The 57,671-nt window shown below is 54.9% G+C and carries 46 protein-coding genes, 3 tRNA genes and 1 other RNA gene (1 of these 50 running past the window's edge); 30 read left to right on the forward strand and 20 right to left on the reverse strand.

Features of this window, described 5'->3' with window-relative positions:
- Positions 1–54 precede the first annotated feature (54 nt).
- From PGY33_RS04630 to PGY33_RS04665, 8 genes are all read left to right on the forward strand, one after another.
- Positions 55–3,063, forward strand: a complete 3,009-nt coding sequence (locus PGY33_RS04630) for an S-layer homology domain-containing protein (protein ID WP_270477583.1) — start codon at positions 55–57, stop codon at positions 3,061–3,063.
- A 43-nt stretch (positions 3,064–3,106) separates the two neighbouring features.
- Positions 3,107–6,265: an S-layer homology domain-containing protein gene (locus PGY33_RS04635; RefSeq protein ID WP_158578126.1), complete on the forward strand. Its 3,159-nt coding sequence runs from the start codon at positions 3,107–3,109 to the stop codon at positions 6,263–6,265.
- 325 nt (positions 6,266–6,590) lie between these two features.
- On the forward strand, positions 6,591–8,423 hold the full coding sequence (locus PGY33_RS04640; RefSeq protein ID WP_118479539.1) for a sensor domain-containing diguanylate cyclase: 1,833 nt from the start codon (positions 6,591–6,593) through the stop codon (positions 8,421–8,423).
- Positions 8,424–8,425: 2 nt separating this feature from the next.
- Entirely contained in the window at positions 8,426–8,608 is a 183-nt protein-coding gene (locus PGY33_RS04645; RefSeq protein WP_117490412.1) for a BRCT domain-containing protein, read from the forward strand.
- Positions 8,609–8,837: 229 nt separating this feature from the next.
- Positions 8,838–9,269, forward strand: coding sequence for a sigma-70 family RNA polymerase sigma factor (locus PGY33_RS04650; RefSeq protein ID WP_270477586.1), 432 nt, complete (start codon positions 8,838–8,840; stop codon positions 9,267–9,269).
- The gene (locus tag PGY33_RS04655) at positions 9,247–9,501 is read left to right on the forward strand and encodes a helix-turn-helix domain-containing protein (RefSeq protein WP_270477588.1); all 255 of its coding nucleotides are present in this window, start codon (positions 9,247–9,249) and stop codon (positions 9,499–9,501) included. Before PGY33_RS04650 ends, PGY33_RS04655 begins: the two co-directional genes overlap by 23 nt.
- Positions 9,502–9,865: 364 nt before the next feature.
- Positions 9,866–10,018 carry a hypothetical protein gene (locus tag PGY33_RS04660; protein WP_158575108.1) on the forward strand — a complete coding sequence of 51 codons (153 nt, stop codon included), beginning with the start codon at positions 9,866–9,868 and terminating at the stop codon, positions 10,016–10,018.
- A gap of 49 nt (positions 10,019–10,067) precedes the next feature.
- The gene (locus tag PGY33_RS04665) at positions 10,068–11,741 is read left to right on the forward strand and encodes a recombinase family protein (RefSeq protein ID WP_270477590.1); all 1,674 of its coding nucleotides are present in this window, start codon (positions 10,068–10,070) and stop codon (positions 11,739–11,741) included.
- A gap of 44 nt (positions 11,742–11,785) precedes the next feature.
- On the opposite strand, the gene PGY33_RS04670 is transcribed toward PGY33_RS04665, so the two are convergent.
- On the reverse strand, positions 11,786–11,908 hold the full coding sequence (locus PGY33_RS04670) for a small, acid-soluble spore protein, alpha/beta type (protein ID WP_118479547.1): 123 nt from the start codon (positions 11,906–11,908) through the stop codon (positions 11,786–11,788).
- A gap of 688 nt (positions 11,909–12,596) precedes the next feature.
- On the opposite strand from PGY33_RS04670, the gene PGY33_RS04675 reads away from it, so the two are divergent.
- The 4 genes from PGY33_RS04675 to PGY33_RS04690 are packed head-to-tail and all read left to right on the forward strand — an operon-like array spanning position 12,597 to position 18,896.
- A complete protein-coding gene (locus PGY33_RS04675) occupies positions 12,597–14,528 on the forward strand; it encodes an HlyD family efflux transporter periplasmic adaptor subunit (RefSeq protein WP_270477592.1) in 1,932 nt (643 codons plus the stop codon).
- 13 nt (positions 14,529–14,541) lie between these two features.
- A complete protein-coding gene (locus PGY33_RS04680; RefSeq protein ID WP_117490400.1) occupies positions 14,542–15,279 on the forward strand; it encodes an ABC transporter ATP-binding protein in 738 nt (245 codons plus the stop codon).
- Positions 15,276–16,532, forward strand: coding sequence for an ABC transporter permease (locus PGY33_RS04685; protein WP_270477594.1), 1,257 nt, complete (start codon positions 15,276–15,278; stop codon positions 16,530–16,532). The genes PGY33_RS04680 and PGY33_RS04685 overlap by 4 nt, the downstream gene beginning before the upstream one ends.
- A 21-nt stretch (positions 16,533–16,553) precedes the next feature.
- A complete protein-coding gene (locus PGY33_RS04690; protein WP_270477596.1) occupies positions 16,554–18,896 on the forward strand; it encodes an S-layer homology domain-containing protein in 2,343 nt (780 codons plus the stop codon).
- Between the two features lie 182 nt (positions 18,897–19,078).
- Here the strand turns inward: PGY33_RS04690 and PGY33_RS04695 are convergent.
- A tRNA-Pro gene (locus PGY33_RS04695) sits at positions 19,079–19,154 on the reverse strand.
- Between the two features lie 241 nt (positions 19,155–19,395).
- Positions 19,396–20,598, reverse strand: a complete 1,203-nt coding sequence (locus PGY33_RS04700; protein ID WP_188886328.1) for a dicarboxylate/amino acid:cation symporter — start codon at positions 20,596–20,598, stop codon at positions 19,396–19,398.
- A gap of 278 nt (positions 20,599–20,876) precedes the next feature.
- Between PGY33_RS04700 and PGY33_RS04705 the strand changes: the two genes are divergently transcribed.
- From PGY33_RS04705 to PGY33_RS04715, 3 genes are read left to right on the forward strand one after another with little or no spacing between them, the layout of a single operon-like run.
- The gene (locus PGY33_RS04705; protein WP_270477598.1) at positions 20,877–22,088 is read left to right on the forward strand and encodes a M20 metallopeptidase family protein; all 1,212 of its coding nucleotides are present in this window, start codon (positions 20,877–20,879) and stop codon (positions 22,086–22,088) included.
- Complete coding sequence (locus PGY33_RS04710; protein WP_270477600.1) at positions 22,085–22,771, forward strand: alpha/beta hydrolase; 687 nt, start codon at positions 22,085–22,087, stop codon at positions 22,769–22,771. Before PGY33_RS04705 ends, PGY33_RS04710 begins: the two co-directional genes overlap by 4 nt.
- A gap of 10 nt (positions 22,772–22,781) precedes the next feature.
- Positions 22,782–23,192 carry a peptide deformylase gene (locus PGY33_RS04715; RefSeq protein ID WP_117751176.1) on the forward strand — a complete coding sequence of 137 codons (411 nt, stop codon included), beginning with the start codon at positions 22,782–22,784 and terminating at the stop codon, positions 23,190–23,192.
- A 271-nt stretch (positions 23,193–23,463) separates the two neighbouring features.
- On the opposite strand, the gene PGY33_RS04720 is transcribed toward PGY33_RS04715, so the two are convergent.
- The 3 genes from PGY33_RS04720 to PGY33_RS04730 form a co-directional block, all read right to left on the reverse strand.
- Positions 23,464–23,802: a histidine triad nucleotide-binding protein gene (locus tag PGY33_RS04720; protein WP_118358512.1), complete on the reverse strand. Its 339-nt coding sequence runs from the start codon at positions 23,800–23,802 to the stop codon at positions 23,464–23,466.
- Between the two features lie 68 nt (positions 23,803–23,870).
- Positions 23,871–26,498, reverse strand: a complete 2,628-nt coding sequence (gene alaS / locus PGY33_RS04725; protein WP_118479561.1) for an alanine--tRNA ligase — start codon at positions 26,496–26,498, stop codon at positions 23,871–23,873.
- A gap of 1,285 nt (positions 26,499–27,783) precedes the next feature.
- Positions 27,784–29,151, reverse strand: a complete 1,368-nt coding sequence (locus PGY33_RS04730) for an MATE family efflux transporter (protein ID WP_118479563.1) — start codon at positions 29,149–29,151, stop codon at positions 27,784–27,786.
- A gap of 178 nt (positions 29,152–29,329) precedes the next feature.
- Between PGY33_RS04730 and PGY33_RS04735 the strand changes: the two genes are divergently transcribed.
- From PGY33_RS04735 to ssrA, 7 genes are all read left to right on the forward strand, one after another.
- Positions 29,330–30,193, forward strand: coding sequence for an AraC family transcriptional regulator (locus PGY33_RS04735; RefSeq protein WP_118479565.1), 864 nt, complete (start codon positions 29,330–29,332; stop codon positions 30,191–30,193).
- A gap of 68 nt (positions 30,194–30,261) precedes the next feature.
- Positions 30,262–32,484, forward strand: a complete 2,223-nt coding sequence (locus PGY33_RS04740; RefSeq protein ID WP_118753353.1) for a ComEC/Rec2 family competence protein — start codon at positions 30,262–30,264, stop codon at positions 32,482–32,484.
- Between the two features lie 3 nt (positions 32,485–32,487).
- The gene (holA, locus tag PGY33_RS04745; protein ID WP_118479569.1) at positions 32,488–33,540 is read left to right on the forward strand and encodes a DNA polymerase III subunit delta; all 1,053 of its coding nucleotides are present in this window, start codon (positions 32,488–32,490) and stop codon (positions 33,538–33,540) included.
- Positions 33,537–34,148, forward strand: a complete 612-nt coding sequence (locus PGY33_RS04750) for a toprim domain-containing protein (protein WP_118479571.1) — start codon at positions 33,537–33,539, stop codon at positions 34,146–34,148. The genes holA and PGY33_RS04750 overlap by 4 nt, the downstream gene beginning before the upstream one ends.
- A 111-nt stretch (positions 34,149–34,259) precedes the next feature.
- Positions 34,260–34,841 carry a xanthine phosphoribosyltransferase gene (locus tag PGY33_RS04755; RefSeq protein WP_118479573.1) on the forward strand — a complete coding sequence of 194 codons (582 nt, stop codon included), beginning with the start codon at positions 34,260–34,262 and terminating at the stop codon, positions 34,839–34,841.
- 990 nt (positions 34,842–35,831) lie between these two features.
- Positions 35,832–36,302 (forward strand): SsrA-binding protein SmpB, encoded by a 471-nt coding sequence (gene smpB / locus PGY33_RS04760; protein WP_117490323.1) that lies wholly within the window; start codon positions 35,832–35,834, stop codon positions 36,300–36,302.
- Between the two features lie 67 nt (positions 36,303–36,369).
- Positions 36,370–36,723: a transfer-messenger RNA gene (gene ssrA, locus PGY33_RS04765) on the forward strand.
- Positions 36,724–36,882: 159 nt separating this feature from the next.
- Here the strand turns inward: ssrA and PGY33_RS04770 are convergent.
- From PGY33_RS04770 to PGY33_RS04810, 9 genes are all read right to left on the reverse strand, one after another.
- Positions 36,883–37,221, reverse strand: coding sequence for a threonine/serine exporter family protein (locus tag PGY33_RS04770; RefSeq protein WP_442861217.1), 339 nt, complete (start codon positions 37,219–37,221; stop codon positions 36,883–36,885).
- Positions 37,222–37,334: 113 nt separating this feature from the next.
- Positions 37,335–37,733, reverse strand: a complete 399-nt coding sequence (atpC, locus tag PGY33_RS04775) for an ATP synthase F1 subunit epsilon (RefSeq protein ID WP_118479579.1) — start codon at positions 37,731–37,733, stop codon at positions 37,335–37,337.
- Positions 37,733–39,130 (reverse strand): F0F1 ATP synthase subunit beta, encoded by a 1,398-nt coding sequence (atpD, locus tag PGY33_RS04780; protein ID WP_118479581.1) that lies wholly within the window; start codon positions 39,128–39,130, stop codon positions 37,733–37,735. The genes atpC and atpD overlap by 1 nt, the downstream gene beginning before the upstream one ends.
- 17 nt (positions 39,131–39,147) lie before the next feature.
- Positions 39,148–40,101, reverse strand: a complete 954-nt coding sequence (gene atpG, locus PGY33_RS04785) for an ATP synthase F1 subunit gamma (RefSeq protein ID WP_118479583.1) — start codon at positions 40,099–40,101, stop codon at positions 39,148–39,150.
- Positions 40,089–41,597: a F0F1 ATP synthase subunit alpha gene (gene atpA, locus PGY33_RS04790; RefSeq protein ID WP_118479585.1), complete on the reverse strand. Its 1,509-nt coding sequence runs from the start codon at positions 41,595–41,597 to the stop codon at positions 40,089–40,091. The genes atpG and atpA overlap by 13 nt, the downstream gene beginning before the upstream one ends.
- 14 nt (positions 41,598–41,611) lie before the next feature.
- On the reverse strand, positions 41,612–42,118 hold the full coding sequence (locus PGY33_RS04795; protein WP_118479587.1) for a F0F1 ATP synthase subunit delta: 507 nt from the start codon (positions 42,116–42,118) through the stop codon (positions 41,612–41,614).
- The gene (gene atpF / locus PGY33_RS04800) at positions 42,115–42,606 is read right to left on the reverse strand and encodes a F0F1 ATP synthase subunit B (RefSeq protein WP_118479589.1); all 492 of its coding nucleotides are present in this window, start codon (positions 42,604–42,606) and stop codon (positions 42,115–42,117) included. The genes PGY33_RS04795 and atpF overlap by 4 nt, the downstream gene beginning before the upstream one ends.
- A 15-nt stretch (positions 42,607–42,621) precedes the next feature.
- On the reverse strand, positions 42,622–42,837 hold the full coding sequence (gene atpE / locus PGY33_RS04805) for an ATP synthase F0 subunit C (RefSeq protein ID WP_110436420.1): 216 nt from the start codon (positions 42,835–42,837) through the stop codon (positions 42,622–42,624).
- Between the two features lie 31 nt (positions 42,838–42,868).
- A complete protein-coding gene (locus PGY33_RS04810) occupies positions 42,869–43,555 on the reverse strand; it encodes a F0F1 ATP synthase subunit A (RefSeq protein ID WP_118479591.1) in 687 nt (228 codons plus the stop codon).
- Between the two features lie 191 nt (positions 43,556–43,746).
- Between PGY33_RS04810 and PGY33_RS04815 the strand changes: the two genes are divergently transcribed.
- From PGY33_RS04815 to PGY33_RS04825, 3 genes are all read left to right on the forward strand, one after another.
- Positions 43,747–45,375: a sensor histidine kinase gene (locus PGY33_RS04815; RefSeq protein ID WP_118479593.1), complete on the forward strand. Its 1,629-nt coding sequence runs from the start codon at positions 43,747–43,749 to the stop codon at positions 45,373–45,375.
- A 12-nt stretch (positions 45,376–45,387) separates the two neighbouring features.
- Positions 45,388–46,062 (forward strand): response regulator, encoded by a 675-nt coding sequence (locus tag PGY33_RS04820; protein WP_118479595.1) that lies wholly within the window; start codon positions 45,388–45,390, stop codon positions 46,060–46,062.
- A 188-nt stretch (positions 46,063–46,250) separates the two neighbouring features.
- A complete protein-coding gene (locus PGY33_RS04825) occupies positions 46,251–46,517 on the forward strand; it encodes an ATP-binding cassette domain-containing protein (protein ID WP_118479697.1) in 267 nt (88 codons plus the stop codon).
- Between the two features lie 286 nt (positions 46,518–46,803).
- Here the strand turns inward: PGY33_RS04825 and glpK are convergent, their stop codons facing one another.
- Positions 46,804–48,291 (reverse strand): glycerol kinase GlpK, encoded by a 1,488-nt coding sequence (gene glpK / locus PGY33_RS04830; protein WP_118479597.1) that lies wholly within the window; start codon positions 48,289–48,291, stop codon positions 46,804–46,806.
- 132 nt (positions 48,292–48,423) lie between these two features.
- On the opposite strand from glpK, the gene PGY33_RS04835 reads away from it, so the two are divergent.
- Together PGY33_RS04835 and PGY33_RS04840 are read left to right on the forward strand one after the other, a co-directional pair.
- The gene (locus tag PGY33_RS04835; protein ID WP_118479599.1) at positions 48,424–49,056 is read left to right on the forward strand and encodes an alpha/beta hydrolase-fold protein; all 633 of its coding nucleotides are present in this window, start codon (positions 48,424–48,426) and stop codon (positions 49,054–49,056) included.
- 109 nt (positions 49,057–49,165) lie between these two features.
- Entirely contained in the window at positions 49,166–50,581 is a 1,416-nt protein-coding gene (locus PGY33_RS04840; protein ID WP_118479601.1) for an alanine/glycine:cation symporter family protein, read from the forward strand.
- A gap of 57 nt (positions 50,582–50,638) precedes the next feature.
- Here PGY33_RS04840 and PGY33_RS04845 read toward each other — a convergent pair whose 3' ends face one another.
- The 4 genes from PGY33_RS04845 to PGY33_RS04860 form a co-directional block, all read right to left on the reverse strand.
- Positions 50,639–51,649, reverse strand: a complete 1,011-nt coding sequence (locus PGY33_RS04845; RefSeq protein ID WP_270477611.1) for a hypothetical protein — start codon at positions 51,647–51,649, stop codon at positions 50,639–50,641.
- Between the two features lie 12 nt (positions 51,650–51,661).
- A complete protein-coding gene (locus PGY33_RS04850; RefSeq protein WP_270477613.1) occupies positions 51,662–53,092 on the reverse strand; it encodes an MBOAT family O-acyltransferase in 1,431 nt (476 codons plus the stop codon).
- A gap of 24 nt (positions 53,093–53,116) precedes the next feature.
- Entirely contained in the window at positions 53,117–55,126 is a 2,010-nt protein-coding gene (locus tag PGY33_RS04855; RefSeq protein ID WP_270477614.1) for an S-layer homology domain-containing protein, read from the reverse strand.
- A gap of 130 nt (positions 55,127–55,256) precedes the next feature.
- Positions 55,257–55,919: a DUF4367 domain-containing protein gene (locus PGY33_RS04860; RefSeq protein WP_118479609.1), complete on the reverse strand. Its 663-nt coding sequence runs from the start codon at positions 55,917–55,919 to the stop codon at positions 55,257–55,259.
- A 799-nt stretch (positions 55,920–56,718) separates the two neighbouring features.
- On the opposite strand from PGY33_RS04860, the gene PGY33_RS04865 reads away from it, so the two are divergent.
- The 3 genes from PGY33_RS04865 to lepA all read left to right on the forward strand — a co-directional run.
- Positions 56,719–56,794 (forward strand) — tRNA-Phe (locus tag PGY33_RS04865).
- 214 nt (positions 56,795–57,008) lie between these two features.
- Positions 57,009–57,084 (forward strand) — tRNA-Gly (locus PGY33_RS04870).
- 432 nt (positions 57,085–57,516) lie between these two features.
- Positions 57,517–57,671, forward strand: partial view of a translation elongation factor 4 gene (gene lepA / locus PGY33_RS04875; protein ID WP_110436966.1) — the 5' portion only. 1,657 nt of this gene lie beyond the right edge of the window; only the first 155 of its 1,812 coding nucleotides appear in the window; its start codon is at positions 57,517–57,519; its stop codon lies off the right edge, out of view.

Genomic DNA, 57,671 nt, shown 5'->3' on the forward strand with positions numbered 1-57,671 from the left:
CGGCGAAAGCTGGACGAAGCTGACGAGCGTCCCCGACTGGACGCGGTATCAGAAATGATACTTAATAAATTTGTAGAAAAGCGGGGATTAGATGTGAAAAGAAAAGTGTTATCGTGGTTGTTGACATTTAGTCTGATTCTTGGACTATGGCCAACGGCTGCACTGGCAGCAGATGATGTTGCTGCGCTCACTGAGAAAACGGTAAGTGTATCAAATTGGGCTGATTTGAAAGCATCTGTTGCTGCTCTTACTGACGATGAATATCTCCGTGCGGATATTACTGCACCCTTGACTGCTGATTCAGAGTTGGATATAGATGGTAAAGTAGTAGTGCTTTCTGCGACCGCAGGCGACATCTCTATTACCAGAACGCTTCAATCTGAGGCAAACTCTACTAATCCGATTTTTAAGTTAACCAACAATGCCTCCTTAAGCATTAGCGGAACAGATAATGGTATTACATTACTGGATTCCACAGAAAGAAAAAAGAGCAGAGGGTTGATTGAAGCTGATAGTGGAACCACGCTGAATCTCTCTAATGTGTCGTTTCGTGATTTTAAGTTTGGCTATACTCTTGCAGGTAGTGGATATGGTGCAATCTATGCAGTTAATGCAACTATAGCAATGCAAAATGTTACTATGTCAAATTGTATAGGCGATAATGGCGTACTAATTTATGCAAAAAACTCAAAAGTCAGCATGAACGAATGCGCCGTTGCCAATACAACATATTGGGGCAATAGTAATAGTATTGGCGGTGTGATTCAGATTGAAGGTACTAACTCGGATGTTACCATGACCAACTGCAAAATTGAAGGTTGCGGTTCTGCCGAAGAAAATGGTGCAGCTAATAGTGTAGGTCCGGTGTGGCTACGCGGGGGCACGATCAAGATTTCTGACTCAACCTTTAGCAAAAATATGGCCATGCGTGGTGTGGGCATCTTAGCTGAAGATACGAATTTAACCTTGAAAAGTGTGAATATCACCGATAATATTTGTCGTGGTGATGGATACAATCCTACTACAAAAGAACCAGACAGCAACCGTGGATATGTTGTATGGTGGCAAGGTGCCGGCCTTTATATTGAAGACTGCACGCTTTCTATGTCTGATGTGAATATTACCGGTAACACAGGTTCGTTTATTGGCGGCGGTATGTATATTACCGGTACAAATGCAACAATGGATGATACCATCAACATCTCCAATAACTCTGCCGTATGTGGAGGTGGTATCTATACGGATGATGATCAGCATACTATTACATTAAATGGCACTACAATTCAAAATAATGCCGCTGTAAAAAAAGATGCGTACAGTCGGTATTCTTCATATAATGGTTGCGGTGCCGGTATTGCTAATGATGAAGGCAATGTAGTGCTCAATGGTACCGATATTAGTGGTAATATTGCATCTGCACATGGCGGCGGTATTATAAATTATGGTACAGCGACGATTCATAGTGGCAATGTAACCGGCAATAAAGCAGATGCTGTTGATGGCTGCGGCGGTGGTATCTGCCTCGCAAAAGGAACAGTTCATGTAGACGGTGATACCCAAATTACTAATAATACTGCAAACTCTGGCAATGGTGTTTATGTATCTGGTGGTACGACTTTTGAGATTCAGGACAAGGTCGTTATTGACCAGAATAATGATGTTGCGTTGGAGGGTGCTGATGCAGCGAATAACATTCCGAGTGCCTATATTACGATTACAGCTCCGTTTACAGGTGCCACGAAGTCGAATCCAATCAATATCACCAGTCAGGATGTAAGTGTAGAAGATCAAAAATCTGAGCCGGCTACAGATGGTACGCCACTTGTTATCTATACCGACGATGCAGGTGGTGAGAATGCAGCGTTGAATGCTGATGGTAGTATGCTTTTTGTACCAAGTCAGTATATGCAGGACGGATTGCTGATTGGACATAGTCAGAAATCAGGCCATCAGCAATGGTTAACCTATGTAACCGAACGAATTTTACCTAATGTTGAAGTAACTTACAAGAATAGCAGTACAAGTCAAGAAGCTACTGATCAACTCGCTTATGGTACAGATATTGTTGTAGATCCTAATGAAGGTGCGCTGAATTGGCCTGATTCGGTTTGGGATAACAGCAAGAATAGCGAGCAACAAACGCTGACGGTTACAAAATCGATAACCATCCCTGATGCAACACGTGATGGTTATACATTTGTAGGTTGGCAAAAGACACAAGAAAATAATGTATTAACCTTTACCGCGCAGTGGAAAAGTAATCACAACAGTTCCTCTGGTGGTTCGTCCGGTAGCTCTACTAAGTACACCCTGCACTACGAATCCAACGGCGGTACGGCTTACAAGGATGAGCGCTATTCTTCCGGCACGAAGGTGACAACCGGCTGGTATGCGGATAAGGAACTGACTCAAAAGATCAGCAGCATCAAGATGACCAGCGACAAGACCGTCTATGCTGGCTGGAAGGCATCCACTGTGCCGGATATGCTCAACGGCGATGACCACTACGCCTATGTAGTCGGTTACTCCGATGGCACTGTCCGTCCGAACGCGAACATCAGCCGCGCCGAAGTTGCAACGATTTTCTTCCGCCTGCTCAAGAAGGAAGTGCGTGATGGCAACTTGACCACTGAAAATATATTTGCTGATGTAACGAATGGCCAGTGGCACAACAAGGCGATTTCCACGATGGCAAAGCTCGGTATCGTCAAGGGCCGCCGTGCGGACAGCTTTGAAATTTCCGGTCACTGGGCGGAAAACGAGATCGAGAGAGCGGCTGCGTTCGGCTGGATTTCGGGCTATCCGGACGGCACATTCCATCCCGATGCCCGCATCACACGCGCTGAGGCTATGACCATGATCAACCGCGTACTCTGCCGTATGCCGCAGAGCGAAAGCGATCTGCTAAACAGCATGGTAACGTGGCCGGACAACAAGCCGTCCGACTGGCACTACCTCGCTGTGCAGGAGGCCACGAACAGCCATGACTTCAACCGTCAGGGCGAGGTCGGCGAAAGCTGGACGAAGCTGACGAGCGTCCCCGACTGGAAGCAGTATCAGTAAAAAGTTAAAACGACATACAATAGCGATATTAGATAAGGACATTATGAATAAAAGAATTATTGCAAGTATTTTGACGGTTATAATGCTCATGACCATGCTTCCGACTGCTGCTTTTGCGGCAGACGGAGAGAGCACGGAGACAGGTGACTCGACCACCCCGGAAACCGCCATTTATCTCGACCAGCAGCATGGCGCAGATGATAATGACGGACTGAGCAAAACGACTGCTGTACAGACGATTGAAAAGGCAAAAGAGCTTGCAAATGAAAAGAATATCAATGATATTTGCCTTTCAAGTTTTTATAGGGTCACAGGGACGGAAACTTGGGACCTTGGCGGAAAGACACTGCACCGCTATGGGCTCGGCGGCTATATGATCGAACTCGCCGATGCGTCTGCCTCGCTGACACTGAGTAACATTGTGATTGATGGCGCAGAGTGTACTGTGGATGCAACACACGCTGCGGAAACCGACTCGATCATCAAGGCGGCGAACGGCGGCACTATCGTGCTGAACAGCGGTGCTATTTTACAAAACAATAAGGCGGCTCAGTTTGGTTCCGGTATTTTGGCGAATAACCGCGTCAACATAACGATGGAAGACGGCGCAATCATTCGTAACAATACAAACCGCAACTACGAATTGGGCGGCGGCATTCTGATTGGCAACGGCAGCACCTTTACCATGAACGGCGGCGAAATCAGCGGCAATACGGCAAACGGTGGCGGCGGTGTCGCGATCATCGGCTCAACGATGGTCATGAACGGCGGCACGATCTCCAACAACAGCACCTACAAGACATCCGGTCAGGGCAGTTACGGCGCCGGTGTTTATGTTGCGGACTACGCCAACGCAAGCGGCGGCGATACATTGTTTACAGCTACCCCAGCCTCTTTTGAAATGAACGGCGGCAGCATTTGTGACAACACCGCGCTTGATTACGGTGGAGGTGTTCTCACCTTCCCGCAGTACAGTAAGAAAATTACCATCAATATTAACAACGGCGAAATTTCCGGCAATAAGGTTACAAAGGGAAGCGGCGGCGCAGTCGCAGCATTCTTCGGCGTAACTGAGCTGAATATCAAGGACGGCACGCTAACGGGAAATAGCGCGTATCAATTCGGCGGCGGTGTCTTTCTGTATCAAGCAACGAATGTAACGATTTCCGGCGGTACGATTTCCGAAAACAAGGCCCTTCGGGGTGGCGGCGGTGTATGCTTGCGCGAAGGCTCTGCTGTTAAGCAGACCGGCGGCTCTATTGAAAATAATGTTGCAAAAGTAGGCGGCGGCATTTACAGCGGCACCTATACCATGACAGGCGGTGTCATCAAGGATAATAACAATTCTCTGACTGAGGAAGCACGGCTTTCGACCAGAGGTGACGGTGTTTATGTAGGAACCGCCTTCAATCTGGGAAATAATGCTGAAATCAGCACGAATAACGATGTCTATCTGACAGCGGGCGACTCTATTTCCAAGGAAGGCCGTTATATCAATGTGATTTCCCCGTATACGGGCGCAAGTACCGCAAAACCGATTCAGATCCACAGCGAGGATCGCACGGTAGAGAATACCGAAATCGGTACGCAGCTTGTTCGTTATACGACGGACGCAGGCGGTGAAACTGCGGCGGCGACGGCCGATGCGGACGGTATTTTCGTCCCGAGCTGGAAAATGCCGGAGGGTCTGGCCATTGGACAGAGCAAGGCGGCAGGAAAGACCGACTGGATGACCTTCGTACCGGCTGTTAAAATCCAGTATCAGTGGGTCAGCACGGATAACCCCAACGATGTAACACCCCCTGCGAATGATTATATCCGTACCGGCAGAGCATATACGGCGAAAGCACAGCAGAATTCCCACCAGGGATATACCTTTGATGGCTGGTACACGGATACCACATGTACAGTGCCGTATGTGAACGGTACGGTTCTGAATACGGATACGGTTCTTTACGGTCGCTGGAAGGCGGAGCACGGCAATCTCTCCGTTGCCAAGACCGTAGCCGGAAACAACGGAGATACCTCCAAGGCGTTCAACTTTACCGTGACGCTCGGCGATACCGGCATCAACGGCACATTTGGTGAAATGACTTTTGCCGATGGAGTCGCAACCTTCGTTCTGAAGCACGGTGAGAGCAAGACTGCTGTCGGCCTGCCTGCAGGAATCACCTATACCGTAACCGAGGCGGAGGCAGATAAGGACGGCTACACCACAACGTCTGTCAACGCCAGCGGCAGTATCATCAAGGATGACACCGCAGCGGCGACCTTTACCAACACCCGAAACAGCTCCTCCTCCCATCATTCGACCCGCTATACGCTGCACTATGAGTCGAACGGCGGCACAGCTTACAAGGATGAGCGCTATTCTTCCGGCACGAAGGTGACGCTTGACAAGACCCCGACCCGCGAGAGTTATACCTTTAACGGCTGGTATGCGGACAAGGCGCTGACGCAGAAGATCACAAGCGTGACGATGAACAGCGACAAGACGGTCTATGCAGGCTGGGAGGCGACCGGCGTACCGGACAAGCTCAACGGCGATGACCATTTTGCCTACGTCATTGGCTATCCGGACGGAAAGGTGCACCCGGAGGGCAATATCAGCCGCGCGGAAACAGCAACGATCTTCTTTAGACTGCTCAAAGCGGACATTCGCGACGGAAATCTGACCGCCGATAACGATTTTTTCGATGTTTCGGACGGCCAGTGGCACAACAAGGCGGTTTCCACGATGGCGAAGCTCGGTATCGTCAAGGGCCGCCGTGCGGACAGCTTTGACCCCGATGCCTCGATCACCCGTGCGGAGTTTGCGGCGATCTGTGCGCGCTTTAGCACCAGAACGGTCGAGAACAGCGGCAGCTTCTCCGACATTTCCGGTCACTGGGCGGAAAACGAGATCGAGAGAGCGGCGGCGTTCGGCTGGATTTCGGGCTATCCGGACGGCACGTTCCGCCCCGACGCCCGCATCACCCGCGCTGAGGCTATGACGATGATCAACCGCGTGCTCTGCCGTATGCCGCAGAGCGAAAGCGACCTGCTGGACAGCATGGTAACGTGGCCGGACAACAAGCCGTCCGACTGGCACTATCTCGCCGTGCAGGAGGCCACGAACAGCCATGACTTCAACCGTCAGGGCGAAGTCGGCGAAAGCTGGACGAAGCTGACAAGCGTCCCCGACTGGAAGCAGTATCAGTAATACAACAAGGAATTTTCGGAGCAGTGGCTCTCAAAGAATGACAACATCCCCTCTGCTGCTCCAAGACGGCAAATATCTATACATTCACCATGCTTGCGGCATAGTGAGAGTAGAGTTGTTTTTCCCCGTTCAAGACACAGCCAGAGTTAAGGATGTTGCGAACGATTCCTATTTTTCACGGAAAGCTGGGGCATTTGCCCCAGCCTTCTCCAAGCGCTTGACCACTGGTGGAGCGCTTGGAGAAGGTTCTCAGAATGATACCATATATTCCGCGCAAAGAAAGATTTACTGATTGATACAGAGATAGACAAAGGAAATTGCAGATATGGATATTCACAAAAACTTGAATCAGACCACAGAACTGGATAGCGCACGGAACGATCTGTCAGTGGAAAAGAAGCTGCTTGACTGTATTGAAAACCTTGTCATGAACGATGACTTCACAGCAGCGGTCAACTCTGGGCTGACGACTATCCTCGAATATTACGATGCGGATCGTACCTACATATTTGAATTTCAATGGAAGGAAAATCTTACTCGGAATACCTACGAAATTTGCAGAGATGGTATCTCTCCGCAGATTGAGAATCTGCAGACAGTGCCCGTTGATGTAGTAGCACGATGGGTGGATAGTTTTGAGGACCAGGAACAGAATACCATCATCTTTATCGGAGATGTTGATGCACTCAAGGATGATCCTACCCACCGCCTTGAGTATGATTGCCTGCATCCGCAGGGGATCAAGAGTCTTATTGCCGTTCCCATTTTTATAAATGGCAAACTGCACGGCTTTCTTGGAATCGATAATCCCCGTAGCCACATGGATGCGCTGACGTTGTTAACGCAGCTTACTTATATCATTGCAAACGAGCTGCAAAAGCGGCTGCTTACAGAAGCACTGACGAAAAAAAGCTATCAGGACCCGCTGACCGGTCTAAACAACCGCTTGGCCTATGACGAGATGTTGGATCATTTGCGCGGAAAGGAGTTTCCGGTAGGCGTAGGATTTTTGGACATCAATGGGCTGAAATGGATCAACGATACGCTCGGTCATGACATGGGCAACAAAGTGATCCAAAAGATTTGCACTATTCTCAACGAGCACATCGAACAGCAGTATATCTACCGCATCAGCGGCGATGAGTTCGTTATGATCTGGCCAGATGTTGATTATAAGGTTTTTATGAGCGCCGCAAAAAAACTGGAGGCGGCGCTGTTTGCCGAGAAAAACATTGCATCGTTTGGTTTTGTATGGGGAAAAGAAGAAGATACGGGTATTGCCGTTCGCAAGGCAGAGAAAGCAATGCAGACAGCAAAGAATAAGTTCTATGCCGCAAATGCCGAATTAAAAGATAGTCGCCCCGGCTATCTGGACGCACTATTGCAGGAGTTTCGGGATAGCACCTTTATCCCGTATCTACAGCCGCTTTACAGCATCCAGTATAACCGTGTTTATGGTGCAGAAGTTCTCGTCCGCAAGATTGATCCGCATGGTAATATCCATACACCCGTGGAATTCATCAGCATCATGGAGTGCGAGCACATGATCTCTATGGTGGACTTCACAATGCTGCGACAAGCCTGCGAACTGATCCAAAAATGGAAACCTGTATGGCCAGATATTGTACTCAATGTGAACTTTTCACGCAACACACTGATGGAGCCAGACTTTCTGGAGCGGATTGATCAAATTCTCTCCGAGACCGGTGCTGACCCGGCGCAGCTTATCTTTGAGATCACGGAATCTTCGCAAAACATCCAGCTGGAATCCCTGTGCAGCCTGTTGGATGAAGTGAAACAACGAGGTATTTCGCTAGCGATTGATGACCTTGGCACCGAGGCTGCCTGCCTAGAAATGCTCTACCTCCCGCAGATCAGTGTTGCAAAAATTGATAAAAGTTTGATCGACAAGGCTGAACACATCGACCGCGAACAACTTGTTATCAGACATCTTATCGACCTGTGCCACGATTTGAATATGCGCTGTGTGGCAGAGGGTATCGAAACAGACAGCCAGATCGAATTGCTGAAAAAACTCGGATGTGATAAGCTACAAGGCTATAAGATTGGTAAACCCATGCTATCGGAAGACTTCCTTCGCCAGTTTGGAGAGAGCGCTCTCTACAAAAATAAGGAAAAGAATCTGACAGGAAAATAGATGTGCTGAAGGAATGCTTGATGACCTGCGGTGCATCACTGACAGAAACGCTTTCTCCCACTGTTGATTATCTGATCACCAATACACCGGATTCTGGTACGGCAAAGAATAAAAAGGCGATCGAATTGGGAATTAAACGCATCACTGAGGCACAGTTCAATGAAATGATTGGCAGAATTACATGACAAAAAACATTTATCAAAGGCAGAACGATTATCCGTTCTGCCTTTTTTCGTATCTTCACACTGCGTCTAATGATATTTGGATTGTATAATCATATATTCTGCACTCCAAATTTTTTTGAAATTTAACCGGCAAGATTGGCATTCTGCTTTTCTAAATCGTATTAGCCAGTATCAGGACAGAAAGCAGCACCTCCCCATCAACGCCATGCGCGGAAAGGGGGTGTGGACTATGCAATGGTCTGATAAAGACATTTCCCGTATTGAAGGCAAGTTCGATAGCTTCTGCAAAACTGTCCTGCGGAATTTTGCAAGGGACTGGTACAGAGCCGAACAGAGACACCATGCAACGGAAGTTTTGTTTTCGGAACTGCCGGACGGCCAGCTATTTGAGCCGATACATAACGACCCAATCTGCCCGTTGGAACAATACCTGTTTGATGATTTAGAATTGCCGATAAATATCAACAACGATGCACTGGCACAGGCGTTGCTCCAGCTTTCAAGACGAAAACGGCAAATCGTTCTGCTTGCATATTTTTGCGATTGGACAGACCAACAGATTAGCGAACGGTTTCATGTCGTGCGAAGTACGATACAATCAGCCAGAACCAAAGCACTGAAAGAAATGAGGGAATTACTTGAAAAACAATCAGAAACATAATCGGGCGGTCATCCGCCGTGTGCCGCTGGATACCATCGTAAAGGCGAAACATGGTGATAATACGGCGCTTGAAAAGATTTTGCGGCACTATCAGGGATATATGCTGAAACTCAGCCAGTTTGAACTGTACGATGCCAGCGGCACGGTCTATACCTGCTTCGATGAAGAACTATACCAAGAACTCCAATTCAAACTGGTGAAAGCCATTCTTGACCGTTTTGAACTGCGATAAATAACCTTGCCAATCCTTCACAGAGGATAACAATTCGTTGTCCTCTGTGAAAGGCTGGTAAGGATTGTTCTTAACCTTTCCGCCTTTGCACCTTGAAAACTGAAATGAGCGTCCGTATTAGATACTGCACAGGGGAAGCAGGCCACGACCTCCAGAGAGGAGGTTTCGGAGCGAGCGTGCCAATGTGCCGAATACGGTGTCCTGTCACAACAGACAGTCCATCAGGAACAGGATACGGGTACAAACGCCGACAATAGAAGAATAGTAGAGCCGCTGTGTATACGGCGGCTCCACTTTACAATAAAACCGTATTTTAGAGAGTAATAATCCCTTTTTAGGAAATACTTATCCGAGAGGTGATAACTTGGAAGACAAGGAAAACTTATATCAGATAGGACCTGCAACCTATGTGATCGAACGGGTGTTCACGCAAAGCAAGACACCACAGGATGTTGTAGTCGAGGAAATCATTACCACGGCCAAACAAGGCATCAAAATTAGCCACTCAGCCAAATAGATGATATAATAAAGGTATGTAAATGAGTGGTTCGGGAAAGGAGTACATTATGACGAACCACTTGAAGCTGGCTGACAGCTATCTGCGTCTGTCTGACGAAGAAAAGAAATACGGTAACGAATCGGAAAGTATCACCAACCAGCGCGAGATTATCCGGGACTACTGTAAAAAACAAGGCATCATCATCGTGAGCGAGTTCGTGGATGACGGATATTCTGGCGGCAACTTTGAACGCCCGGGCTTTCAGGCAATGCTCAATCACCTGGCGGCAGGAAAAGCGAACACGGTCATTACCAAAGACCTGTCCCGTCTGGGCCGTGATATGACCGAATCCAGCTACTACGCGGAACGCTTTTTCCCGGAGCATGGTATCCACTATCTGGCACCGGGCAACGATTTTGACTCTATGGGCGATAATCTGATGGCACCGTTCCAGTTTGCTATGAACGATGTTTACCTGCGTGATACCTCGCGCAAGGTCAAGCAGACGCTCGACATGAAGCGCAAAAAGGGAAAGTACGCCGCGTGCCCGCCGTATGGCTACCGCAAGGCCGAACGCACTACTGACCAGCTTGTCCCGGATGAAAACACCGCGCCGGTCGTACAGCGGATTTTCGCGCTGGCGGCCGAGGGACAATCCTGCCGCAGTATTGCGAAGCAGCTTAACGAGGACGGTATATGTCCGCCGCTGAAATATCGTGTGGAGTTTCGAGATAACTTCACTGACCGCGGTGCTGCACGAGCATCTGATTTTTGGAATTACACGACGGTCAAGCGTATTTTACGCAATCGGGTCTATCTGGGGCATACCATTCTCGGCAAGACGCGAAAGGTCAATGTCAAGTCCAAGAAGAAACTGCCTGTGCCGCAAGAGAACTGGGCCATCACTGAAAACACCCATGAACCGCTGGTAACACAGCAGCAGTTCGATTTAGCAGAACACTTTTTGAGCGAAAACACCAAGGCGAATGCAGCAAACCCATCATTCCGACACAGTATTTTCGGAGGTATCGCATACTGTGCGCACTGCGGTGCAGCGGTGTGCTCCGGCGGCTCGGTCTACAAGGGTGAGCGAAAGAAATACTGGTATCTGGTATGCAACAATCTGACGAATCGCACGATAAACCGCTGTCAGCACGGTGCACGTATCAAATATGAGGATCTGCTCGAAATCGTTCGCTGTGACCTCAATGCATTGCTGTCCTTTGACGAAGCGGAGATTGAGCAGATTACGCAGGAAGCCATCCGGCAGGCGAATGCTTCACTGGGCGTGGAGAATAAGGAACAGACCCTTGCAGACATCGAAACCAAGTCCAAGCGTATCATTAAAATGATTGAGCGGGCTTATCGGGATAACGCCGCAGGCAACCTGAGCGATGACCTGCTCGACGAAATGATGGAGCGGTTTGGCAAGGAACGGCAGGCACTGGAGGAACAGCGGCAGAAGCTGCTTACGGACACCTCGGAAGACCAGAGCATCCGAAATGCCTATACACTGTTCTTTGATATTGCCAAGCGATACTCTCATATCGAAAAGCTGGATCGTGACATCCTGCACACATTCATCGAGCGCATTGAAATCGGCGAGAAGATTTTACCGAAGGGTCAGAAGATTGCAAGCCCTCGGACTTCGTACCGCCAGAGTATCCGCATCTTCTACCGCTTCATCGGCGAGATGAACGGAGAGGCCATCCGTGAAGTCAACAAAGCAGTCAATTTTTAAGGAGGTCAACACCAACCCCCGTTGGCGTTTATTGACCTCAAAAATCACCGCAGTTTTTGTGGCGAATAAACACCAAGGTCGGCAGCTGCCTCCATTTTGAAGCGATCCATTGCCGCGCGTGCTTCCGGTACCATGCCCTGATTAGAACCATTTTTCGTGTTAGTCATGTTTGTTCGCTCCTTTTCGATTCGGTTTGGTGTGTTGGGTTTTGCTGATAGTAGGTTGCGCACCAAAGGTCGAAATATGAGATGCAAATGCTGTGACGGAAGCCAGAAAATATGATAAGCAAACGCGTTTTGCCAGCACAGGAAAACAAGCGTTGAAAATTTGCTTTTGGACAGCGCATAAAACCTGCTCTGTTCATATAATAAAGGAAAGCACAGACATATACAGCCTTATTAGTTACGGTATATACTGCAGATAGGTTAGTTTATTCTAACTCATCGTTTCCGCCCGTCACTCAGTCGTCCGTGCTGCCGAGATTTCCTGCAATACGGCAGGTTTGCTGCGAAACCGCGCCTCATCAGTACACAAAATTTATTCGCAAATCGCTCTTGTTCAATTATACGGTATTGCCTTAACTAAATTGTAAGCAAACACGTCTTGCAAGAGTTTGTGCAATATGCTAATATGATGGTAATACATGTCCGATGCACAAATGTGCAATATGCGGACAGGGGAACGAATCCCGAGAAAGTCTGACAGCGATCGGAAGCGGCAGTGGAGGTGCCGCTGAAAAAGTCATATTCACTCAGATTAGGATGCTTAACCTTTTACAAGCACAGATTTACGTGGAAATAGGGCGGCTATGCCGCTTTATCAATAATGGATAGAGAACAGAAAGGACATCATAGTATGAGTCAAAACGAGAAGAAGGTATTCGGCAGACACAAAAAACAGGAAGAATCGCCTTTAGAGCAGACGCAGGCGGTGCCTGCGGTACAGGATGAAATCGCGGCAGAGCCTGCAGCCGAGGCGTCGCCCAAGCGCAACAAATACGCAGACAAAATGAATCGCAAAAAGCGCAGACTGAGCAAGGGTGCGCGTATCGGCATTACGGCGGCGGCAATTGCGCTGCTGCTTGGCGGCGGCATCTGGGCTGTGGTGAAATCCCGCGATGCGGGCACGGAGAATGTGACGCAAACCACGGCTGCGGTCAGCTGCGGCGATCTGGAGACCTACATAGAGGGAAGCGGCGTTACTGCTGCCAAAAAACGTGAGGAGCTTGGCCGGGAGGTTAAGGGCAAGGTAACACAGGTGCTGGTTGCCGAGGGCGACGAGGTGCACACCGGCGATCCGCTGCTGGTGATCGACCCGACCGAAACCCGCAAGGAGCTTGCGGATGCACAAAAGGAGTTGACCGAGGCGGAACGCGGTGTCTCGGACGCGCAGCTGGAGGTCTCCAAGGCACAGTCCGACTTGAGCGCGGCGCAGAGAAAACTGAGCCGTCTGCACATCACGGCGCCGTTTACCGGCAAACTGATTCCAACCAAGGATTCGGACAACAAGGATGTGTCCTTCCGTGTCGGTGAGCAGGTGAGCGAGGGACAGGTCATCGGCTACATGGTAAATGACCGCCAGATGAAGCTGACGCTGGCGTTCAGCGCAGAATATGCCCGCAGCATTCGCACCGGACAGGCGGCCACGGTATCCATCGCTTCTGCGATGAGCGAGGTGAGCGGTACGGTATCGTCGGTCGAGACAGCGCAGCAGATTTCGAGTGAAGGTGTGCGCGTTATTCGCGTCGGCATTACGGTGAATAACCCTGGTTCGCTGACAAAGGGCATGACAGCCACAGCGACAATCAATGCCGGACGCCTCGGTGCGATCTATCCGGCGAACGCAGGCACACTGGAATACAGCCGCGAGGAAGCCGTCACCGCACAGATAAGCGGCGAGATCATCAAGCTGAACGGCACAAGCTACAGCACCTACAACGGCGGTGCGCTTATCATGTCCCTGTCGAGTGACGCTTCTCAGGATGAGATTTCAGCCGCGCAGAATGGTATTGCGGCGGCAAACCGCACGGTTGCCAGCGCAAAGACGGTTGCAGACGAAAAGCGGGCACATATTGCCGAACTGCAGCAGAAGATTCAGAACTCGACCGTTACCTCTCCGATAGACGGCGTTGTTGTCAGCCTGAACGCCGTTGAAGGACAGGAGGCGACCGGCTCGGAGACGCTCGTTGTGGTTGCCGATTTGAATGATATTGTCGTCAACGCCGAGGTCTCCTCGATGGATATCGGCTCGGTGCAGCAGGGACAGCAGGCGACTATGACGATGTACGCGTCGGACGGCTCCGAGATTTCGCTGACCGGCGAGGTGCAGTCGGTTGCGCTGGAGCCGACACAGAACTCCAGTAACGGGCAGGGCAGCATGCCGACCTTCAAGGCGGTCATTTCGGTGGATCCGCTGGAGGGACAGAAAATTTACAGCGGTATGTCGATCGAATATAAAATCACGACGGCCTCGTCCTACGGCTGCCTGATGGTACCGTCGTCGGCTATCGTCAACACGGACAGCGGCACAGCTGTATTCGCCAAGCCGCTGACGGACGAGAACGGAAACGAGATTCCGTTTGAGGAAACCCTGCCGATTCCCGAGGGTACCGAAGGTATTCCGGAGGATTATCAGCTTGTACCGGTTGAGACCGGCATTGCCGATTCGACCAACACGGAAATCCTCGGCGGTCTGGAAGAGGGCACCGAGGTATTCCTCGCCGGTCCGAGCGATCTGTATGCCGAAATGTCGGGTGACGGCATGTCCGCCGGTATGTCCGTCGGTTGAGGAGGGCGCGCTTATGTGGGAAAGAAACGCGCAGACTCCTGACACGGAGCGCCGCGCTGAATTGTTAATTGACGTTCAGCGCATGAGCAAGATTTACAACGAAGGAAGAGAAAACGAAGTGCGTGCACTGGATGACATCTCGCTGCAGGTGCAATGGGGGGAGTTCCTGTGCATTCTGGGACAGTCCGGCTCGGGCAAGTCCACGCTGATGAACATTCTCGGCTGTCTGGATATTCCGACCTACGGCTCTTATCATCTAAACGGGCAGCTGGTCAGCGATATGAAGCCGTCCGTGCTGTCCGGTATCCGCAACCGGGAGATCGGGTTTATCTTTCAGGGCTTTAATCTGATTCCGGCGCTGACGGCGCTCGAAAACGTCGAGCTGCCGCTCATCTACCGCGGTATGCCGCGGGAGGAGCGCCGCCGTCTGGCACAGGAGGCGTTAGTCTCGGTCGGGCTGGAAAAGCGCATGGATCACCGTCCGGGTGAGATGTCCGGCGGACAGCAGCAGCGTGTTGCGATCGCGCGGGCAGTGGCGGCAAAGCCGCCGATCATCATGGCGGACGAGCCGACCGGCAATCTGGATTCTGCCTCCGGTCTGGATATTATGCGCAAGCTGACTGCACTCAATGAGCAGGGAACCTCCATCATCCTCATCACGCATGACAACCATCTTGCACAGATGGCAAAACGCATCGTGACGATACAGGACGGCAGGATCATTTCGGACACGAAAGGAGGGGCCGTATGAATTGGATGCAGACGGTTCGTATGGCGTTCAAGTCCATTCTGAACAACAAGGTTCGCTCGATTCTGACCATGCTGGGCATCATCATCGGTGTGGCATCGGTTATCGCTATCGTGGCGTCGATTCAGGGCACGAGCAAGCTGCAGCGCCTGCAGTATGAGGCGATGGGTGTCAACCGCATCGACATCTACGGATACGGTGCCAAAAACCGCGATTGGCAGGAGTTTGAGGACTATATAACGAATGATTTATCCGACAAAATCGCTGCATGGTCGCCGCAGAGCCAGTATTACGACTGGCAGAACAGCGGCATCCAGTACCGGGCCAAAAGGCTGGATAACAACGACAGCAACAGCGGCTACACCTATATGTACTTCGGCAACGAGCATTACGGCGAGGTGACAAGTCATGCGATTTCCGCCGGACGGGATATTTCCGCTGCGGACTGCCGCACGCGCGCCCGCGTCTGTGTGATCGGAGAAACACTGCGCAAGTATTTCTTCGGGGCAATGAGCCCAATCGGGCAGAAGCTGCAGATTGGCGGCAAGGGCTTTGAGGTTATCGGCGTGTATGCCGGCAAGTATGACGGTAAGCTGAATACAGACGATCAGATGATTGTGATGCCGTACACGCTGCAGAGCACGATGATGAGTGTATACGGCATGGCAGACCGCCAGTATATCGTGAAGGCGGCGGACAAGGACGTGATTGCCGAGCTGACAGATGAACTTCTGCCGGGCTTTATGCAGGGCCGCTGCGAGGCGGGGAACGGATACTTTTCTGCTTCGTCGGACAGCCAGTGGCAGGAGCAGAGCGAGTCCTCCAACAACATGCTTGCGCTGCTCGGCGGCGGTGTTGCCGGAATCTCGCTGCTCGTCGGCGGTATCGGCATTATGAATATCATGCTGGTGTCTGTTACCGAGCGCACCCGTGAGATCGGTATCCGTATGGCAATCGGCGCCCGCAAGCGGGATATTATCGGGCAGTTTCTGGTAGAAGCCTCGGTGGTCTCGTGCTGCGGCGGTGTGATCGGCATTGTGCTCGGCTGCTTTCTTTCGGCGGTGTTGGGCAATCTGTTGCTCGCGAAAACGCAGAACAGCTACATGCCGACCGTAGAGCAGTTCACTGTACTGCCCTCTGCGGGACTGGTCATCGGCGCATTTCTGTTTTCTGCGCTGCTGGGTATCATCTTCGGACTGTATCCCGCCAATAAAGCCTCGAATCTGCAGCCGGTAGATGCGCTGCGGACGCAGTAAAAGGAAAGGACAGGTAGGAAAATGAAAAAAAGATTTGTCAGCCTGTGTCTGGCAGGCTTGATCATGGTTGCACCGGCTTCGGCGGTGTTTACCGATATTTCAGACAGCAGGGTATCGCAGACGGCCGCCGTTCTGGATGCACTGGGTATCATGCAGGGCGTAGGCGGCGGCAGCTTCGCGCCGGGCAAGGCGCTGACGCGGGCGCAGTTCTGCAAGCTGGCGGTTACTGCCATGGGCGTGACGGATGTAAGTCCGTATGCCAGCTACACGATTTTTCCGGATGTTAAGCATTCGCACTGGGCAGCGCCGTATATCAACGCGGCAGTACGCCATCCGGAACTGAAGGAAAAGTCCATTATCCGCGGCTATGCGGACGGCAGCTTCGGCCCGGATAAGATTGTCAGCTACGGTGAGGTCTGCACCATGCTGCTGCGTATGCTGGGCTATAAAGAGGAGGATGTCGGTCCGTTCTGGCCTGCAGACTATATCGCGCAGGCACAGGCCATCGGTCTGACGGACGGTGTCACGATTGCGGATGCGCGTGCCGCAGTCAAGCGCGGAGATGCGGCGGTGCTTCTGCTGAACGCTCTGAATACGGATAAAAAGGGAGAAGAGGGCAGCACACTGCTCGACAAGGTCGCGTCCTCGACGGTCAAGGACTGCATTCTGCTCGAGACCGGAAAGACATACAGCGCCCTTGCTGCGGATGCGGCAGTGTTCTATGAGGACGGTGTTGTGGATACGGAATCTCCCCGTAAGACCGCCGGTACGCTGGACAGCAGTATGATCGGCGTGTACGGCACGATCGTTATCGGCAAGGGCAGCAGCAAGGTTGCGGTCGGTGTGATTCCGAACGGCAACAAGACCGAAACTTATGAGGTTGTCAATGCGGAAGCGGATCGTATCGTTACCACGAACGGAACACTGCGTCCGGACCGTAAGACCAAGCTGTATATCAGCCGCGATCATGCCATGGGCGAGTATGAAAATGTATGGGCGAACCTGCAGTCCGGCGACACGCTGACCCTGTACTACAATGAGTACGGTGTGCTGCAGCTGATGGCAGTCCTGCCGAAAACGACAGCAGGCACCGCGCACTCGTTCGTTTACGGTCTGGCGACATCGCGCAGGATTCCGGCGGAGTATACGATCATCAAAAACGGTGCGAAGATCGACGCGAGCAAGCTGAAAAAGTACGATGTTGTGACGCTCGATGCCGCAAATCGTCAGGCGATCGTTTCGGACACCAGGCTGAGCGGAAAATATCAGACCGATTCGACAACGTACAGCCATCCCTCTCAGGTGGAGATTCTGGGACAGAAATTCTCGATTTCCTCCGAGGCGGCGGCAACGTTCAAGGATATGAAGCTGAACGATTACATCACGCTGCTGTTTGACGCGGACGGCAATGTTGCGGCTGCGTATCCGAAAAAGGACGTCAGCGCGGAGATGCAGGGCATTGTAACCAAAATTGACGGGAAAAAGGCCACGGTCACGCTGACAAACGGTCTGACCCTGCGGGATATTCCGATCGCCGAGGACGTAAAAACCGATGTGATGGGGCGTCTTGTTACGGTCAGCCAGTCCGGTGAGGGGGCAGATCTGATTCGCCGCACGCTTTCCGGAAAGACCGCCGGAAACTGGTCTGTTGCGGAGGGCAAGCTGGGCGGTAACGCCGTTTCCTCCAAGGTGCGCGTGTATGAGGAGGTGCTCTCCGGCGCACCGCTGAACGCGATCAACGTCAGCGATATTGACCTGACCTCGGTTCCGGCTTCGCAGATTAAGTATACCGTGCAGGATAATGCAGGTACGGTTACGAATATTGTTCTGGGCGATGTGACCGGAGAAAGCTGGATTTATGGTATTGGCTATGGTAAGCGGATCAAAGGAAATCTTCATATACCCTCTAATTGGAATGATATGTCTGAAGAGAAACAGAAAGAATATGAAAAAGACCCCGATCACTACAACTATACATATGCGGTTATTCCTAAATACTGGGAGAACGGAAAAACGGTAGAGGATAAAGAATATCGTGTAGTATCTCTGCCGAGCGGCTTAAACGGCAATCCGATTGGCATTCCCAGAGGGTACTCAACCGATGCAAGCATCGTCAATACCTCACTGGATACGCTCAAGCTGACATTGATCGACACGGTAAAGTCGTCTGCATTTGACGGTTCCTCCGGTGTCCGCACCAAGGACGGCTATTACGAGCTGGCAGAGAATATCGGCGTTTATATCTCGGAGCAGAACAGGTTTATTTCGCTGCAGACGGCGAAATCCAACTACACGAGCTTCCGCGTATACGCCAATAAAACGGCGGAAAACGGTGGGAAAATCCGTGTGATTGTCGCTTCGTGATTTGCTGTGTGCTGCGACTATACCTTTACGTTAAATAATTGAAATTGCAAAACGGATGCTTCTCTGTGCTTGGAGAGGCATCCGTTTTGTTTCGGCTTGAATTTTAATGCAGTCTGCGAGATTCATAAACGCCACAAAAACAACAAAAAACCGCCTATTCATTACGAATAAGCGGTTTTACATGGTCCGAGTGACAGGACTTGAACCTGCGGCCTCTTGACCCCCAGTCAAGCACGCTACCAGCTGCGCTACACCCGGATTTGCAACGGTCTATCAAACCTTGCCTAAATAGGATACCAAATCCGGAGGGAAAAGTCAAGCGTTTTGTGAAAATTCCTGCAGAAAATTTGCTTTGCAGCGCTTGCTTTCGGTGCAGTCGAAACAACCATCGCATACGCTGCACCGTATGCGATACACCGCACTTTTCCCATCATAGCACCTGCTTTCTCCCGATACAAAAAAGAAGCCCGCAAAAGCAGGCTCCTTTTCTCATATTTGATTACTGAACTTCTGCTGCCTCAACCTCACGCTTTTCCTCCGCGATATGATGCTTATTCGCGTAGCCGGTCAGAATAAGTGTCAGCGCGCCGTCGCCGGTGACGTTGCAGGCGGTGCCGAAGCTGTCCTGCAGGGCAAAGATGGTCAGCATAAGCGCGGTGCCGGTGCCGTCAAACAGCAGGATGCCGGTGATCAGACCGAGCGAAGCCATAACCGTACCGCCCGGCACGCCGGGTGCGCCGATGGCGAAAATGCCGAGCAGCACGCAGAACAGGATCATGGTTCCGACAGACGGAATCTTGCCGTACAGAATCTGCGAGATTGTCATGACGAAGAAAACCTCAGTCAGCACCGAGCCGCACAGATGGATGTTGGCGAACAGCGGAATACCGAAATTAACCATGTCCTTGCGCAGCACCGTGGATTTCTTTGCGCAGCGCAGAGCAACTGCCAAAGTCGCTGCAGAGGACATCGTGCCGACCGCAGTGATGTACGCCGGACCGTAGTGCTTCACCACTTCAATCGGGTTCTTGCCCGAGTATGCGCCCGCAACTCCATAGAGCAGCGCCATCCAGATATAATGACCGATCATAACGATGATGATGACCTTGATGAACACCGGAAACTGCTTGGTGATCGTGCCCTCATACGCCAGACCGCAGAAGGTGGACGCGATAAAGAACGGCAGAATCGGGATGATGATCTTGGTGACGATGGCGAGGACAATGTTCTGCACCTCGTCAAGCAGGGACTCCATCATCTTGGATTTGGTCCAGGTGATGGCCAGACCGACCATCAGCGACAGCGCCAGTGCGCTCATCACGTTCATGACCGCCGGAATCTCCAGCTGGAACAGTACCTCGGGCAGCTCGCGCAGGCCGTCAACCTGCGATACGATCGACAGGTGCGGAATGAGTGCGTAACCGGCTGCCGTGCTCATCAGCGCCGCGCCGACCGACGACACATACGCGATAATGAGCGCAATGCCCAGCATCCGGGATGCGTTGTGGCCCAGTTTGGTGATGGACGGCGCAATAAAGCCGATAACGATCAGCGGCACACAGAACGTGATGATCTGACCGAGCACCTGCTTGATCGTCACGACCACGTTCATCACGGCCTCGTTCGCCACCAGACCGAGCACGATGCCCACCACAACGCCAAGCAGCAGCTTGAACGGCAGGCTGTTTAAAATTTTTTTCATACCTACATACTCCCTTTGTTTGCGTTGCATCTGGATGACATCGGCGGATTTCTCCTCAGCCTGTCACGCTGCCGCCAAGTTGCCATGTGGACACAATGATATACCTATATGATACAATTTACAGCGCGTTTCGTCAAGGCAAATACGGGAAATGGCTGCGTCAAATAAAAACAGAGCGGTTTTTTCCTGCAATTTATGGTATACTTAAGGCATACCACAATCGCTTCTGTTCAATTATGCGGTATTGCCATAGAAACACCGACAAGGGAGGAAAAATCATGTCACAAACCTTAACCATAACGGCGGAGCAGGTGCGTGCATCGGCAGAGCGCATCCGCGAGGATATTGTCCGCGACCGGCGGACGCTGCACGCTGCACCTGAGGTCGGCACCGACCTGCCGAACACTGTAGCCTACGTCAAAAAACGCCTGCTTGAGATGGGCTATCAGCCGCGCGAGCTGGCGGGTGGTGTCGTCGCAGAGATAACCGGCACCGAGACCGGCCGCTGTCTGCTCCTGCGCGCCGACATGGACGCGCTGTGCGTAACCGAGCAGACCGGACTGGATTTCGCATCCGCGAACGGCTGCATGCACGCCTGCGGCCACGACATGCACGCGGCGATGCTGCTCGGTGCGGCACAGCTGCTGCATGAGTACCGGACGCAGCTGCAAGGCACGGTCAAGCTGGTGTTTCAGCCGGACGAGGAAGGCTTTACCGGCGCAAAGGCCATGCTCGCGGCGGGCGTGCTGAAAGACCCGGCACCGCAGGCAGGCTTTGCGCTGCACGTCAATTCGGGCACACCGTCCGGACTGGTTCTGTGCGGACGCGGCACGTTTATGGCGGGCTGCACGCTGTTCCGCATCACGGTAAACGGCGTTGGATGCCACGGCGCAATGCCGGAAAAGGGCGTGGACCCCCTCAATATCGCAAGCCACATTTACCTGTCGCTGCAGGAGATCATCAGCCGCGAGATCGGCGCAAAAACGCCTGCTGTCGTGACCATCGGCCGTATGACCGGCGGAGAGGCGCCCAATATCATCCCGCAGACCGCGGTGCTCGAGGGCACCATCCGCAGCTTTGACCGCGACCTGTCCGCACAGATCTTCACCCGCATCGGGGAAATTGCGCAGTGTACTGCACAGGCGTTCCGCGGCACAGCCGTCACGGAAGAGATCGCGTCCGCGCCGCCGCTCAGGAATGACGCTGCGCTGACCAATCGCATGGCAGACCTTGCCGGGGCGCTGTTTGGTGAAAAGCTGGTCTATCGGCTGGACGAGGGTGGCATGGGCTCGGAGGATTTCGCGTCCTACACCTACGATTTACCGTGCGCATACCTGCTCATCGGCGCAGGCACCAAGCAGGAAAATCCTGCGTTCGGTGAGCCGATGCACAACGAAAGGGTCGTGTTCAACGAGGATATCCTGCCGCGCGGCGCAGCACTGCACACATGGTGCGCGCTGAACTGGCTGGCAGACGAAGGTAACGCATGAAAACCGAACAACTCTTCATCGAAAACACACCGGCGGTGCTGTACGGAGAGCCATCGGACACGCTGTGGCTGTTCGTTCACGGACAATTCGGCTGCAAGGAAGAAGCCCTTCCGTTTGCCGAAATCGTGGCTCCGGACGCACAGGTTTTGTCCATCGACCTGCCGAATCACGGCATGCGCCAAAACCGGAATGAGGAATTTGCACCATGGACAGTCGCACCCGAACTCACCCGCGTGATGGCTTACGCAAGAGCACACTGGCGCACGATAAACGTGCGCGCGACCAGCATCGGCGCGTATTTTGCGCGGTTGGCGTTTGCTGCACCGGAAAAAGCGCTGTTCGTGTCGCCCATCGTGGATATGGAGCGCTTGATCTGTGACAGGATATGCGCGGCAGGCATTACCGAGCAAATCCTGCGCGAGCGCGGCATGTATCCCGCAAGGGAAGGGGATATGCTCTCGTGGGACTACCTTTGCTGGGTGCGTGCGCATCCGGCAAAGGACTGGTACTGCCCGCAGTACATTCTCTACGGCGAAAATGACAGCATGACTGACTTGGCGACTATCCGCACTTACACGGCAAAATCCGGTGCGGAGCTGATCATCATGCCGCAAGGCGAGCACTGGTTCCACACACCGGAGCAGCTGGCCGTCATGGCTGCCTGGGAACGCAAACATAAATAAGGAGCACAATATGATTCAGGAAATCTGCAAAGACGAGAAATTTTTAGCGCAGAAGGCCGAGCAGGCCACGCCGGACGATATCCAAACTGCAACCGACCTGCTGGAAACGCTCGAAGCGCATAAGGACGGCTGTGTCGGCATGGCGGCGAACATGATCGGCGTGAACAAGCGCATCATCGCGTTCGATAACGAGGGAACGTATATGGTGATGTTCAACCCGCAAATCGTCAAGCAGTCCGGCGGCTATGAGGCCGAGGAGGGCTGTCTGTCGCTGACCGGCACGCGCAAAACGCGCCGCTGGCAATCCATCAAGGTGCAGTACCAGAACGAAAAGTTCCAGACGAGACTGAAAACCTTCACCGGCTGGACCGCACAGATTATCCAGCATGAGATCGACCATTGCAACGGCATCATTATTTAAGGAAAAAGCAAAACGTAAACCAACGCATACAAAAAGGCACACCAAACGGTGTGCCTTTTTTCTGCCGTTCTGCTAAGCAGCAGGCAGCGGCGTACCGCAGTACGCCGATTCAATTCCCTGAAAAAGTCCGGCTCTGCCGGACTTTTTCTCTACTGCCCGTGCTCCGTTGCACGGCCTCGTCCGTTGTGCGGACGAGAGGGGGATATCCCACAAAGTTTCTACGGAACTTTGTGGGTATCTAAGGGGGACAGCGTCCCCCTTAGAAGAAGGTTTAGCCCGGCGGCCAGGTCATATCCCGTCCGGAAAGGACGTGGAAATGCAGATGGAACACGCTCTGACCCGCCTGCTCTCCGATGTTGGAGACCACGCGGAAGCTGTCCATGCCGCGCTCCTTGGCAATCTTCGCAATGACCTCAAAGCAGTGCGCCACAACCGCGCTGTTGGATGCATCAACGGCGGCAACAGACTTGATGTGCTGCTTCGGAATCACGAGAAAATGCGTGGGAGCCTGCGGGTCAATGTCGTTGAAGGCGTAGCAGAGGTCGTCCTCGTACACCTTGCTCGACGGGATATCGCCCGCGATGATCTTACAGAACAGACAATCTTCCATGGAATGATCGCTCCTTTCTGAAAGGGGAGTGCCGCGAGAGCGTTCCCGCGGCTTTCCCCTAAAGTTTATTACAGCATTGCTTCAACGATGTTGTTGACAGCCTCGAGTGCTTCCTCCAGCTTTGCCGGATTCTTGCCGCCTGCGGTTGCGCTGTCCGGACGACCGCCGCCGCCGCCGCCAACGATCTTGGCAACTTCCTTGATGATCTTGCCGGCGTGTGCGCCCTTCTTGACGGCCTCAGCGCCGCAGACACAAAGCAGGCTTACCTTGTCGCCGTTGACTGCGGAGAGAACGGCAACCATGTTCTCCTTCTTGCTCTTGATGTCATCGCCCATGGTGCGGAGCATGTCGGCAGATGCGTCATCCAGCTTGGTGGCAACCACGTCTACGCCCTTGATGTTGCGGGATACGTTGAACAGGTCAACCATCTGCATTGCAGCGACCTTTGCGCCCATCTTCTCGAGCTTCTTGTTGAGGGTACGCATATCGTTTACCTGCTGCTCAATCTTGGCAGACAGCTCGTTCGGGTTGGTCTTGAGTACGGCAGCAGCCTCGTTGAGAACCGCCTGACGGTCGTTCATCAGCTTGAGAACAGCCTTGCCGGTAACAGCCTCGATACGGCGCACGCCTGCTGCAACAGAAGCCTCGCCGATGATCTTGAGCGAACCGGCCTTCGCGGTGTTGTCCAGATGCGTACCGCCGCACAGCTCGATGGAGTCACCGGCCTGTACCACGCGGACGGTCTGGCCGTACTTCTCGCCGAACAGCGCCATAGCGCCCTTCTTCTTGGCATCGTCGATGCTCATTTCCTCGGTGATAACCGGGCTGCCAGACAGAATCGCATCGTTTACCATATCCTCGACCTTGGCCAGTTCCTCGGCGGTCAGCGCTGCAAAGTGGGTGAAGTCGAAGCGGATATGATCGTTTGCAGTGTAGGAGCCTGCCTGCTCAACATGGTCGCCGAGCACGGTGCGGAGCGCCTTCTGGAGCAGGTGGGTGGAGGTATGTGCACGGCAGATAGCCTGACGGTAAGCCGCATCAACAGAAGCCGTAACCTCGTCTTCAACCGACAGCTCGCCCTCGGTGACAACGCCGATGTGCATATACTTGCCGTCCTTGGTCTTCTGAACATCGGAAACGGCCATTGCGCCGTTCTTGCCGGTGATAACGCCGTGGTCACCGATCTGACCGCCCATCTCCGCGTAGAACGGGGTGCGGTCGAGCACAACAGTGATCTTCTCACCCTTGGCAGCTGCGCCGGAAACTTCGCCCTCGTTTACGATAGCCAGAATCTTTGCGGACTCCTCAAGGGTGGTGTAGCCATCAAATGCGGTCTTGATGGACTTGTCCAGACCCAGATCCTCGCTCTGCCAGCCGAGGTCGCCCATCTTCTTGCGGTCCTCACGGGCACGCTCGCGCTGCTCGTTCATCAGGCGGTCGAACTCCTCGCGGCTGGTGGTCATGCCCTGCTCCTCGAGTACCTCAAGGGTCAGGTCGATCGGGAAGCCGTAGGTGTCGTACAGCTGGAATGCGTCCGCAGCGGACAGCTCCTTGCCGTCGGAAGCGGCGATCTTGTCATTCAGGATAGCCAGACCGCTGTCGATGGTCTTGTTGAAGCTGGCTTCCTCGTTCTCGATAACCTTGTGGATATATTTCTGCTTCTCAACCAGCTCCGGATATGCGCCGCCGGACTCGTTGATAACGGTGGAAGCAACGTCGGACATAAACGGCTTGTCAATGCCGAGCAGCTTGCCGTGACGAACAGCGCGGCGCAGCAGGCGGCGCAGAACGTAGCCGCGGCCCTCGTTGGACGGGATAACGCCGTCGCAGATCATCATAACGGTGGAGCGGATGTGGTCGGTGATAACGCGCAGGGAAACATCGGTCTTGTCGCTCTCGCCGTAGTGCTTGCCGGCGATCTCGGAAACCTTGTTGGTGATGTTGCGCACGGTGTCAACGTCGAACAGGGAGCCAACGCCCTGTACCACGCATGCCAGACGCTCCAGACCCATGCCGGTGTCGATGTTCTTCTGCTTCAGCTCAGAGTAGTTGCCGTGGCCGTCGTTGTCGAACTGGGAGAATACGTTGTTCCATACCTCCATGTAGCGGTCACAGTCGCAGCCGACGGTGCAGCCCGGCTTGCCGCAGCCGTACTCGGGGCCGCGGTCGTAGTAGATCTCAGAGCACGGGCCGCACGGACCGGAGCCATGCTCCCAGAAGTTGTCCTCCTTGCCGAAGCGGAAGATACGCTCCGGTGCAATGCCGACCTCCTTGTTCCAGATCTCGAATGCCTCGTCATCGTCAACGTAGATGGACGGATACAGGCGATCCGGGTCAATGCCGACCCACTCCGGACTGGTCAGGAATTCCCAGCTCCAGTGAATGGCCTCGCGCTTGAAGTAGTCGCCGAAGGAGAAGTTGCCCAGCATCTCGAAGAAGGTGCCGTGACGGGCGGTCTTGCCAACGTTCTCGATATCGCCGGTGCGGATGCACTTCTGGCAGGTGGTAACGCGGTGGCGCGGCGGCTCCTGCTCGCCGGTGAAGAACGGCTTCATCGGCGCCATGCCGGAGTTGATGAGCAGAAGCGACGGGTCGTTCTGCGGGATGAGCGAAAAGCTCGGCAGGCGGAGATGACCCTTGGTTTCAAAGAAACTGAGGTACATCTCGCGCAGCTCGTTGAGTCCTCTGTACTGCATATAAATTGATTCCTCCAAAAAAGAATTTACGGAAATAAAACAGAAAATGAAAAAAGCCTCCGCCCGGACTTCAAGGGCGAAAGCATGCTTCCACGGTACCACCTTGATTTGAATATGGGTATGCCATATCCATCTCGGTAATCCGGTATCGGGGATCGGACGGTCTGTTTCAGTTGCAGACTGCTCGGAAGTGGCTGTTTTCCGCACCGGACAAGGACTTGCAGCGAATGTCCTCTCTCTGAAGAACGGCGGATGGAAAACTCGTTTCCTCATCGCATTTTCTGTATTGCGTATCTATTATGCCACTTTTGCGGGCAGTTGTCAACTGAAATTGCGGAAAGTTGCGCTCTGCGGGGTAACGCCGTACCCACGGCGGGGGGCAAAAAGGAAGGGACACCTGCGGTTTGCCCGTAGGCTGCTAAACCTTTTTCCCGCGCCGTGCGCGGATTAAATGAGTGCCCTTCCTCTTTGAACTCCTGCCTTTCCCTTGTTAGATAGTCTGGCGCAGACCAGAGACCGGCAACCGCTCCGAAAATAGGGAACGGCAGAGGATTTTTCCTCTACTACGGACGGACTGCCTTCGTTGTCCGTCCTCTTGAGCAACCTGTTCGCAGTGTCAGATACCGTTCTGCTACACATGTGATTTCATCTGCGCAGGCGCGACATAACCGTGTCGCGCAACTCGTTTGCACGTTGTTACGCCCGGCCCCTGCGAATGTAGGCGTTCGGCAGCATTTATTCTCGCAGGCCCTGTCTATAACAACGCGCTAAAGAATTGTGCGACACGGTTATCCCCCAGGGGACCCTCTCTTGCCCTTCGGGCAATTCACCTTGTGTCGCGCCTGCGCAGAGCAGCCCGTATGTGTAGCAGTACGCTATCTGTGAACTGCGAATAGGTTGCGAAAGATACGCTGCGGTAACCCGACTGCCGTTCCCCATTTCGCAGCGGTCACATGTCGGCAATCTGCGCCAGACTAAGAAATAAAGGGAAATGGGAGTTAAGAGGGTAGAAACCGTAGGTGTCTACCCTCTTGCCCCTTGCCGTGGGTACGGCGAATCTCCGCGCTCCGCAGAGCGCACTCCCCGCTGAGGTTCAGCGAAAATCCCCTGCCCGTCAGGGGCGAACCCGCCTGCGGCAGTTCGTGTGCCCCGGTCAGCCGGTGCAGAAAAAGAAGCCGCCCGTTAGGGGCGAACACGCTAACGCAGTTCGTATGCCCCGGAAACCCGGTGCAGAAAAAGGAGCCCGCCTTGCAGCGAGCCCCAAAGAGAGAGGATAAATTCGATTTTAACCTTCTGCGGTATCCGGCCGAGTCACCTTCTTGACCCACTTCCAGCTGTGCAGGCGGATAGCCACGGGAATGATCTTATACAGCTGATCCCACTTGAGCAGGAAGAACACGACAACCGGCGGGAACTTCCACCAGAAAGCCGCCATTGCCGAGAACGGCACAACGATAAGCCACATGCTGATGATATTCATCTTAGCGCTGAACTTGGTGTCGCCGCCGCCGCGGATGATGCCGTTATCGCACGCCATCTGGTACGAGGTGCCGACCGTTGTGATGGCGAGCACCAGCATGAACTGCAGGGAATACTTGTACGCCGTTTCGGTGAGCGTACCGCCGAGCAGCGCAAGGATCGGTACGCGCAGAAGGAAGATCAAAAGACCCGAGCACAGTCCGATGGAGACGAACAGGACCTGCAGCGTATGTACGAGCGGATGCAGCCGCTGCTGGTTGCCCTCGCCGATGGTGCGGCCGACCACAATGCCGGATGCGGACGCGGCGCCATAGCAGACAACCGACAGAACCTGATATACCTGCACCGCGATTGCGTTGGCAGCCGTGGCATCGCCGCCGAGATGACCGAGGATACCGGTCTGTACCATCTGCGCGATGCCCCAGAGCGCCTGATTGATGAGCACCGGCAGGGAAACGTGCATGTAATCCTGCACATAGCTGGTGTCGATGTGAACCAGCTTGCGCAGGCTCAGGTTCAGCTTGTGCTCCTTAAACTTCAGGTAGTAAATAACGATAAGCAGCTCCACACAGCGGGAAACCAGCGTTGCGATAGCCGCACCGCGCACGCCCAGCTCCGGACAGCCGAAGTGGCCGTAGATCAGGCAGTAGTTCAAGCACACGTTGATGATGAGCGTCGAACCCGAGATCATGTAGCCGATCTTTACTACACCGATCGAGCGGAGAGACGCGACCAGAATATTGGTTATTGTAAAGATAATATAGGTAAAGCAGATGATTTGGAAATACTTTTCACCTTCCGCGATGACCGTCGGTGAGTTGGACAGCAGCGACAGCAGCTGGTGCGGGAAGAACAGCACAATGCCGAACATCAGCACCGCCAGTGAACCGCCGAAGCGCAAAGCCACACCGATGATGTGCGGGATTGGCTCCAGCTTGTTTTTGCCCCAGTACTGCGAGCCCATAACGACTGCGCCCTCGCCTGCACCGACGACCAGCATCTGCAGCAGAAACTGCACCTGATTGCACAGGCTTACGCCGCCCATGGCATCCTGACTGTACCGTCCGAGCATCATGGTGTCCATCAGGTTTACGCCGTAGGTGAGCAGGTTCTGCAGCGCCAGCGACAGTGCCAGCACCATAAAGGATTTATAAAACGTCTTTTCCTTTATCATTACAACAACCCCTTGCCTTCAAAGCTGATCGGACGGAACGAACCGCAATATCTATCGTTCCGGCTCAGCTTTTTTACTTCTGCTAACAGCATACCGAATTTTCTTTGATTTGGCAATAACAAAATACTGCAATCTATTCATATTTTGTGCTATCATAGAAGGCGGAGGAGGGAATGCCGTGAAGGTTTTCAGTGAGCCGGGTGTGCTGTCGCGCTCGGAACGATTTTTCTCAACGCCGTCCGCGACCGCTCGGCGGCTGTTTTACTACGTCACCCGCGTGGGACATTATTACTACGATGCGCGGTATAATTTTCTCGACAGCTGCGACATCGCCCATCTGGAGAGCCACAAGAATCTCTTTCTGACCTACGTTCGCTCGGGTACGATGTACTTTGAGACCGACCAGCTCTACTGCGCCGAGCGCGGACAGATCGGACTGGTGGACTGCCGCAGACCGCATCATTTTTATACCAAGGGCGACGCGGAAGCGCTCTGGATTCACTTTGACGGCGCAAATGCGGCGGCATTTTTCGAGCAGATACTCGCGTTCCGCGGCGGCAGGCAGGTGCTTACGCCGCCGGCGGATTTACGCATCGAGCAGGAGCTGGCACAGATCATTTCCGGTCTGCGCACCGGCGATATGACCGAACTGGACCGCTCGCAGCGCATCTACCGAATCCTGTGCGCGCTGCTGTTTCCGGCGCAGTCGGGACCCGACCGGAAAAACGATGCCATTGCACAGGCGGTCAAGTATATCGGAGAACACCTGTTTGAATCGTTATCCGTGGAGAAGGTGGCGGACGCGGTCAGCTTGAGTCCGTCTCATTTCTCGCGGCTGTTCCGCAGCACGACCGGATTTTCTCCGCACGAGTACATCATGCTGCACCGGATTGACGAGGCCAAGGCCCTGCTGCAGTCCACGTCGCTTTCGGTCAAGGAAATTGCGTTCCGCGTCGGCTACCGCAGTGAGGTCAACTTTATTACAGCCTTCACCGAGAAAACCGGCGCAACACCGACCCAGTTCCGCAGAAGTACGCTGTAAGGCGGTCTGCGGTTGCGGCGCGTTCCGGTCTTTGCTATAATAGTAGAAAAGGCAAGGGAGTGACCCGTATGCGAGAACGCCCTCTGGTTTATCTGGTGCCGCCGATGGCTGCCGCGCTGTACGCGGCAGTCTGCCTGGAGCTGCCGGTGCAGCTGCATATCATTGCACCGATCGCGCTTCTTCTGGTGCTTGCGGCTGTGTTTCTGCGCCGCCGCAAGTGTCTGCTGAATGTGTTTGCTGTGCTGGCGGCTGCCGCTCTTGCGCTGACCGGCTTTGCCGTGTTCCGGGATTTGCGGGTCGTGCCCATTCGTGCTTTAGCCGGCGAAACGCAGGAGATCACCGCAGCCGCCCTGCGGGATGCCGAGGTGTACGACACCGACCAGCGCGTGCTGCTCTCGGCGGAGACTGCGGACGGCAGGCGGTTTCGCCTGCGGTGCTACTTGCCGGAAACCGAACCGCCATTGCTGGCAGGAGACAGGGTACGCGTCATGGCCACACTTTATGTGCCGGACACGCTCGGCGGCTTTGACCGTGCGGCATATCAGGCGTCCGAGGGCTGCTATATCGCGGGCGCGTATGCGACCGACGAGGAGCACAACGCGGTGCAGTTCGAGGTCTTGGACTCTAAACGGGACAGCCTGCGCTTTGCGCCGCAGAGGATCGCGCGGTTCTGCCGAAATGCGGTGCAGCGTACCCTTCCGGAACGTGAAGCCGGACTGCTGACCGGACTGCTGGTCGGCGGCAGCAAAAATCTGAGCGATACCGACCAGACCGCGTTCCGCATTGCGGGTCTCAGCCATCTGGTGGCCGTTTCCGGACTGCACATCGGCTTTCTCGTCGGGTTCTGCACGCTGCTGTTCGGCAAACGGTGGGGAACGGTTGCGTCCATCCCGCTGGTGCTGCTGTTTGTGCCGGTCGCGGGAGCCACGCCGTCCGTGCTGCGTGCGGCACTGATGTACCTGACGGCTGCAGGCGGATTTCTGCTGCGGCGCCGCTCAGGCGGATTGAACGCGCTGCTGATGGCACTGGCTGTCCTGCTGCTTGTCAATCCGTACGCGATCGCAAGCGTGGGCCTGCAGCTTTCATTCGCGTCCACGCTCGGTCTTATTCTGTTCGCAGGGAAGCTGCAGCATGCACTCGAAAAGCCGTTTGCCGGTGCGCCGAAACTCGTGCGCAAGGCGCTTGCGGTCATCACGAGCGCACTCAGCTGCACGGTTTGCGCTACGATATTTACAGTACCGATTCTGCTGACCTCGTTCGGCGCGGTGTCCGTGCTGTCGCCCATCAGCAACCTGATGACGGTCGGCGTGACCTCGCTCTGCTTTGTGGGCGGGTTCGTGCTGTGTGTTGCAGCAGCCGTCTGTCCGGCGCTTGTGCCGATGCTCGCCGGACTGGTGCGTCCGCTCATAAGCTATCTGCTCTGGTCAGCGAATATCATCGCGGACCTCGGCTTCGGCACGCTGCACCCGAACAACACCTTCGGTCTGGCGGCGCTCGGCATCGTGTTCGCGGCGCTGCTCGTGTGGCTGACTGCTGGAAAGCACGTCAAATGGAAAGCCGTGCTGCCGTGTCTGGCGGTGGTGCTGATCGGCTTATGTATTGCCGAGGTGCAGCACCAGAACGGCCGGTATACGGTGACGTATCTGCCGTGCGGCAGCGGTCAGGCCATTCTGCTGAGCGACACCGAACACGCGATGCTCATAGACTGCGGCAGCTACCGGAACGCTGCGCGTCAGGTACGCGAGTGGCTGCGCTGGAATGGTCTGAAGCGGCTGGATACGGTCGTGCTGACCGCGGTCGATCAGGGACATGCGCGCAACCTGCCGGAGCTGATGGAAACGGTCGAGGTTGGGGAACTGCTCATGCCCGCAGGCTGTCAGGAGCGCAAAACCAACGCTGATTTGCTTTCTTTCGTGCACGAGCGTGAGGCGCGGGAGATAAGCGAGCCGGTGACGCTTGCGAACCCGATCGCACCGGTGGAGATTTTCCCGGTCATCGAGGGAAAACTGGCCGTAAGCATAGCGGACGAGGTGCTCATCCTGCACAGTCCGACCGAGAAACAGCTATCGGCCTATTTAGAGAAAAACACGCTGCCTGCCGCAGCGGAGCTGGTGCTCAGCGCAAACCATCTGAGCAGCGGCGAAAGCATGGCACAGTACGCCGAAGCGGCAGGTGCACAGCATATCATCATTGCGGCGAGTTCGGAGAAGGGACTGCGGTCGCACAAGGGACTGGACGTGCAGAGCACCTATAAGGAAGGTGAGATCGCACGGCAGTTCAAAAAGGAGTAACACATGGCGGCAAGAGAAACCAAACCAAACGGAAAATCACAGCTGATCCGCGACCTGAAAAACGGCGAATTTGCCACGCTGTACATCATTTCGGGCGAGGAAAGCTACATGAAGGAATACTATCTGCGGCAGCTGCGGCAGAAGGTGGTGGACGAGACCTTTGCGGATTTCAATCTTATTGAGTTCGAAGGCAAGGGCCTGACACCGGAAATACTGACCGAAGCCATTGACAGCTATCCCGCGATGGCAGATAAAAAGCTCATCATCGTCAAGGACTTCGACCTGTTCAAGCCGCCTGCCGGCTTCGCAGACGTGCTGCCGAGCGTACTTGGTGATCTGCCGGAGTACGTCTGCCTCGTGTTCTACTACGACGTGCTGGACGGCAAGCCGGACAAGCGAACCAAGCTGTACAAGACACTCGAGAAGCGCGCCTGCTTTGCCGAGTTCGCACACGCGGAGGAGCAGGAACTGGTGGCGTGGCTCGAGCGGCGTGCCAAGGCGCTCGGCTGCATGATCGAACCGGGAGATGCGTCGTACATGATCTTCCTGTGCGGCAATTCCATGACCAACCTCGCCGGTGAGATGGAAAAGGCAGCCGCGCATACCACAACCGGCGTTATCAAGCGCTATAACATCGACGCGGTATGCTCGCCGGTGCTGGATGCCGTCGTGTTCGATCTGACCGACGCGGTAACCGCAGGCAGGTTTGATCGGGCGGTCGCACTCGTCGGGGAGCTGCTCGCGCAGAAGAACAACGAGGTCATGATCTTCACTGCCATCACACGTCACATCCAGCGTCTGTATGCCGCCAAGCTGTGCGCGGAGAATCGCGGCGGCGAAAAACAGCTGATGGAGATGATCGGCTCGAAATCGCCGTACTACGCAAGGCAGATTCAGAATGCAGCACGGCGTGTGCCGCTCAGCTGGCTGCGAAAGGCGGCCTCGCTGTGCGCGGAGACCGATGCCACACTCAAGGGCGGCGCGGCAGACCGGCAGAAGCAGATCGAGCTGACGCTGCTCACCATGGCGGCAGAACTGAAGGGGGAAAAGAAATGACGCGCATCAGGGAAGCGATTCTGGTAGAGGGCCGGTATGATGTGAACACCGTCCGGCAGGTGGTGGACACCGTGGTGCTCGAAAGCGGCGGATTCCGCATTTTTAACAATAAAGACCAACTCAAGCTGCTGCGCCGTATTGCGGAAACGCGCGGTCTCATCGTGCTGACCGATAGTGACGGTGCGGGCTTTGTCATCCGCAACTATCTCAAGGGCGCGCTGCCGAAGGGCTGCATCAAGCAGGCGTATGTGCCCGATATCGCGGGCAAGGAACGCCGCAAGCGGCATGGCTCCAAGGAGGGCAAGCTGGGCGTGGAGGGCATGCGTCCGCAGGTGATTCTGGACGCGCTCCGCCGAGCGGGTGCAACCTTTGCACAGCAGGACGAGAGCGAAATGCCGGTGCATCCTGTCATCACCAAGGCGGATTTTTACGAGTGGGGACTGTCCGGCAGACCCGACAGCACCGCACGCCGCGCTGCCGTGCTGCACGCGCTGGATTTGCCCGCGCACATGACGGCAAATGCCCTGCTGGAGTTTATCAACGCTGTTGGCACGCATGAGCAGGTTGCGGAAATCATTCGGCAGTATGCGGAGAAAATTGAGGAATAATTTCCGCACGAATGATTGAAAAACCTGTCGAAGTATAGTACAATGATAAAATACCAAGTGCAGCTATTGCAGAGCTGATGAAAATAAAGCAAAAAAACAGGGAGTGGCAGCATGAACTTTTTAGAGGAACGAATTGTCAAGGATGGCGTTGTTAAGGAAGGCAACATTCTGAAGGTAGACAGCTTTCTGAACCATCAGATGGATATTAACCTGTTTGATCAGATGGGTGAGGAGTTCAAGCGCCGTTTCGCGGACAAGCCGATCAACAAGATCGTTACCATTGAGGCATCCGGCATCGGCATTGCCTGCATCGTGGCTCGTCATTTCGGCGTTCCGGTTGTGTTTGCGAAGAAGACCCAGAGTGTCAACATCGACGGCGAGGTTTATGTTGCCGAGGTTGAATCCTTTACACATAAGTGTAAGAATCAGGTTATCGTTTCTAAAAAGTTCCTCGGTCCGGACGACCATGTGCTTGTTATCGACGATTTCCTGGCAAACGGCTGTGCGCTGCAGGGCCTGATCTCTATCGTGGCACAGGCCGGCGGTACGGTCGAGGGCATCGGCATTGCCGTGGAGAAGGGTTTCCAGCAGGGCGGCCGTATTATCCGCAATCTGGGCTATCAGCTCGAGTCGCTCGCTATCGTGGACGGCATGGACGCCGAGACCGGTAAGGTGCACTTCCGGGAGCAGTAAGTGCATATGAGAAAAAAGGAGGTGTGCAGCCTCCTTTTTGTTTGAGTAACCGCAAATGTGGGAATGATGTAACACAGCGGTGCGCCGTGGCACGGCGGGTGACGCTGCCGTACCCACGGCAGAGGGCAAAAAGGAAGGACAACCGGCGGTTTTCCTTCCTCTTTGAACTCCTACCTTTCCCTCAGAAGGCTTGGGCGCAGATGGTGGACTTCGTAAGCGTTGAAAAGGGGAACGGCAGTCGGGTTACCTGTCCGTAGGGGCGCGCATTGCGCGTCCATTCCTGCACCGATTCGCAGTTCACGGCTGCCTTGCTGCTACGTCTGTCGTTCGCGTTCCGTAGGGGCGCACCAGCGTGTGCGTCCGTTTTAACGACTGGTGTAACGGTTTACAGGGCGGACACATTGGTCCGCCCCTACGGAGTATGTGTCAAGGAATTGAAATTGTGCAGAAGGTAAAAAGGACGCGCAATGCGCGCCCCTACAGGCACGTGCCGATAAATTAAAATTGTGCAAAAGGTTTGCAAGGCGGCATGGGGTCATGCCGCCCCATGGTAGTAGTATTCATCAATAAGCAGAAGTTTTACCCGCAGGTGATGGATAACCTGCACCGGAAAACGTGTTGCGCGGCACGGGTATGCCGCGCCTGCGTAGAGTAAACCATATGTGTAGCAGTAATATAGCCGACAATGCGGAAAGGTGTTATACCACGAAGTAGAAAAAATCCTCTGTCGTTCCTCCTTTTCTACGCTTACGCAGTCTACCATCTGCACCCAAGCCCTCTAAGGGAAAAGGGGTAATTCACAAGAGGGTGGAAAACCGCAGGTTGTCTACCCTCTTGTGCGCCTGCCGCGCGCAGCGGCGCTCCCAGCCGCAGTCTGCGGCAAAAAGGCAAACCGTCTGCACGAGAGGACACTCTGTAACACAGACGTAACTTTACAAATGCGTGCAATCGTGTTATTATAAGATGTACCACGGTAAGGGAGGTTTCGCCATGGCTGTTGACAAAAAGGGCACAAAGCAGATTGCGGCCAACAAAAAGGCATGGCATGACTACTTTGTCGAGGAAAAGTATGAAGCGGGCATCGAGCTTGCGGGTACCGAGGTAAAGTCTATCCGTTTGGGACAGATCAATCTCAAGGATTCCTACTGTTCGTTCAAGGACGGTGAGATTTTCGTGCGTGGCATGCATATTTCGCCGTACGAAAAGGGCAATATCTTCAATAAGGACCCGTTGCGCGTGCGTAAGCTGCTTATGCACAAGCGTGAGATTGTCAACCTGTTCAGCAAGACCAAGCAGGACGGCTATTCGGTCATTCCGCTGGCGGTTTATTTCAAAAGCTCGCGCGTGAAGGTTGAAATCGGTTTGTGCAAGGGCAAAAAGCTGCATGATAAGCGTGACAGTATTGCCGCACGCGACGCAAAACGCGAGATGGACCGCGCGATGAAAGAGCGTAATCGTTAATTAAAAAATGGAAAAGCTGAGAGCAGAATATTCTCCAGTCTCAATTTTCCATTCTCCATTTCAAAATGGGGCCGTAACGGGTTCGACGGGGGTGTTGAAGCCGGGATAGCGGGCCGCAGTGGGGATCTGCGATAAAAGCTCCAACTGTTTATAAATTAAACAACAACAATTATACTCTTCAGGCTGCCTAATTAGGCTTAGCCCGTCGGCTCAGAGAGGACCACGGCTCAGAGACCCGGCGTCGATTAGTGGTGAACGTGTACGAGGTAAGAGTTGCCCTCGTCATGTAAAATGACTCTACCAAAACGGTAAGCCTGTTTGCCGGCGTGCCGCGGCGGGAATTTTAATCGACAAACTGCGCCCGGAGAAGTCCTCGTGGATGCGCTTTCGGACAGGGGTTCAACTCCCCTCGGCTCCACCATAAGTCCACCGTAATTTTGATAGAATTACGGTGGATTTTTTCTATGCTCGAAAACTGCATAAAATCAAGATTTTTCCGTTTCAGCTACATAAAAAGCAACCGCTGCGGAGCATTTTCACAGCGGTTTTTCTGCGATATCAGGTGCAGTGGCGGAACATCTTATCCATCATAATGCGGGCGAAGATGAGTCCGAGCGGCAGCGCAGGAATGATGCCGCTCGAGACCCGACCGCATATCCGACTTGACCATGGCGATGCCGCAGGTCATTTCGGCAATCTTGAGACAGCCTGCGTACACCGGACAGGCCGCCGCGGCCGAAACGGTTGTGCAGAGCACAAGAGTCCGGTAGTGCTTGGACCGCTTACAGCGCACGGCGTTGCCGATACCTGCACCGAAGAACGCGAGTATCATCTCGACCCAGGCGCCGCCGAGTAGAAATGTAAAGGCACAGCGGGCGAGTGCGGTAGCCAGACCGAGCATCAGCAACGAATTGCTCAAGTCGGCTGAGTTTTTAGGTGCTGACACCTGTGCTGGTCAGCGTAAGCGTCTGCGAAAACGCCTGCTCCGATGTTCCATCTGATAACATCGGAGCAGGCGATAAAAAAGGGGAGTCAGCGGGTAGCCTTCAGGCGTGCCATAGCACGGGCCAGAGCCGCTTTGGAGAGATGATATTCACGAATACTCTGCTTCTGGCGCAGCCGTTCTTCCGCGCGCTCTTTGGCGCGTTCGGCACGCGCACGGTCGATTTCGTCAGGACGTTCGGCGCTGGATACCAGAAGAATGCAGTAGTCCGGCATAATTTCTGCGAAGCCGTCGCTGACAACGACCTCGTGCGGTGTGCCGTCTGTCTGGAACCGCACCGTACCCGGACGGAGTGCGGTAACGACCGGCTCATGTCCCGGCTGCACGCCGTATTCACCGTCGAGTGCAGGCATAGTCAAATTGGTTGCCGATCCGGTGTAAAACTGCCGGTCCGGCGTGATGATCTCCAGATAGAAGGTGTTCTCCATCAGAGTGCCCCCATATCCTTGGCCTTTTTGTGGACCTCGTCTACCGTGCCGACCATGGAGAAGGCAGCCTCCGGATACTGGTCGAGTTCACCGCCGAGCAGCGCTTCAAAGCCGCTGATGGTATCATCAAGCGTTACGTAGCGCCCTTCCAGACCGGTAAACTGCTCGGCAACAGAGAACGGCTGCGAGAAATACTGCTGCATGCGGCGGGCACGATCGACAATGCGGCGGTCATCCGCGCCAAGCTCCTCCATACCGAGGATGGCGATGATATCCTGCAGTTCGCGGTAACGCTGCAGCAGCTCCTGTGCGCCGCGTGCGACCTTGTAATGCCGCTCGCCGACAATATCCGGCTCGAGGATACGCGAGGTGGAATCCAGCGGGTCAACGGCAGGATAGATGCCCTGCTCGACAATCTTACGGGAGAGGACGGTCTTGGCGTCCAGGTGGGTAAACGTGGTCGCCGGAGCCGGGTCGGTCAGGTCATCCGCCGGAACGTAGACCGCCTGCACGGACGTGATTGCGCCGTCCTTGGTGGAGGCGATACGCTCCTGCAGAGCACCGACCTCATCAGCCAGCGTCGGCTGGTAGCCGACCGCCGAGGGCATGCGGCCCATCAGTGCGGAAATCTCCGAGCCTGCCTGTACATAGCGGAAAATATTGTCGATAAACAGCAGCACGTTCTGCTTTTTCACATCGCGGAAGTATTCCGCCATGGTCAGACCGGTCAGTGCAACGCGCATACGCGCTCCGGGCGGTTCGTTCATCTGTCCGAACACGAGCGCGGTCTTGCTCAGTACGCCGGATTCCGCCATCTCGCGCCACAGATCGTTGCCCTCACGGGTGCGTTCGCCGACACCGGTGAAGATGGAGTAGCCGCCGTGCTCAGTGGCGATGTTGTGAATCAGCTCCTGAATGAGCACGGTCTTGCCGACACCGGCACCGCCGAACAGACCAATCTTGCCGCCCTTGGCATACGGCGCGAGCAGGTCGATGACCTTGATGCCGGTCTCGAGAATCTCGGTCGTCGGGTTCTGCTGTGCAAAATCCGGCGGCGCACGGTGGATAGACCACTTTTCCGGTGCGTTTACATCGCCCTTTTCGTCGATCGGCTGACCGAGCACGTTGAACATGCGTCCAAGGGTCGCTTCACCGACCGGCGCTTCAATCGTGTGACCGGTGGACAGCACCTCGTCGCCGCGGCCGATGCCCTCACTCGGGGAGAGCATGATGCAGCGCACGGTGTCGCCGCCGACGTGCTGTGCGACCTCCATCATGCGCGGCTGTCCGTCCGGTGCAACGGTAAGCGCTTCATTTATCTCAGGCAGGCTGCCGCCGTCAAAAGCAACGTCCACAACCGGACCTGTTACCTGTACCACGGTACCTTTGCGTTTCATAGTAATTTCCTCACTTTCTATGCGCGTCTGCCGTCTGCGAGAAAGCGGACGGTCCGCGTCGGAATCGGACGGCGGGGCTGCGGTGTTTCCGCGGCGTTGCCCTGTGTGCCGCCGACGATCTCGGTGATCTCCTGCGTGATGGCGGACTGCCGTGCGCGGTTGTAGTGCAGCGACAGCGATTTGAGCATATCGCGTGCGTTGTCGGTCGCGGAGTCCATTGCTGTCATGCGGGCATTCTGCTCGGCACAGAAGGACTCGACCAGCGCGCCGAACAGCTCACCCTTGACGTAGCCGGGTACCAGATGCTCGAGTACGCGGTCTGCCGAGGGCACATACTGCACCATCTGATGATACGGTCCGTGTTCACTCGGACGCGGCTCCCATGGGAATGCGTCAATGTCGAGCGGCAGCAGCTTCTGCACGCGCGGCTCAAGCCGCATAGGCGTTACCATTTCGGTGTAGACAACATACACGTCGTCGAGCTGACCTTCGCGGAACAGACGGATGAAAATATCCGCAATGTCCCGCGCACGGGCAATCGTCGGGTCCTGCACGGTGAACATGAACTCGCCGTCTACGCGAATGTCGCGTTCGGCGAAGTACGCGCGGCCCATCTGACCGATGAGGAACAGCGTTGGATCGTCCTCCTGCGCAAGATGCTTCTCGGCCAGACGCAGCACATTGTGATTATACGCACCGGCCAGTCCCTTGTCGCCCGTGATAACGATGTAGCCGGACTTGCGGCGCTTGACCTCGGGCCGCTTGTCGAAATAAATATGCTCGATTTCAGGGGAATGGTGCAGAATATCGGCAATCGTGGAGCTGATCTTGAGAAAATACGGCTGCACATTGTTCAGCTGCTGCCTTGCCTTGCGCAGCTTGGAGGACGAGATCAGGTACATCGCGTTTGTGATCTTGAGTGTTTGCTGCACACTGTCAATGCGGGTGCGGATCTCCTTTATGCCTGCCATGCTGCGCTCACCTGATCTTTATAGGTTTTCAGGGCCTCCCGGATCTGCTCGGCAGCCGTGCCGGTCAGGGTGACGGTGGACTGAATCTCTGTCAGCAGGGAATTGGGCAGGCTGTCGGCAAATTTCTGCACAAAATCGCGTACCCGGTCGAGCGGAACATCGCTCAGCAGACCGTTGGTCGCAGCATACAGGATAACCGCCTGCCGCCATACCGGCATCGGGTGACACAGCGGCTGCTTGAGGATTTCCATCAGGCGTTTGCCGTGCTCGAGGGCCTGCTGAGTGTCCTTGTCCAGATCCGAGCTGAACTGGGTGAATACCTCCAGCTCGCGGAAGCGGGCAAGATCGATACGCAGGGTACCGGCGGTTTTCTTGATAGCCTTGGTCTGTGCCGCACCGCCGACACGCGATACCGACAGGCCAACGTTGATCGCCGGACGCTGACCGGCAAAGAACAGGTCATTTTCCAGATAAATCTGGCCGTCGGTGATGGAAATAACGTTGGTCGGAATATAGGCGGACACATCGCCTGCCAGCGTTTCGATAATGGGAAGAGCGGTCATTGAGCCGCCGCCGTACTCCGGTGTCAGGCGGCAGGCACGCTCGAGCAGACGGGAATGCAGATAGAATACATCGCCCGGATAAGCCTCACGGCCAGGAGAGCGGCGCAGCAGCAGCGACAGCGTGCGGTAAGCGACTGCGTGTTTGGACAGATCGTCGTAGACGATGAGTACATCGCGCCCCTGACTCATGAAATACTCGCCGATAGCAGCACCGGCATACGGCGCGATATACTGCTGCGGTGCACCGTCTGCTGCGGTGGCAGAAACGATGATGCTGTAATCGAGTGCGCCGTATTTCTCGAGCGTGCCGCGCAGACGCGCCACTGTGGATGCCTTCTGGCCAATGGCAACGTAAATGCAGATCATGTCCTGACCCTTCTGGTTCAGGATAGTGTCGATGGCGATGGAGGTCTTGCCGGTCTGACGGTCGCCGATGATCAGCTCACGCTGACCGCGTCCGATCGGCACCATCGCGTCAATGGCAAGGATGCCGGTCTGCATCGGCTGGTTTACCGGCTCACGCGATACAACACCCGAAGCCTCTCGCTCGATCGGACGGCGCTCGGTCGTTTCAATCGGTCCAAGGCCGTCAATCGGTTCACCGAGGGCATTGACCGTGCGGCCGATCATCGCATCGCCGACCGGAACATCAGCCGCACGTCCGGTGCGGGAGACCGCCGAGCCTTCATGCAGGCCGTCCTCGCTGCCGAGCAGTACCACGCCGACGCTGTCGCGTTTAAGGTCGAGCACGATGCCGTGCACACCGGTGTCAAACTGCACCAGTTCGCCGTAGACGGCGCGGTTTAGACCGTAAACGGTGGCGATACCGTCGCCGACCTCGATGACCGTGCCGGTTTCGTCGCAGCGCGTGCGGTTGTCATATTGTTCAATCTCCTCGCGGAGAATAGATAAAATCTCATCTGAATGGTTCAATGGTTTTCACCCCTTTACAGGTCATGCGCCAGTGCGCGAAGCTGTCCGCGCACGCTTTTATCGTAGGTTACGCCGTCGATTTCGGCAGTAAAGCCGCCGAGCAGCGTGTCGTCCTGCACGATTTCAAACGTAACCGCACAATAACTGTGTCGTGCGCACAGCAGTTTGGCAAGCGAACGCAGCGATTCATCATCCGGTTCGCGGGCACAGCGAAATACGCACAGGCCCTCGCCGCTGTCGCGCAGCTCAAGCAGACGAAACTGCCGGACGATCTCCGGCAGGAGCGCAAAGCGGTTTTTGTCCGCCAGCAGCAGATAGAAGTGCTTCAGCTCGCCCATCGCATCAAAATCGGGCAGGCGGGACAGCACAGCCTTTTTCTCCCGCGCACAAACGGCAGGCGAGCACAGCGCGTCCCATAACGGCGCACAATCGGTCAGATAATCGGCGGTGTGCTGCAGATCGCTCAGCGTGCAGCCGGTATGGCGCAGTGCACCGGCATACTGTACGGCGGTCGAGCTCATCGTGCGGCCTCCGTTTCTTCACGCAGAAAATCGTCGATCATGGCGCGGTCGGTGTCGCTGTTCAGCTTCTGCCGGGATACCTTGGCGGTGGTCAGCAGAACGAGAGCGGTAATCTCCTTTTTCGCGTCACGGAGCATCTGCGCCCGCTCGGATTCCCGACGGCGGGCAGCCTGCTCATCGAGTCGCTGCACAGCGGTCTGCGCCTCTGCGACAAGACGATCGTACTCCTGCTGACCGCGTGCGCGGGCATCCTCGATGATCTGTGCGGCCTCCTGCTTTGCGGAAGCAAGCTGTGCGGCGTGCGCGTTCTGCTGCTGCTCAGCCTCGGCGAGACGTTTGTCCGCCTGATCGAGCGTGTCCGACACCTGCTGCGCACGGTCATCGAGCATTTGGGTAATGGGGCCGAACAGGAATTTCTTCATCAGCACGAACAGGATGAGCAGATCAACAAACACCCAGATAATCTGCGAATTTAGATTGAGGATCATTCGATCTCACCCCGATCAATTCATGAAGATAAGCAGGATACCGATCAGAAAACCGTAGATGGCGGTTGCCTCGGCCAGTGCACAGCCGAGGATCAGGTTTTTGCTGATCTGGCCGGAGGCCTCCGGCTGACGTGCAATGGCTTCCGAGGATTTCGCGGTTGCATAGCCGATACCGAGACCGGCGCCGATGCCGGTCATAACTGCGATAGCTGCACCAATAGCAATACTCATTTTTGTGGTCCTTTCTCAGATAAAACAGTGGTTACTCAAGCGATTCCGACAGAAAAAGTGTTGTCAGGAATACAAATACGATTGCCTGTATCATACCGTCGAATACATCGAAATACAGGCTCAGCGGGATGGGCACAACGACCGGAACGGCCATTTTGACCAGCTCCATGATGACGAATCCGGCGAAAATGTTGCCGAACAGTCGCATGCAGAGCGACAAAGGCCGAATGCCGATCTCCATAATGTTGAGCGGCGTGACGACTGCAACCGGTTCGCTGAACTTTTTCAGTCCGCCGCGCAGACCGTGGAAACGGAACTGCGCGCCGTAGATCAGCAGTGCGCTCATGATCGCCAGACCGGCGGTAACGTTCAGGTCTTTGGTCGGCGGCGTTACGCCGAACAGACCGGCCATGTTCGCCAGCGCAAGATACAGACCTACCGTGCCGAGGTACGGGGCGAAGGTGCGCCAGTATCGGTCGCCCAGTGTGTCGCGGCAGAAGCTGTTGATGAAGCCCACCAGCAGTTCTGCGGCGATCTGCCGCCGCCCGGGGCGCTTGCGCAGTCCGTGCGTCAGCCAGATGGCAAGCAGGGTCAGCACTGCTATGATTGCCCAGCTTACCACAGCGGATTCCGGAACCGGTATTCCGCCGAACAGCGGAATCTCGAACGCAATATGGGTTTGCAGTTCGGCATTCAATTCCGCTTTGATTTCACCCAAAGGGCATCACCTCGTGTTTCGTTTTTGTTTTGCGGTGCCTATTGTAAAAAACTGTCGAGGTTTGCGCAAGCTTACGAAACTAAAAAAAATAAACCCGCGCAAATTGACGGGTTTGCAGAAAAATTGCCGATGGGATTTGATGAATGTTGACCAGTGTGCTATGATATAAAGTATCTTCTTAAAAGGAGTGGATGAATTTGACAAATGCGCGTTCCTCCGGCTCGCTGCACAGGCAGGTGCGTCGGATGCTGGTGCAGTGCATCACGATTGTGCTGCTGCTTGCAATGTCGGTCTGTCTGGGGATTGAGCTGCATCAGGAGGTCCGGACGCGTGACCAGCTGCTGTCCAATGCGGCGCAGATGGCGGCAGACGCGCCGCTGCTGACCGGGGATATTCGGGCAGATAACGCACAGCGGTATTTGGCGCGGACCGTACAGCGTGTATCTGAAGTGGATATGCTCGGTGTGTATGATATGGAGGGCAAGCCGACCGCATTTTACGACCTTGCCTCCGGTGCGGGAGACGTATCCGTGCTGCCGGCCTTGCGGGCAGATACCGTCAGCCGATTGTGCAGCGAGGAAAAAACGGTGTTCACGAGCGACGAGATGCCGAACGGTGCCGACCGCTGTGCGTATGCCGTCGTGCGCGATGAAAACGGACAGGCAGCCGGCATCGTCATGGCAGGGCTGTATCTGCGCTCCTACCATCGGACGGTGCTGCGCGTGCTGCTGTCCTATCTGCTCATCACGCTGTTTGCGCTCGGCATCGGCAGTCTGCTCAGCGTGCGGTTTTCTAAGCGGGTCAAGCGGGAACTGCTGGGCTATGAGCCGGACGCGTTCCGTCAGCTGTTTCTGCAGCGCATGGATATTCTGGATGCATTGGATGAGGGTCTGATGGCGATCGACGAACACAGCATGATCACCTATATGAACCGTGCGGCAGCGGATATCCTCAAGATCAAGGTGAAAGATGCACTCGGTCAGCCGTTACAGACGGTCTATCCGCGCTCGACGATGGCGCGCGTGCTGCAGACCGGAAAAAGCGAGTACAACATCAGTCTGGAGTCCATCAAGCACGTTTCGGTCATTTCCGACCGTATGCCGCTCTGGCGCGATGGAAAAATCGAAGGTGTGATTGCTATTTTCCGCAACCGGACCGAGGTTACACGACTGGCGCAGGATTTGACCGGCGTGCAGCACATTGTCGGTGCGCTGCGGGCGTATACGCATGAGTTTACCAACAAGCTGCATGTGATTCTCGGTCTGTTACAGCTGGGCGAGGACAAGCAGGCGGAGGACTATGTGCTGCATTTAACGCAGACGCGCGCACACTCGATCGGCTATATTTCTGAGCGTATTCGGGAGCCGTCGGTTGCGGCGCTGCTGATCGGCAAGGCGTATCGTGCGGCAGAGCTGGGCATCCGGTTTGTGCTCGACCCGGCGAGTGAGCTGCATGGAGACGGACAGTATCTTCCGGCGAGCAGTCTGATCACCATTCTTGGAAACCTGACTGAGAATGCGTTTGACGCACTGCGGGATGCACCGGAAAACGCACAGAAGGAAGTGACGGTCAGCATTCGCGAGGGCGAGCATGGCATGCTCATCAGCGTGGACGACAGCGGTGCAGGCATTGCTGCCGATAAGCTGGACCGCATTTTCGAGCGCGGCTTTTCCACCAAGGGCGAGGGCAGAGGCACCGGTCTGTCACTCGTCAAGGAGACCGTGGACGCGTTTCACGGAACGATTCGCGTCGAATCCGAGCCGGGAATCGGCAGCTCGTTCATCATTACGGTTGCGGAATCCGCAAACGGACAGCAGTAAGGAGGAAATCCGATGTACACAACGGTTATTATTGAGGACGATCCGATGATTACACGGCTCAACCGCCGGTATATCGAGCAGGACAGCCGGTTTGCCGTCGTGCAGACGTTTTCAGCGGCGCATCCGGCGCTGTTTTGGCTGCAGCGCAACCCGATCGACCTGATTATTTTAGATGTTTACATGCCGCAGATGAGCGGCACCGAGCTGCTGCTGCAGCTTCGCGCAGAAGGTGTGGACGCGGATGTCATCATGGTCACTTCGGCGAATGACGCAAAAACGGTCAACGATGCCGCGCGACTGGGTGCAGTGGATTATCTGGTCAAACCATTCGCATATGAGCGGTTCCGGCAGGCGCTGGACGTGTTCTGCCGCCGGAGAGAGAGCGTGCAGCGCGACAGCTTCAGTCAGGAGGCGCTCGATCATACGCTGTTTCAGGCTGCGGTGCCGACACAGCCTGTCACGCCGCCAAAAGGTTTGCAGAGTCAGACGCTTTCGCGCATTGAGGCATATCTGCGGGCTGCACCGGATACACGGCATACCAGTGATGAGATCGCATCGCATGTTGGCTTGTCAGTTGTCACTGTGCGCCGGTATATGAATTACCTGACTGAACAGCAGGTTATTGGCAGTGAGATGGATTATCGCACCGGCGGACGACCGTGTCTGGTGTATTTTCTGCGGAAATAAATCCTATATCATTCTATATAAGATGAGTGTTGTAAAAATCCTCCGTTTTACGGAGGATTTTTACTTTACATTTCCCGACCTCGATTTACAGAATTATAATAAAAACTTGATGCGCAGGCGATAGAAGCGGCACCGATTATCCGGTCACAATGGAAACCGTTGAAAACAAGAAGGGAGTACAACAGTTTATGTTAGAACTGGAGCATATTCGCAAAGCATTCGACGGCACAGAGGTGCTGAAAGATATTTCGCTGCGTATTGAGGACGATGAAATTGTCTCCATTCTCGGTCCGTCCGGCTGCGGCAAAACCACGCTGCTCAACCTGATCCTCAGCATTATCGACGCGGACAGTGGCTCCATCCGCTATAACGGACAGGATATCACATATACGCCGATGGGGAAACGCGGATTTAAGGCAATACCGCATAATTGGACAAGAGCGATTTGCGAGTAAATTTTGCGTACTGACGAGGCGCGGTTTTGCGGTAATACTTGACGTATTACCGTGAAATCGCAACAAAGTCAGGGCGCGAAATTTCCGCAAAGCGCCGCAGCTTTAATTGTGCGGTGTTGCCTTAACATTGTATTTCAGGATTATGCGCTGTTTCCCAATCTGGATGTGCAGCTGAACATCGAGCAGCTGCCCGCGTGGATTCAGGCAAATGATTAAAGCATACTGAAATACAAAACCCGAAGTGCAGGTTTTGCGCCTGTACTTCGGGTTTGTTTGTGCTGTTTTTTTAATGCTCCGCCCAATCAAGCGACCGTCCAACCGCCTTATCCCAGCCGGAGAGCAGCTTGCGGCGTTTATTCTCGTCCATCGAGGGCGCGTACAGTGTATCGCACAGCCAGAGCTGCTTCAGCTCCTCGCGGCTGTGCCACATACCGGTCGCGAGTCCGGCGAGATAGCATGCGCCGAGCGCGGTCGTTTCGCGGATGACCGGACGGCGAATCGTGCAGTCCGAAATATCGCTCTGGAACTGCATCAGGAAGCTGTCGCGGCTGGCACCGCCGTCCACCGAGAGGGAGGAAAGGGAAACGCCCGTATCGCGCTTCATGGCGGTCAGCAGGTCGTTCACCTGATAGGCGATGGACTCCTGTGCGGCGCGAATAATGTGCTCGCGGGTTGTGCCGCGTGTCAGACCGATGAGGCAGCCGCGTGCGTACATATCCCAGTGCGGCGCACCCAGACCGGTGAATGCGGGCACGAGGTACACGCCGCCGGTGTCCTTCACCTTGTCCGCGTAGTATTCCGCATCACGACTCTCGGAGAAAAAGCGCATCTCATCCCGCAGCCACTGAATGACGGCACCGCCGACAAACACGCTGCCCTCGAGCGCGTACTGCGTCTCTCCGCTGATTTGAATGCCGATGGTGGTCAGCAGGCCGTTTTCGCTCTCGCAGGCCGCGGTTCCGGTGTTCATCAGCAGAAAACAGCCCGTGCCGTAGGTGTTTTTCGCATCGCCTGCCGCAAAGCAGGTCTGACCGAACAGAGCCGCCTGCTGGTCGCCTGCAATGCCTGCAATCGGAATATCGCCGCCCGGCAGGGAAACATAGCCGTATACTTCGCTTGAGGAGCACACGCGCGGCAGCATCGCCCGGGGAATATCGAGCGCGTGGAGCAGGGTATCGTCCCAGTCCAGACGGTGAATGTCGAAGATCATCGTGCGTGCGGCATTGGTCGCGTCCGTGATGTGCACCTTGCCGCCGGTCAGCTTCCACACCAGCCAGGAATCCACCGTGCCGAACAGGATTTCCCCGCGCTCGGCCTTCTCTCGTGCGCCCTCCACATGGTCGAGCAGCCACTTGATCTTGGTGCCCGAAAAATACGCATCCGGAACCAGACCGGTCGTGCGGCGGATGTGCCCGGACAGACCGTCCTGCACCAGCCTGTCCACAATATCCGCTGTGCGGCGGCACTGCCAGACGATAGCGTTGTGAATCGGCCGTCCGGTATTTTTATCCCACAGGATGGTCGTCTCGCGCTGGTTGGTGATGCCGATGCCCGCCACATCGGCCGGAGAAACATCGGCTGCCGACAGCACCTCGAGCATAGCCGCATACTGCGTGGACCAGATTTCCATCGGGTCCTGCTCGACCCAGCCCTCGTGCGGATAGTGCTGGGTCAGCTCATGCTGCCGGATGGCGAGAATATTCTGTTCGCTGTCAAATAAGATCGCTCGTGAGCTTGTTGTGCCCTGATCGAGCGCCAGTATATATTTTCCCATAGCGGAAACTCCTTTTACTCTTTGCATCTATCATACCGTTGCGGACGCGGATTGTCAATCGCTGCAAATTTGACGGTGCGGTGCATTTTGTGGTAAAATCAGTGCGAAAAATGCATAGAAGAAGGGGATTGCATGAGAATTTATGAATACGGCGAGCCGAATGCGAAAAACGTGCTGCTGCAGCCGGTTGGGGACCACGACCTGCCGGCCATCGAGAACGAAATTCGTGAGATCAAGCGGCTGACTGCACAGCCGTTCCGTTTGATTGCTGTCAAGGTTGAAAGCTGGAACGATGACCTGTCTCCGTGGTGCGCACCGGCGGTTTTCGGTCATGAGGACTTCGGGGACGGTGCTGCAGCACTGCTCCGCGAAATCATGCCGCTGTGTGAGGACGCAGACAGACGATACATCATCGGCGGATACTCAATGGCAGGGCTGTTTGCCCTGTGGAGTGCATACCGGACCGACCGTTTTTCCGGCATTGCGGCAGCCTCGCCGTCTCTGTGGTTTCCGGAATTTCTGGAGTATATGCAGGCGCATGATCTGCACAGCGCTGCCGTCTATCTCAGCCTGGGCAACCGCGAGGAAAAAACGCGCAATCCGGTGATGTCCACCGTCGGCGACCGCATGCGGGCGGCGTATGCGCTCCTGCAGGAGAAAAACGTAAGCTGCACACTGGAATGGAACAGCGGCGGGCACTTTCAGCAGCCGGACCGCCGCACGGCAAAGGCGTTTGCGTGGGTGCTGGAACACTTATTTTGTTAAGGCATAACTTGTACTTGAGAAGTTTGTCGGATTCCTGTATAATAATAAATAAATGTTACCGGTTGACTACAACCGGTAACGGAAGTACTTTGGAAAGGGAATAGAAATTATGTTGGAAACGATCAACTCCGTTATCGCAGCAATATCAGGCGTGCTGTATCAGCCATGGTTTGTGCCGTTGTTTCTGGTAGTCAGCGGCATTTACTTCACGTTCCGATGCAAGTTCATCCAGATTCGTCTGTTCAGGGATGCGTGCAGGGTCATCATGGAGAAGCCGGAAAGCGAGGGAAGCATTTCCTCGTTCGGCGCACTCATGATCTCCACCGCGTCGCGTGTCGGCACGGGCAACATCATCGGTGTATCCACGGCAATCTGCCTCGGCGGACCGGGCGCTATCTTCTGGATGTGGGTAACCGCACTGCTCGGCGGTGCAACCGCCTTCATCGAGTCTACGCTCGCGCAGATTTACAAAAAGCGTGCACCGGACGGCAGCTGCTACGGCGGTCCTGCGTACTACATGCGCGATGCACTCGGCAAGCGCTGGATAGGTGTCATCTTCTCGGTGCTCATCATCCTGATCTACGCAGTCGGCTATAACATGCTGGCGGCGTACAATCTGCAGTCCACATTCTCGGTGTTCAAGTTCTACCATCCGGTTATCACGCCGGCGTTCATCGGCGTCATTCTGGCGTTCCTGTTCGGCGTAATGGTACTCGGCGGCGCAAAGCGTCTGGCAAGCATCACCGAAATCCTTGTTCCGTTCATGGGTATCCTGTATGTACTGGTTTCGCTGCTCATTATCTGCCTGAACATCAGGAATGTACCGGGCATGTTTGCGTCCATCTTCCGCAACGCATTTGACTTCCAGTCCGTGATGGGCGGCTTCTCCGGCAGCTGCATCATGTACGGCGTGAAGCGCGGTCTGTACTCGAACGAAGCAGGTATGGGCTCTGCACCGAATGCAGCCGCAACCGCATCTGTTTCCCATCCGGCCAAGCAGGGTCTGGTGCAGATGCTGTCCGTATTCATCGACACGCTGCTCATCTGTACGGCAACGGCGTTCATGTGTCTGTCCACCAGCGTTGTTCCGACCGAGGAAATCGCCGGTGCGGTTTATGTACAGAATGCTATCGCATCCACGCTCGGTACGGCAGGTCCGGTGTTCCTTGCTGTGGCGATGATGCTGTTCGCGTTCACCACGCTGCTCGGCAACTACTCATACTGCGAGGGCTGTCTGGAGTTCATCCTGCATCGCAGCATCAAAAAGCATGAGCTGCTCCTCTTCCGCCTGTTTGCTACGGCCATCGTGTTCATCGGTGCGATTGCAAACGCCGGTCTGGTCTGGGATACTGCGGATATGCTGCAGGGTATGATCGTCGTAGTCAACGTGCCGACCATCCTGATTCTTGGCGGCACGGCCATCAGGTGCCTGAACGATTACGTCGCAAGCCGCAAGCGCGGTGAGAATCCGGTATTTCATGCGAAGAACATCGGCATCAAGGAAGAAACTGATTTCTGGAAATAAGCGCATAAGCAAAGGACTGCTGCACAAGGATAAAACCTGTGCAGCAGTCCCTTTTTGTTATGCGCTTGTGTCCTCCTGTGGCGGATTTGCCGTTAAATCACGGAAATGCTGCAGGCGTGCCGTCCACAGCACGGTATCCTGCGGTTCATCCGGCGAGATCGAGAGATTGTTCTTCGTCCAGTCCGCGAGAAACGTACTGAATTTCTCTGCACCGACACAGTTGTAATGCAGTGAGTCGTAGAAGTCGCTTTCCGGATCTGCGGCAATCTGCGCGGTGTAGTCGCTGCAATTCAGTGTCGATACACCCTCGCGTCCGTCAAACTGCGCGGTCAGCTTGTTCCAGTCGGCATCGTGCAGACGCTTTGTCGGGGCACGGTACAGTACCAGCTGAATATTGTTCCTTCGGCAGAGCGCGTAAATGTCCTCGAGGGCGTCCATATTGCGCGCCCAGTCCTCAGGGGCAATATCAACCGTTTCGCAGTCGTCCGGACCCTTGTCCGTACCGCCGGACAGAAAGGTGTAGCCGGCCAGCATATCCTCGGTGTACGGCTGCACGTCCTCGCTCTTGAGGGTCGTCCAGCGGTCGTGATAGAAGTACAGCGGAAACAGCAGTCCCTTGCGGACCTCGGGTTCGGCATTAAAAAAGGTCGCGTGCAGACGATTGATGCCCCACGGCATCTGACCGATGTTGGTCTTGGTGAAGCCCATGTATTTATGGAACGCTATACCGGTGCACTCCACGAAAACCGCCTTGGGTGACTGTGTACGCAGGCTTTCCTTTAAGTAATCCAGTGTCAGCGGAAGCGGCTGCTCGGGTCCGGCCTGCACAAAGGCGGTCAGACCGGAGTTTTCCCAGTATACGGCAGGTACTACATCACAGTAGGCGACGGACGAGCCGAAGAACAGCACGTCGATCGAATCCGTCTGCTCCTGCTCGTACATGCCCCAGACCGAGCCGTAATCATGCTGCTGCGGTGTGAGATAATGGGTCGCACCGGCGAGGATACCGCCGAGCACTGCCGCAGCGGCAAGGAAGGCTGCCGGTTCTCTCTTGAAAATGTGTTTCACGGCGATTCCTCCTTAAAACTGGAAATAGACGAATTCCTGCGGGTTGAATCCGGTGCCGTACGCGCCGCACACGGCCGTCACCGCCAGCAGGATAACCCAGACCGCATACCGGAGCCAGACCGTCTCCAGCAGCTTTTCCCGCAGCGGGAACCGGTCACCGATGATGTCGGTCAGCACCAGTCCGATGAGGCTCACGGCAAGCACATTCAGCGCACGCTCGGTCAGACCGAGATGCGTCAGGTCAAGCGGGAAGCATGCGCCTGCCGTCGTCACAATGCGTTTGATGATAGCGCACGCCTGCAAAGCGGAATCCGCGCGGAAGAATATCCACGCAAACGTGGAAAGACCGAAGGTGATAATCACGCGGATGATCTGCAGCCAGCCTGCGTCCCACGGAATGTGCAGTGCGGCGCACAGGCGCTGCTTTGCCGGCGTCAGCAGGCCGCCGATGACCTGAAAAACGCCGAACAGCAGTCCCCAGAGCACATATTTCATGGCGGCACCGTGCCACAGGCCGCTCAGTGCGAACACGATCAGCACGTTGATGTAGGTGCGCGCTTTGCCCTTGCGGCTGCCGCCGAGCGGGAAATATAAGTAGTCGCGGAACCAGGTGGACAAGGAAATGTGCCATCTGTGCCAGAATTCCTTGGAGCTTTGCGCCATGTACGGTGCGTGGAAGTTTTCCATCAGCGTAATGCCAAACAGTCGTGCGGAGCCGATCGCCATGTCGGAGTAGGCGGAAAAGTCGCAGTAGATCTGCAGGGCATACGCCACTGCGGCGAATGCTAGCTCCAGACCGGAAAACTGCGCCGGATCAGCGTACGCGGTGTTGACCAGAATCGCCAGATTATCCGCGAGCAGCACCTTCTTGACCGTGCCCTCGATGAGCCGTTCGGCGGCAAAGCGCACATCGTCCGCGTTTGCGCGGCGCGGCTGCTTGAACTGCGGGAGCAGGCTCTTTGAGCGCTCGATCGGGCCGGACAGGATTGCCGGAAAGAAGGTGGTGAACAGCGCAAAATCGAGAAAATTGCGCTCGGCTTCACGACCGCGGTACACGTCGATCATATAGCCGCAGATGACGAACGTGTAGAACGAAATGCCGATCGGCAGAGCCAGCTGAGGCAGACTGAGCTGCACACCGGTGCAGCCGAGCAGCTCTCCGAAAAAGCCGAGGTATTTGAATAACCCGAGTGCGCCGAGGTTGAGCACAAGCACCAGCGTGAGCAGACCGCGCTTACGCTCGGTGCGTTCCAGCTTTTGCGCCGCAAAGAAGTTGAAGGCAACGGTCAGCGCCAGCAACGGCAGAAATTTTACACCGCCGATGGCGTAAAAACAGATGCTCAGCAGCAGAAGAAACGGTTTCTTGGCCTTCTGTGACAGTGGGTGGTAAATGAGTGCGCCTATCACCAGAAAGACGATATAAGCGAATGAATTTGGTGTCACGTTTATTTCTCTCCGTCCCCAAAATTATTTGTTGTAGCCGGTCACGCCGTTTTTATTCATCCAGGTCAGCTTGACCTGCAGCAAACGGGCGATCGCCGGATTTTCCTGACCGTGCCGGGCTGCATACAGCCGCTGCAGCTCAAGCAGGTCATTGTAGGTCAAATACGGATAATCCTGACCGGAACAGGTGCCGTCCGGCTTGTAGGAGTAGTTCAGATCACCGTCCGGCTTGTACCACAGCAGTTCGCTCTGCTCAATGCCGCGCACCATGCGGTCAGCGAGAACGGCGTAGCTGTCCTCATGAACTGCGTCTGCCATCCGGTACAGGAATTCGGCTTCGGCGGCATGATGGTTGAGCGAAGCGTGTGTCGGCGAGGACTCTCCGTTCGGGTGCCAGTAATCCTGCACGAGCCATCCCTCGTCATCGCCGGCCCCGAAGGTGAAGTGATGCTGCTCGGCAAAGCTGACGAGAAAATCCGCATACTTGCGGGTCTTGTCCAGCCAGCCGGTCACACCGAAGTTTTCGGCTGCGTTGATGTTCGCCAGCCAGAAATCCGTGTTGAAGCGGGTGTCGTAGTAGCCGGGTTCGATGCCGTAATCCGTCTTGAGCCATGTGCTGCCCGCCTGAGAGGGGATAAAGCCGTACTCGTTCTGCTGCTCGCGCATCAGGTCGATCATCGCCAGACCGATCGCGCGGGAGGCCGGCTGATCGGTGTCGTTTGCCATCTTGCCGGCAATATGCGCCGCCGGAAGCGAGTAGAAGTAGTTCTCGTCGAACGGATAGTAGGTCGAAGGTGCGGTATAGTAGTAGCCGTTGTAGCACCAGCGGTTGGTGCCGATCAGGCTGTAGTTCGCCCAGCGGCTGAGCATGGATGGGTCGCTCCAGTCGATGAGCGTCTGCTGAGAAGTCAGCAGCAGATAGTCACTGTAGGTGCCCTGCGTAAGAGCCGCAACCTGCACGGAGAACCGGAAGCCGGAAGCTGTCCGCTCGATCTTTAGCGAGCCGTTTTTGCCTGGGAAATACTCGATCATGCCGTTGTCTCGCGCGGCATAGGTCATCGGCGTGACGAGAATGCTGTCCACGCCGTCCACCCGCAGAAAGTACATGCCGCTCGGCAGCGTACCCGCAGTGAGCGGCTGCTGTTTCCACGAGGACACTGCGGTGTCATACCAGCGAACGGTGCCGGATGTGCCCTTCATCTCAAACTGCGCGGCTGTGTGCGCGGGTGCGTCCAGTACGGCGGCAGAGTGCCCCATCTCAACCGCGCAGCCCTGACCGTCCGTGTAGCGGCGGGTCGCTCGATGGACTTCGGTCAGGTCCTGTTCGGTCTCGCTGCGCGTCACGTCGCCCAGTTTGGTGGTGAAGGCTGTGTAGGAATGGGTCTGCGGCGGCTTCGGTGCATCGGTTTCCCGCTGCTGGTAGGAGATCATCGGCGCAAAACGCTGCAAAATAGTCGCCAGCTGTGCGCGGGAGACCGTGCGCTGCGGAGACAGCGTGGTCGCGGACGTGCCGGTGATCAGTTCCTCGGCGTTGGCCCACTGCATAGCGGTCTGCGCATACGGATGGATCGAAGAAGCATCCGTGTAGCCGGAGAGCGCGCTTTGTGCCGTCACATCCAGCTTTTTGTATTCGGCAAAGCGGTGCAGCATAACGGCGAACTGCTCGCGCGTAAGTGAGGTGCCGGGGCGAAATACCGTGTCGCTGTAACCGGTGATGATGCCATTGGACACACCCCACCGAACCGCGGTCAGGAAGGACGCGTCCTCCGCGACATCCTGAAAGGTAAGCACTGTGTCAGCCACAGGCGCATGCTCCATGCGGTACAGCGCCTGCACCAGACAGGCGCGGGTCGCAGGTGCATCTGCGGCAAAGGTGTATTCCGAAATGCCGTCCATCAGATTGGACTGTACGGCGAATTCCATGGCCTGCTCGGCCCAGTGCGGCTTTAGATCGGAATAATCGGCGGCAGCGGTGCCGGTCAGCATCGAAAGACTGAGCATTACGGCCGCCGCGGTATAGCGATGTTTTTTCAAAAGAGTAAACCTCCGTGATTGTTTTCGCGCAGAAAATCATGCGCGTGGTTTATACACTTTCACAATTTATCATTATAACACCGCGGCAGGGCAGGCCGCAATAGCAATTCTTTGCAATATCAGCAGAGAATCACTGCAGATTCTCGATGAGTTTACGGCAGGTATCGGCGGACAGGCTGCTGTACAGGTGATAGACGATGTCATCTTGCGTCCAGAGGAGCGTGACCGTGCCGTTTTTCTCGATCATCGTAACCGGACTGCCGTGCAGAGCAAATTCGGTAACAGATGCGTTTTCCGTGTCTACAAACTTGTGTGCCTCTGAAGTATCTGTAATCCGGGTGCAGGTCAGGTCAAGAAAATCGGTAGTGCTTTCGTAGGTGACGGTATAGCCGTTGGGCGTGCTGCGCTCATCGGTTTTGTGCATGGCATCCGGCAGGCCGGACAGAACCGGCGGCGTGAACGCCTTGCTGCTGGTTTCGGACGGCAGGGCAGACGAAAAACGATAGTCGGTCAGGTCGTTAAACACGCGCACGACAGTATTGATTAGCGATACGCGGTATGACTCTACGCTCATCGAGCAGCCGAACGAAACCGCAGCGGAAAGCAGCAGAACAGCGGCCGTGCGGCGCGCAAGACGAAGGCTCCGGTTGAACGCCGCAGAGTGCTTTTGCGCACGCATCAGACGGCGCATTTCGCGCCGGAATTTTCGGGAGAAACGGTGCTCGGGCAGCGCATCCGGCGTGCAGGCTTGCAGCCACAGTTCGCGCGCTTCGGCGGCCTGCGCGGACAGCATTTGGACTTGTCTGCGTCCGAGTCGATCATTGCCAGATAGAGAAACATTGTTACGCCTTCCTGCCTGTTATTTTAGCAGATTATAGCATATTGTGCCTGATTATGCAATCTGAAGAACGGATTTACAGGCTGTTCTTCTCATGTCGAAAAAATTTCTAGGGCAATACCGCACAATTAAAGCTGCGGCGCTTTGCGGAAATTTCGCGCCCTGACTTTGTTGCGATTTCACGGTAATACATCAAGTATTACCGCAAAACCGCGCCTCGTCAGTACGCAAAATTTACTCGCAAATCGCTCTTGTCCAATTATGCGGTATTGCCCTATTTTTTTGCGGAAGAGTGTCACAAAACCGGAAGGGCATTCGTCTATATAGTATGAGCAGGGCAGGAGAGCCGGAAAGGAGGGATTGCGTGGATAGTGAAAACTGGACTTGATTGATTCACAAACCAGCCTGTTGGCTGCCGTGCCGGCCAATGACGAGATTTGCAGAGAACGCTATCCGACATTTCAAATGGCAAGGCAGGCGGCAGACAGTATAAATGACCAGACATACATAAAGGAGGCGCGATTCAGTTGAACTATTTTGGGCTGCACCGTGTGGCTGCTCCCGCATGAAAAGGATAGAGCGGCGGACTTGTTGTGGGGACAAATCCGCCGTAAAACGGAAGAGAAAAGTGATACAGTCGCAGACTGAGCTTCTGTGACTGTTTTCGCCTGCTTGCAGAATATACAAAGAATTTTGAAAAAAGTTGTTGACATTTCCGAGGGAATATAATATACTAAACAAGCGCTGTAAAAACGCCTCTGTAGCTCAGTCGGTAGAGCAGGGGACTGAAAATCCCCGTGTCGGTGGTTCGATTCCGCCCGGAGGCACCATTTTTTAATGAGTGCCATTGGCACTCATTAAAAAATAATACCTCCGTGCTGAGGAATCGAAAGCTGGCTCTTGGAAATATGCCGGTGGCATATTTCAACCAGCGTGGCTTTTTCCGCAGAAAAAGCGATTCCGCCCGTGAGCGTTAAACCCGAAGCGTCCGGTGACTAATCGGCACTGACAAAAATCGCGTTAGCGCGAAAATAAACTGAATATGCGGCTGTAGCTCATCTGGTAGAGCGCCACCTTGCCAAGGTGGAGGTAGCGAGTTCGAGCCTCGTCAGCCGCTCCAAATCAAAGGGCACCGATGTCATTCGGTGCTTTTCTTTTTATCCGCAGCACACTCGCTTCCTCCACCTTCATAAAATCGGAGGTCGGGGTCCCCGTGAAAGCCTGCGGCTTTTGCGGGGTGTGGATGCGAGTTCGAGCCTCGTCAGCCGCTCCAATTAGAAGCACCGAGTAAAATCGGTGCTTTTGTTTTACCCAAAACCGCCGGCCGCCGCTAATTCTTTGTCGGTTTACTGCTTCATCATGATAATACAATAACCGCTTTGCATGAAATTCCTCTTATCAGAAAATGAAATTTATGAAAAAATACAAAATTCACGTTTGCAGCAGAGAAACAAACGTAAACTGCGAAAGAACGCTTGTGACACCCCGCCAAATATGCTATAATGAGCCTATATTTATTAGGTTTACAGTTTACAGATAAGGAGCTTTCGACGTGAAAAATCGCGAGCAAATTCGTAATTTCTCCATCATTGCACATATTGACCACGGCAAATCTACGCTGGCAGACCGTCTGCTGGAGCAGTGCAAGGCCGTTTCCGTGCGTGAAATGGAGGAGCAGTTACTCGACAATATGGAGCTTGAGCGTGA

It is taken from the genome of Butyricicoccus sp. AF18-9LB (assembly GCF_027684505.1).
Classification (GTDB): Bacteria; Bacillota; Clostridia; order Oscillospirales; family Butyricicoccaceae; genus Agathobaculum; species Agathobaculum butyriciproducens.

Coding starts and splice junctions, on each gene's coding strand:
- PGY33_RS04630 (WP_270477583.1), top strand. CDS start 55: ATGATACTTAATAAATTTGTAGAAAAGCGGGGATTAGATGTGAAAAGA.
- PGY33_RS04635 (WP_158578126.1), top strand. CDS start 3,107: ATGAATAAAAGAATTATTGCAAGTATTTTGACGGTTATAATGCTCATG.
- PGY33_RS04640 (WP_118479539.1), top strand. CDS start 6,591: ATGGATATTCACAAAAACTTGAATCAGACCACAGAACTGGATAGCGCA.
- PGY33_RS04650 (WP_270477586.1), top strand. CDS start 8,838: ATGCAATGGTCTGATAAAGACATTTCCCGTATTGAAGGCAAGTTCGAT.
- PGY33_RS04665 (WP_270477590.1), top strand. CDS start 10,068: ATGACGAACCACTTGAAGCTGGCTGACAGCTATCTGCGTCTGTCTGAC.
- PGY33_RS04670 (WP_118479547.1), bottom strand. CDS start 11,908: ATGACTAACACGAAAAATGGTTCTAATCAGGGCATGGTACCGGAAGCA.
- PGY33_RS04675 (WP_270477592.1), top strand. CDS start 12,597: ATGAGTCAAAACGAGAAGAAGGTATTCGGCAGACACAAAAAACAGGAA.
- PGY33_RS04680 (WP_117490400.1), top strand. CDS start 14,542: ATGTGGGAAAGAAACGCGCAGACTCCTGACACGGAGCGCCGCGCTGAA.
- PGY33_RS04685 (WP_270477594.1), top strand. CDS start 15,276: ATGAATTGGATGCAGACGGTTCGTATGGCGTTCAAGTCCATTCTGAAC.
- PGY33_RS04690 (WP_270477596.1), top strand. CDS start 16,554: ATGAAAAAAAGATTTGTCAGCCTGTGTCTGGCAGGCTTGATCATGGTT.
- PGY33_RS04700 (WP_188886328.1), bottom strand. CDS start 20,598: ATGAAAAAAATTTTAAACAGCCTGCCGTTCAAGCTGCTGCTTGGCGTT.
- PGY33_RS04705 (WP_270477598.1), top strand. CDS start 20,877: ATGTCACAAACCTTAACCATAACGGCGGAGCAGGTGCGTGCATCGGCA.
- PGY33_RS04710 (WP_270477600.1), top strand. CDS start 22,085: ATGAAAACCGAACAACTCTTCATCGAAAACACACCGGCGGTGCTGTAC.
- PGY33_RS04715 (WP_117751176.1), top strand. CDS start 22,782: ATGATTCAGGAAATCTGCAAAGACGAGAAATTTTTAGCGCAGAAGGCC.
- PGY33_RS04720 (WP_118358512.1), bottom strand. CDS start 23,802: ATGGAAGATTGTCTGTTCTGTAAGATCATCGCGGGCGATATCCCGTCG.
- alaS (WP_118479561.1), bottom strand. CDS start 26,498: ATGCAGTACAGAGGACTCAACGAGCTGCGCGAGATGTACCTCAGTTTC.
- PGY33_RS04730 (WP_118479563.1), bottom strand. CDS start 29,151: ATGATAAAGGAAAAGACGTTTTATAAATCCTTTATGGTGCTGGCACTG.
- PGY33_RS04740 (WP_118753353.1), top strand. CDS start 30,262: ATGCGAGAACGCCCTCTGGTTTATCTGGTGCCGCCGATGGCTGCCGCG.
- holA (WP_118479569.1), top strand. CDS start 32,488: ATGGCGGCAAGAGAAACCAAACCAAACGGAAAATCACAGCTGATCCGC.
- PGY33_RS04750 (WP_118479571.1), top strand. CDS start 33,537: ATGACGCGCATCAGGGAAGCGATTCTGGTAGAGGGCCGGTATGATGTG.
- PGY33_RS04755 (WP_118479573.1), top strand. CDS start 34,260: ATGAACTTTTTAGAGGAACGAATTGTCAAGGATGGCGTTGTTAAGGAA.
- smpB (WP_117490323.1), top strand. CDS start 35,832: ATGGCTGTTGACAAAAAGGGCACAAAGCAGATTGCGGCCAACAAAAAG.
- atpC (WP_118479579.1), bottom strand. CDS start 37,733: ATGGAGAACACCTTCTATCTGGAGATCATCACGCCGGACCGGCAGTTT.
- atpD (WP_118479581.1), bottom strand. CDS start 39,130: ATGAAACGCAAAGGTACCGTGGTACAGGTAACAGGTCCGGTTGTGGAC.
- atpG (WP_118479583.1), bottom strand. CDS start 40,101: ATGGCAGGCATAAAGGAGATCCGCACCCGCATTGACAGTGTGCAGCAA.
- PGY33_RS04795 (WP_118479587.1), bottom strand. CDS start 42,118: ATGAGCTCGACCGCCGTACAGTATGCCGGTGCACTGCGCCATACCGGC.
- atpF (WP_118479589.1), bottom strand. CDS start 42,606: ATGATCCTCAATCTAAATTCGCAGATTATCTGGGTGTTTGTTGATCTG.
- atpE (WP_110436420.1), bottom strand. CDS start 42,837: ATGAGTATTGCTATTGGTGCAGCTATCGCAGTTATGACCGGCATCGGC.
- PGY33_RS04815 (WP_118479593.1), top strand. CDS start 43,747: ATGAATTTGACAAATGCGCGTTCCTCCGGCTCGCTGCACAGGCAGGTG.
- PGY33_RS04820 (WP_118479595.1), top strand. CDS start 45,388: ATGTACACAACGGTTATTATTGAGGACGATCCGATGATTACACGGCTC.
- PGY33_RS04825 (WP_118479697.1), top strand. CDS start 46,251: ATGTTAGAACTGGAGCATATTCGCAAAGCATTCGACGGCACAGAGGTG.
- glpK (WP_118479597.1), bottom strand. CDS start 48,291: ATGGGAAAATATATACTGGCGCTCGATCAGGGCACAACAAGCTCACGA.
- PGY33_RS04835 (WP_118479599.1), top strand. CDS start 48,424: ATGAGAATTTATGAATACGGCGAGCCGAATGCGAAAAACGTGCTGCTG.
- PGY33_RS04840 (WP_118479601.1), top strand. CDS start 49,166: ATGTTGGAAACGATCAACTCCGTTATCGCAGCAATATCAGGCGTGCTG.
- PGY33_RS04860 (WP_118479609.1), bottom strand. CDS start 55,919: ATGCTGTCCGCGCAGGCCGCCGAAGCGCGCGAACTGTGGCTGCAAGCC.